The sequence below is a fragment of the Nonomuraea longispora genome, from assembly GCF_004348345.1.
Taxonomy (GTDB): domain Bacteria; phylum Actinomycetota; class Actinomycetes; order Streptosporangiales; family Streptosporangiaceae; genus Nonomuraea; species Nonomuraea longispora.
Genome location: NZ_SMJZ01000028.1, coordinates 1 through 53,887 on the forward strand (window position 1 = coordinate 1; position 53,887 = coordinate 53,887).

The 53,887-nt window shown below is 71.3% G+C and carries 47 protein-coding genes and 1 pseudogene; 25 read left to right on the forward strand and 23 right to left on the reverse strand.

Annotated elements, in window-relative coordinates; genetic code table 11:
* On the forward strand, nucleotides 1-595 hold a 595-nt coding region (locus E1267_RS10255), incomplete at its 5' end, for a hypothetical protein (protein WP_220449406.1).
* Between the two features lie 83 nt (nucleotides 596-678).
* Here the strand turns inward: E1267_RS10255 and E1267_RS10260 are convergent.
* From E1267_RS10260 to E1267_RS10270, 3 genes are all read right to left on the reverse strand, one after another.
* The gene (locus tag E1267_RS10260; RefSeq protein ID WP_132332170.1) at nucleotides 679-1,566 is read right to left on the reverse strand and encodes a hypothetical protein; all 888 of its coding nucleotides are present in this window, start codon (nucleotides 1,564-1,566) and stop codon (nucleotides 679-681) included.
* Between the two features lie 141 nt (nucleotides 1,567-1,707).
* Nucleotides 1,708-2,364: a TetR/AcrR family transcriptional regulator gene (locus E1267_RS10265; protein ID WP_132332172.1), complete on the reverse strand. Its 657-nt coding sequence runs from the start codon at nucleotides 2,362-2,364 to the stop codon at nucleotides 1,708-1,710.
* On the reverse strand, nucleotides 2,361-2,945 hold the full coding sequence (locus tag E1267_RS10270; protein WP_132332174.1) for a TetR/AcrR family transcriptional regulator: 585 nt from the start codon (nucleotides 2,943-2,945) through the stop codon (nucleotides 2,361-2,363). Before E1267_RS10270 ends, E1267_RS10265 begins: the two co-directional genes overlap by 4 nt.
* A 97-nt stretch (nucleotides 2,946-3,042) precedes the next feature.
* On the opposite strand from E1267_RS10270, the gene E1267_RS10275 reads away from it, so the two are divergent.
* Nucleotides 3,043-4,083, forward strand: a complete 1,041-nt coding sequence (locus tag E1267_RS10275; RefSeq protein ID WP_132332176.1) for an NAD(P)-dependent alcohol dehydrogenase — start codon at nucleotides 3,043-3,045, stop codon at nucleotides 4,081-4,083.
* Nucleotides 4,084-4,093: 10 nt separating this feature from the next.
* Here the strand turns inward: E1267_RS10275 and E1267_RS45570 are convergent.
* The 4 genes and pseudogenes from E1267_RS45570 to E1267_RS10300 form a co-directional block, all read right to left on the reverse strand.
* A pseudogene (locus E1267_RS45570) lies at nucleotides 4,094-6,177 on the reverse strand (ABC transporter ATP-binding protein).
* A complete protein-coding gene (locus E1267_RS10290) occupies nucleotides 6,174-7,088 on the reverse strand; it encodes an ABC transporter permease (RefSeq protein ID WP_132332182.1) in 915 nt (304 codons plus the stop codon). The pseudogene E1267_RS45570 and the gene E1267_RS10290 overlap by 4 nt, the downstream one beginning before the upstream one ends.
* Nucleotides 7,081-8,061 (reverse strand): ABC transporter permease, encoded by a 981-nt coding sequence (locus E1267_RS10295; protein WP_132332183.1) that lies wholly within the window; start codon nucleotides 8,059-8,061, stop codon nucleotides 7,081-7,083. Before E1267_RS10295 ends, E1267_RS10290 begins: the two co-directional genes overlap by 8 nt.
* 6 nt (nucleotides 8,062-8,067) lie before the next feature.
* Entirely contained in the window at nucleotides 8,068-9,195 is a 1,128-nt protein-coding gene (locus E1267_RS10300; protein WP_165959543.1) for a serine hydrolase domain-containing protein, read from the reverse strand.
* A gap of 219 nt (nucleotides 9,196-9,414) precedes the next feature.
* Between E1267_RS10300 and E1267_RS10305 the strand changes: the two genes are divergently transcribed.
* From E1267_RS10305 to E1267_RS10320, 3 genes are read left to right on the forward strand one after another with little or no spacing between them, the layout of a single operon-like run.
* Nucleotides 9,415-11,016 carry an N-acyl-D-amino-acid deacylase family protein gene (locus E1267_RS10305; protein ID WP_132332187.1) on the forward strand — a complete coding sequence of 534 codons (1,602 nt, stop codon included), beginning with the start codon at nucleotides 9,415-9,417 and terminating at the stop codon, nucleotides 11,014-11,016.
* 16 nt (nucleotides 11,017-11,032) lie between these two features.
* A complete protein-coding gene (locus tag E1267_RS46245; protein ID WP_246063694.1) occupies nucleotides 11,033-12,802 on the forward strand; it encodes a serine hydrolase in 1,770 nt (589 codons plus the stop codon).
* Nucleotides 12,803-12,829: 27 nt separating this feature from the next.
* Nucleotides 12,830-14,575 (forward strand): ABC transporter family substrate-binding protein, encoded by a 1,746-nt coding sequence (locus E1267_RS10320; protein ID WP_132332189.1) that lies wholly within the window; start codon nucleotides 12,830-12,832, stop codon nucleotides 14,573-14,575.
* A gap of 7 nt (nucleotides 14,576-14,582) precedes the next feature.
* On the opposite strand, the gene E1267_RS10325 is transcribed toward E1267_RS10320, so the two are convergent.
* Together E1267_RS10325 and E1267_RS44195 are read right to left on the reverse strand one after the other, a co-directional pair.
* Nucleotides 14,583-16,178: a helix-turn-helix domain-containing protein gene (locus E1267_RS10325; RefSeq protein ID WP_246063696.1), complete on the reverse strand. Its 1,596-nt coding sequence runs from the start codon at nucleotides 16,176-16,178 to the stop codon at nucleotides 14,583-14,585.
* Between the two features lie 124 nt (nucleotides 16,179-16,302).
* Entirely contained in the window at nucleotides 16,303-16,440 is a 138-nt protein-coding gene (locus E1267_RS44195; protein ID WP_165959544.1) for a hypothetical protein, read from the reverse strand.
* Between the two features lie 109 nt (nucleotides 16,441-16,549).
* On the opposite strand from E1267_RS44195, the gene E1267_RS10330 reads away from it, so the two are divergent.
* The 7 genes from E1267_RS10330 to E1267_RS10360 are packed head-to-tail and all read left to right on the forward strand — an operon-like array spanning nucleotide 16,550 to nucleotide 22,542.
* Nucleotides 16,550-17,242 (forward strand): GntR family transcriptional regulator, encoded by a 693-nt coding sequence (locus tag E1267_RS10330; protein WP_161714416.1) that lies wholly within the window; start codon nucleotides 16,550-16,552, stop codon nucleotides 17,240-17,242.
* Nucleotides 17,239-18,309, forward strand: a complete 1,071-nt coding sequence (locus E1267_RS10335; protein ID WP_132332195.1) for an ABC transporter substrate-binding protein — start codon at nucleotides 17,239-17,241, stop codon at nucleotides 18,307-18,309. The genes E1267_RS10330 and E1267_RS10335 overlap by 4 nt, the downstream gene beginning before the upstream one ends.
* A gap of 8 nt (nucleotides 18,310-18,317) precedes the next feature.
* Entirely contained in the window at nucleotides 18,318-19,373 is a 1,056-nt protein-coding gene (locus E1267_RS10340; RefSeq protein ID WP_132332197.1) for an ABC transporter ATP-binding protein, read from the forward strand.
* Nucleotides 19,370-20,230 (forward strand): ABC transporter permease, encoded by an 861-nt coding sequence (locus E1267_RS10345; RefSeq protein WP_132332199.1) that lies wholly within the window; start codon nucleotides 19,370-19,372, stop codon nucleotides 20,228-20,230. The genes E1267_RS10340 and E1267_RS10345 overlap by 4 nt, the downstream gene beginning before the upstream one ends.
* A 9-nt stretch (nucleotides 20,231-20,239) precedes the next feature.
* Nucleotides 20,240-21,031 carry an ABC transporter permease gene (locus tag E1267_RS10350; protein ID WP_220449407.1) on the forward strand — a complete coding sequence of 264 codons (792 nt, stop codon included), beginning with the start codon at nucleotides 20,240-20,242 and terminating at the stop codon, nucleotides 21,029-21,031.
* 33 nt (nucleotides 21,032-21,064) lie between these two features.
* Complete coding sequence (locus E1267_RS10355; RefSeq protein WP_132332200.1) at nucleotides 21,065-21,712, forward strand: RraA family protein; 648 nt, start codon at nucleotides 21,065-21,067, stop codon at nucleotides 21,710-21,712.
* Nucleotides 21,713-21,735: 23 nt separating this feature from the next.
* The gene (locus tag E1267_RS10360) at nucleotides 21,736-22,542 is read left to right on the forward strand and encodes a carbon-nitrogen hydrolase family protein (RefSeq protein ID WP_181957776.1); all 807 of its coding nucleotides are present in this window, start codon (nucleotides 21,736-21,738) and stop codon (nucleotides 22,540-22,542) included.
* A 39-nt stretch (nucleotides 22,543-22,581) separates the two neighbouring features.
* Here the strand turns inward: E1267_RS10360 and E1267_RS10365 are convergent, their stop codons facing one another.
* The 4 genes from E1267_RS10365 to E1267_RS10380 form a co-directional block, all read right to left on the reverse strand.
* Nucleotides 22,582-23,520: a sulfotransferase gene (locus tag E1267_RS10365; RefSeq protein ID WP_165959545.1), complete on the reverse strand. Its 939-nt coding sequence runs from the start codon at nucleotides 23,518-23,520 to the stop codon at nucleotides 22,582-22,584.
* Nucleotides 23,521-23,976: 456 nt separating this feature from the next.
* Nucleotides 23,977-24,315, reverse strand: a complete 339-nt coding sequence (locus E1267_RS10370) for a histone-like nucleoid-structuring protein Lsr2 (RefSeq protein WP_132332203.1) — start codon at nucleotides 24,313-24,315, stop codon at nucleotides 23,977-23,979.
* Nucleotides 24,316-24,501: 186 nt separating this feature from the next.
* Nucleotides 24,502-24,798 (reverse strand): DUF3817 domain-containing protein, encoded by a 297-nt coding sequence (locus E1267_RS10375; RefSeq protein WP_132332205.1) that lies wholly within the window; start codon nucleotides 24,796-24,798, stop codon nucleotides 24,502-24,504.
* Nucleotides 24,799-24,829: 31 nt separating this feature from the next.
* Nucleotides 24,830-25,831, reverse strand: a complete 1,002-nt coding sequence (locus E1267_RS10380) for a helix-turn-helix transcriptional regulator (protein WP_132332207.1) — start codon at nucleotides 25,829-25,831, stop codon at nucleotides 24,830-24,832.
* A gap of 71 nt (nucleotides 25,832-25,902) precedes the next feature.
* On the opposite strand from E1267_RS10380, the gene E1267_RS10385 reads away from it, so the two are divergent.
* From E1267_RS10385 to E1267_RS10405, 4 genes are all read left to right on the forward strand, one after another.
* Nucleotides 25,903-26,703: a DinB family protein gene (locus tag E1267_RS10385; protein ID WP_132332208.1), complete on the forward strand. Its 801-nt coding sequence runs from the start codon at nucleotides 25,903-25,905 to the stop codon at nucleotides 26,701-26,703.
* A gap of 2 nt (nucleotides 26,704-26,705) precedes the next feature.
* Entirely contained in the window at nucleotides 26,706-27,380 is a 675-nt protein-coding gene (locus E1267_RS10390; RefSeq protein ID WP_132332209.1) for an alpha/beta fold hydrolase, read from the forward strand.
* 342 nt (nucleotides 27,381-27,722) lie between these two features.
* The gene (locus E1267_RS10400) at nucleotides 27,723-28,100 is read left to right on the forward strand and encodes a TetR/AcrR family transcriptional regulator (RefSeq protein WP_132332210.1); all 378 of its coding nucleotides are present in this window, start codon (nucleotides 27,723-27,725) and stop codon (nucleotides 28,098-28,100) included.
* A complete protein-coding gene (locus tag E1267_RS10405; protein WP_132332211.1) occupies nucleotides 28,097-29,065 on the forward strand; it encodes a pyridoxal-phosphate dependent enzyme in 969 nt (322 codons plus the stop codon). Before E1267_RS10400 ends, E1267_RS10405 begins: the two co-directional genes overlap by 4 nt.
* A 39-nt stretch (nucleotides 29,066-29,104) precedes the next feature.
* Here the strand turns inward: E1267_RS10405 and E1267_RS10410 are convergent, their stop codons facing one another.
* The gene (locus E1267_RS10410) at nucleotides 29,105-31,909 is read right to left on the reverse strand and encodes an AfsR/SARP family transcriptional regulator (protein WP_132332212.1); all 2,805 of its coding nucleotides are present in this window, start codon (nucleotides 31,907-31,909) and stop codon (nucleotides 29,105-29,107) included.
* Between the two features lie 188 nt (nucleotides 31,910-32,097).
* On the opposite strand from E1267_RS10410, the gene E1267_RS10415 reads away from it, so the two are divergent.
* Nucleotides 32,098-32,730, forward strand: coding sequence for a pyridoxamine 5'-phosphate oxidase family protein (locus E1267_RS10415; RefSeq protein ID WP_165959546.1), 633 nt, complete (start codon nucleotides 32,098-32,100; stop codon nucleotides 32,728-32,730).
* A 113-nt stretch (nucleotides 32,731-32,843) separates the two neighbouring features.
* On the opposite strand, the gene E1267_RS10420 is transcribed toward E1267_RS10415, so the two are convergent.
* Nucleotides 32,844-33,992, reverse strand: a complete 1,149-nt coding sequence (locus E1267_RS10420) for a PucR family transcriptional regulator (protein ID WP_132332213.1) — start codon at nucleotides 33,990-33,992, stop codon at nucleotides 32,844-32,846.
* 99 nt (nucleotides 33,993-34,091) lie between these two features.
* Between E1267_RS10420 and E1267_RS10425 the strand changes: the two genes are divergently transcribed.
* Genes E1267_RS10425 through E1267_RS10440 form a run of 4 tightly spaced genes read left to right on the forward strand, consistent with a single transcriptional unit; the run spans nucleotide 34,092 to nucleotide 38,696 of the window.
* Complete coding sequence (locus tag E1267_RS10425) at nucleotides 34,092-35,381, forward strand: MFS transporter (RefSeq protein WP_132332214.1); 1,290 nt, start codon at nucleotides 34,092-34,094, stop codon at nucleotides 35,379-35,381.
* 19 nt (nucleotides 35,382-35,400) lie between these two features.
* Entirely contained in the window at nucleotides 35,401-36,399 is a 999-nt protein-coding gene (locus E1267_RS10430) for a dimethylarginine dimethylaminohydrolase family protein (RefSeq protein WP_132332215.1), read from the forward strand.
* 9 nt (nucleotides 36,400-36,408) lie between these two features.
* A complete protein-coding gene (locus E1267_RS10435; RefSeq protein ID WP_132332216.1) occupies nucleotides 36,409-37,023 on the forward strand; it encodes an urease subunit gamma in 615 nt (204 codons plus the stop codon).
* The gene (locus E1267_RS10440) at nucleotides 37,020-38,696 is read left to right on the forward strand and encodes an urease subunit alpha (RefSeq protein ID WP_132332217.1); all 1,677 of its coding nucleotides are present in this window, start codon (nucleotides 37,020-37,022) and stop codon (nucleotides 38,694-38,696) included. The genes E1267_RS10435 and E1267_RS10440 overlap by 4 nt, the downstream gene beginning before the upstream one ends.
* 117 nt (nucleotides 38,697-38,813) lie before the next feature.
* Here the strand turns inward: E1267_RS10440 and E1267_RS10445 are convergent, their stop codons facing one another.
* The 4 genes from E1267_RS10445 to E1267_RS10460 are packed head-to-tail and all read right to left on the reverse strand — an operon-like array spanning nucleotide 38,814 to nucleotide 43,808.
* Nucleotides 38,814-40,823, reverse strand: coding sequence for a beta-galactosidase (locus tag E1267_RS10445; protein WP_132332218.1), 2,010 nt, complete (start codon nucleotides 40,821-40,823; stop codon nucleotides 38,814-38,816).
* Nucleotides 40,820-41,656, reverse strand: coding sequence for a carbohydrate ABC transporter permease (locus E1267_RS10450; RefSeq protein ID WP_132332219.1), 837 nt, complete (start codon nucleotides 41,654-41,656; stop codon nucleotides 40,820-40,822). The genes E1267_RS10445 and E1267_RS10450 overlap by 4 nt, the downstream gene beginning before the upstream one ends.
* Nucleotides 41,653-42,528: a carbohydrate ABC transporter permease gene (locus tag E1267_RS10455; protein ID WP_132332220.1), complete on the reverse strand. Its 876-nt coding sequence runs from the start codon at nucleotides 42,526-42,528 to the stop codon at nucleotides 41,653-41,655. The genes E1267_RS10450 and E1267_RS10455 overlap by 4 nt, the downstream gene beginning before the upstream one ends.
* Nucleotides 42,525-43,808, reverse strand: a complete 1,284-nt coding sequence (locus tag E1267_RS10460) for an ABC transporter substrate-binding protein (protein ID WP_220449408.1) — start codon at nucleotides 43,806-43,808, stop codon at nucleotides 42,525-42,527. The genes E1267_RS10455 and E1267_RS10460 overlap by 4 nt, the downstream gene beginning before the upstream one ends.
* 71 nt (nucleotides 43,809-43,879) lie before the next feature.
* On the opposite strand from E1267_RS10460, the gene E1267_RS10465 reads away from it, so the two are divergent.
* The 4 genes from E1267_RS10465 to E1267_RS10480 are packed head-to-tail and all read left to right on the forward strand — an operon-like array spanning nucleotide 43,880 to nucleotide 48,491.
* On the forward strand, nucleotides 43,880-44,566 hold the full coding sequence (locus tag E1267_RS10465) for a FadR/GntR family transcriptional regulator (RefSeq protein ID WP_246063698.1): 687 nt from the start codon (nucleotides 43,880-43,882) through the stop codon (nucleotides 44,564-44,566).
* Nucleotides 44,563-46,119 (forward strand): alkaline phosphatase D family protein, encoded by a 1,557-nt coding sequence (locus tag E1267_RS10470; protein WP_220449409.1) that lies wholly within the window; start codon nucleotides 44,563-44,565, stop codon nucleotides 46,117-46,119. The genes E1267_RS10465 and E1267_RS10470 overlap by 4 nt, the downstream gene beginning before the upstream one ends.
* Nucleotides 46,120-46,128: 9 nt before the next feature.
* Entirely contained in the window at nucleotides 46,129-47,754 is a 1,626-nt protein-coding gene (locus tag E1267_RS10475) for a discoidin domain-containing protein (RefSeq protein ID WP_132332223.1), read from the forward strand.
* Entirely contained in the window at nucleotides 47,751-48,491 is a 741-nt protein-coding gene (locus E1267_RS10480; protein WP_132332224.1) for an SDR family NAD(P)-dependent oxidoreductase, read from the forward strand. The genes E1267_RS10475 and E1267_RS10480 overlap by 4 nt, the downstream gene beginning before the upstream one ends.
* A gap of 328 nt (nucleotides 48,492-48,819) precedes the next feature.
* Here E1267_RS10480 and E1267_RS44200 read toward each other — a convergent pair whose 3' ends face one another.
* The 4 genes from E1267_RS44200 to E1267_RS10505 form a co-directional block, all read right to left on the reverse strand.
* Entirely contained in the window at nucleotides 48,820-50,199 is a 1,380-nt protein-coding gene (locus E1267_RS44200) for a High-affinity nickel-transporter (protein ID WP_165959547.1), read from the reverse strand.
* Nucleotides 50,196-51,476, reverse strand: coding sequence for a tetratricopeptide repeat protein (locus E1267_RS10495; RefSeq protein ID WP_132332225.1), 1,281 nt, complete (start codon nucleotides 51,474-51,476; stop codon nucleotides 50,196-50,198). The genes E1267_RS44200 and E1267_RS10495 overlap by 4 nt, the downstream gene beginning before the upstream one ends.
* Nucleotides 51,477-51,522: 46 nt before the next feature.
* Entirely contained in the window at nucleotides 51,523-52,899 is a 1,377-nt protein-coding gene (locus E1267_RS10500) for a DUF4331 domain-containing protein (RefSeq protein WP_132332226.1), read from the reverse strand.
* Nucleotides 52,900-52,974: 75 nt separating this feature from the next.
* Nucleotides 52,975-53,631, reverse strand: coding sequence for a hypothetical protein (locus E1267_RS10505; RefSeq protein WP_132332227.1), 657 nt, complete (start codon nucleotides 53,629-53,631; stop codon nucleotides 52,975-52,977).
* Between the last annotated feature and the right edge of the window lie 256 nt (nucleotides 53,632-53,887).

Sequence of the window (53,887 nt, forward strand, 5' to 3'; positions counted from 1 at the left end):
GCCTTCCCGGCCTCCGTGGGCGAACGACGGCGTTCCCGCCGGCGGGGGAAAGGGGGTGACGGCGCGGCGTGCTCGCCGGACGCTGGCCGAGGCCGGTGAGGCCGAACGCGGTTCGCTGATCCTCACGCTGCCCCCCGACGAGGCGGCGGTGCTTCTCGCCGAGCGGTGGAAGCTGTTCACGACCGCCGCGGTGGAGGAGATGTGCCGCGAGGCGGCCAGGAGCGCGACGATCCTGCAGATGTTGCTCCCGTCCCGCGCGGGCTGGCTGCTGAACCAGGTACGCGACCCGCACCTGGTGGCGAGGGTGGTCCTGGAGATGGGCGGCCACCACCGCGGGCTGGTGCTCGACCAGATGCACGACCGGCATTCGGCGGCGGCGATCGAGGCGATGGCGGCGATCGACGTCCGGCGGACCGGGCTCGCCGTGGCCGCGATGCAGAAGGCCCCGGCGAGTCAGGCGCTGAGCCGGCTTCCGCCGGCCACGATCGCCGGACTGCTGGCGCAGGCGCCGCCGGCCTGCCGTGACAGCCTGGTGCCGCTGTTGCCGTCGGGGGTCCGCGAGGAGGTGGCGCGGCGACTGGCTCGAAGCGGTTGAGGCCTGACGTGTGCCTTGCGCGATCTTCGTCTGTCGGGGCCGGAGGCCGAGGCCGTGGAGGCTTTGGCCTCCGGCCGGCGGGCTCAGCCGGACAGGTGGCGCGTGGCGGAGGCGTTGCCCGGTGTGGTCAGGTCCTCCAGGAGCGCGTCGATGGGCGCGCCGGCGACGTCCTCGCTGGGCCGGGAGAGGAAGACGTTGACGTGGTACTCACCGGTCGCTTCCTTGCCGGTGGGGTCGAGGCCCTGCTCGGCCAGAGCCCGCAGGGCGAACTCCTGCTCCATGTCGTTGGCGAACCGTCGCTGCGGGAAGGTGGCGTTCTCCAGTTGCTCTGTGACGAGCCCGTGGCGGGCGAGCGTGTCGGCCACGGGGGCGAAGTCGACCGTTCGCAAGCAGAGGGCGGCGAACCATGGACGGCGATCCGGTGGGGTGCAGTCGAGCAGCCGGTCGATCGACCGGTCGGTGATGTAGCCGATGCCGCCGGTGACGGTGATGAGGTCGGCCTTCCCCATGATCTTCGCCAGTTCGGGCGACGGGTCGTTCTGCTCCAGGTTGTCGGACGCCCCGGCGTCCAGGAGTCCCACCTGTACGGCGTAGTCGACGGCTGACGAGGCGGTGTCCAGGCCGACCACCCGGGGGGCGGCGGGCCGCCGTCGGCTCTGGTAGAAGCCGCGGTCCTCGTCGATGAGCTCTTCCGTGGCCAGGTGCGCCACCGGGTCGTCACCGTAGTGGCCGTAGAGGTCGTCGAGCGTGAGGTCGCATTTCATCAGCGCCGCGTTCACGCCGTACGAACAGCACAGGTCCACGACGGTCGGGGAGTCGACGTCGAGCGCGTCCAGCACCTTGAGGAACACCTGCTGCCCGTGGTGGGGGACGGCGTAGTCCAGGCTGCCCAGGCGCTCGTAGTACGCCCGAGGGTCTGGACGGTCGTAGATGTCGTTGAAGCCGGCCTTTTCCAGCTTCCGGTCAGTCATCTGATCGTCTGCTCGCACACTCTGCCTCTCTGGGTGGCTGTGTCATTACAGGGACAAACGACCCGTTTAACGTATCACGTATGAAAAATCACGATTTAGTGGGATTTCCGCAGGGCGGAAGTATGGCCGGCCCTGGCCGCCCTACACGTCCGGGGAGCCGGGACGGTCGAGCCCGGCCGTGAGCTCGGCGATGGCCGCGTCGCACTGCCGGCCCAGCAGGACGGTGGCCGACTCCTGGTCCAGGCCCGCCGCCTGGTCGAGCCACCGGTCGAGGACGACGTGGAGCGCCGCCAGGACGGCGGCCGCGCACACGGCGGGATAGAAGCCGTCGCGGCCCGGGGGATCGACGCGCTCGGCGATCGCCTCGGCGAGTGCCTGCTCCTGGGAGGCGAGCACGGCCAGTTGCTGCGGCATCAACGACGGTTCGCGCCGGATGAGCCGCAGCGCCCCGATGTGGTCGTGGCTGACGGTGCCGCCCTCGTTGAGGACGATGACCACCGCCTCGCGGAACGCCCGCAGCACCGACTCCGCGCGCGGCCGGGCCCTGAACTGGGCGATGAGCTGCTCCGCGGCCGCCGACACGGGCGCCACCATGGCCTCTTCCTTGCTGGAGAAGTAGTTGAAGAAGGTCCGCAGCGCGGTGTCGGCCTCGTCGGCGATCTGCTCGACCGTGACGTTGTCGACGCCGTGGCGCAGGGCCAGGCGTAGTGCGGCGTCGCGGAGCGCGGCCCTGGTGGCCTGCTTCTTACGTTCGCGGCGGCCGAGGACCGGCGGCGCGGCGCCGGTGTGCTCGCTCATGTCATCACGGCGCGCCTGACGCTCTCGCGGAGCAGGGCGCGACGCCGCTCGTGCACGTCGGAGGGCTCGTCGGCGGTCGCGGCGTAGACGTTGCTGACCGGCGACCAGGTCATGGACATCGCGATGACGAGGGCCATCACGTCGAACGGGTCGCCCGGTCGTACGACGCCCGCTTCCTGCGCCTCGGCGATGGCGCGCAGCTTGTGTCGGTCGAGGCGTGCGGTGTCGGCCACGAGGTGGCCGGAGGGGCGTCGCTCGAGGCGTGCCCAGGTGGCCAGCCTGATGAGGTCGGGACGGCGGAGGTATTCGTCGTAGAGGCGCACGGCCCAGCCGGCGAGGTCGGTGGCGTCGATCGGGACGACGTTGGTGATCCGTTCGAGCGAGCCGAAGAAGATGGCGTCGAACAACCCTTCCTTGCTGCCGAAGTAGGCGTAGAGCTGCGCCTTGTTGGTGCGCGCGGCCACCACGATGCGCTCGATGCGCGCCCCGGCGATGCCGTGCGCGGCGAACTCCTTGGTCGCCGCGTCGAGGATGCGGCCGCGGGTCGCGGCGCCCCGGGACGTCAGCGGCTGGTCGGCCATGCCGGCGAGCTTATCAAACAGAACAGTCGGTTTGCTGAGGGAGCGCCCGGCATGCGACTCTGAACAAACCGAACAGTCTGTTTATAGGAGCCCCGGCATGAGAACCACAGTGGGATGGCTCGCGGACGGCCCCGCGACGACGCTGCGGCAGGCGTCCCTCCAACGACGCGACCTGCGTCCCGACGACATCGCGGTACGCGTGGATCACTGCGGCGTCTGCCACACCGACCTGCACGCCGTCCGCGCCCCCCGCGAGCCCGGAGCATCCGTCGTGCCCGGCCACGAGTTCACCGGGGTGGTGACCGAGACAGGGCCCGAGGTCACCCGCTTCGCCGCCGGCGACCCCGTCGCGGTCGGCAACATCGTCGACGCCTGCGGCACGTGCGCCATGTGCCGCGCCGGCCAGGAGAACTTCTGCCACGGGTTCCCGACCCTGACCTACGGCGGCACGGACCGCCACGACGGCTCGCCCACCCTCGGGGCCTACTCCCGCGAGTACGTCGTCCGCGACCGCTTCGCCTACCCGCTGCCGGCGGGCCTCGACCCGGCCGCCGCCGCTCCGCTCCTCTGCGCCGGGGTCACCGTGTGGGAGCCGCTCAGCGCGCTCGGCGTGGGGCCCGGCACCCGCGTCGCCGTGGCGGGGCTGGGCGGTCTCGGCCACCTCGCGGTCAAGCTGGCCGTGGCGCTGGGCGCCGAGACCACGGTCGTCACCAGGTCGGCGGGCAAGGCCGGCGACGCGGGCGGGCTCGGCGCCCACGACGTGCTCGTCTCCACGGACCCGGACCGGACGGCGGGGGCGCGGGACCGGTTCGACGTCGTCATCGACACCATCTCCGCCCCGCACGACCTCGCCCCCTACCTGCGGCTCGTGGCCATGAACGGGACTCTCAGCCTCGTCGGGCACCTCGGGCAGGTCACCCTGCAGGCGATGGACCTGCTGGTCGGCCGCAAGAAGCTCAGCTCCGCGGGCAGCGGCGGCCGGCCCGGGACCGCCGCCCTGCTGGACTTCTGCGCCGGGCACGGCGTCACCGCCGACGTCGAGGTGCTCCCGTCGGCGCGCGTCAACGAGGCCCTCGACCGCCTCGAACGCAACGACGTGCGCTACCGCTTCGTCCTCGACCTGTCCGACCTGTCATGAACACCGGCCGTCACCTTGCGGCCTCCGGGTAGTGGCAGGCCGCCGGATGGCCGTGGCCCCGGTCGGCCAGCTCCGGCGCCTGCTCGACGCAGGCGCGCCGCTCCTCCGTGGTGAGCTGCGAGAACGTGGGACAGCGCGTACGGAACCTGCACCCGCTCGGCGGGCTGATCGGGTTCGGCATGTCCCCTTCGAGCACGATCCGCTCGCGAGCCCTGATCCGTTCACGCCGCGGGTCGGGCACGGGGATGGCCGAGATGAGCGCCCGCGTGTACGGGTGCGCGGGCCGGTCGAACAGCTCGTCCCCGTCGCCGATCTCCACCACGCGGCCCAGGTACATCACGGCGACCCGGTGCGCGATGTGCCGCACCACGGACAGGTCGTGGGCGACGAAGAGGTAGGCGAGGCCCAGCCGCCGCTGGAGGTCCTCCAGCAGGTTCACCACGCCTGCCTGGATCGACACGTCGAGAGCCGACACCGGCTCGTCCAGGACGAGCAGCTCGGGCCGCATCGCCAGCGCCCGAGCGATGCCGACGCGCTGCCGCTGCCCTCCCGAGAACTCGTGCGGGTAGCGGTTGCCGTGCTCGGGGTTGAGCCCGACGTCGGCGAGCAGCTCCCGCACCCGGCCGGGTCCGTCCTGCCGGTAGGTGCCGTGGATGCGCAGCGGTTCGGCGATCGCGTCGCTGACCGTCATGCGGGGGTCGAGGGAGGCGTACGGGTCCTGGAAGACGATCTGCATGCGCTGCCGCAGGCGGCGCATCTCCGCGGCCGGGACGGCGCCGAGGTCCTGGTCGTCGAGCAGCACCCGCCCCGAGGTCGGCGGCTGCAGGTTGAGCACGGCCCGCCCGGTGGTGGACTTGCCGCAGCCCGACTCACCGACCAGGCCGAGCGTCTCGCCGCGGCGCAGGTCGAACGAGACCCCGCACACGGCGTGCACGTCGCCCGTCGTCCGCCGCAGAAGACCCTTGCCGCGCACCGGATAGTGTTTGACCAGGTCACGCACGGACAACAGCGGTCGCCCGCTCATGGCGCACCTCCAGCGGCAGGGTCGTCGGCGGCGTGGTCGGCTGGGTCGCCGGACGACGTCACGAAGACGTCTTCTGGCCGCTTCCCGTCCAGGTCGGCGGAGAAGTGGCAGGCGGCCAGGTGGCCGGGTTCCGAGGTGGCGACCGGTTCCGGCTCGGCCGTCTCGCAGACCTCCTGGCGCATCGGGCAGCGCGGCGCGAACGGGCATCCGGGCGGCAGGTCGAGCAGCGACGGCGGCGATCCCGCGATCGGCGTCAACCGCTCGCCCCTGCGGCCGTCGTCGAGCCGGGGCAGGCTGCCGAGCAGACCCAGGGTGTACGGCATCCGCGGCGTGTAGTAGATGTCGTCGACGCCGCCCAGCTCCACGGGACGGCCGGCGTACATGACGAGCACCCGGTCGGCGGCCCCGGCGACGACGCCGAGGTCGTGGGTGATCAGCACCATGGCGGCGTCGGTGGCGGCCCGCGCGGTCTCGAGCGCCCTGAGCACCTGGGCCTGCACGGTGACGTCGAGCGCGGTGGTCGGCTCGTCGGCGATGATGACGTCCGGCGAGTTGGCCATGGCGGTGGCGATGACGACGCGCTGGCGCATGCCGCCGGAGAACTGGTGCGGGTAGTCGCGGGCGCGTTCGCGGGGCCGGGGGATCTGCATCAGGGCGAGGAGTTCGACGGCGCGTTCGCGGGCCTGCGCCGCGCTGACGTCGTTGTGCGCCCTGACCGCCTCGGCGATCTGGTCGCCCACGGTGTAGACCGGGTTGAGCGAGGTCATCGGGTCCTGGAAGACCATCGCGATGCGGCCGCCGCGCAGGGTCCGCATCCGCTTGTCGGGCACGCCGATCAGCTCCTGGCCGTGGAACCTGACCGAGCCGCCGATCCGCGCCGAGGCCGGCAGCAGGCCCATCACCGCCATCGAGGTGACCGACTTGCCCGAGCCGGACTCGCCGACGATGCCGAGCACCTCGCCGCGCCGCAGCTCGTAGCTGACCCCGCGCACTGCCCTGACCAGGCCGTCCTCCGTGGGGAACGACACGGTGAGGTTCTCGACCTGGAGCACCGCCTCGCGTTCGCTCATGAGCGCGCCTTCCGCTGGGTCGGGTCGAAGGCGTCGCGCAGCCCGTCGCCGATGAAGTTGATGGACAGGGCGATCACCACGATGAACGCGCCGGGGAAGTAGAACAGCCACGGCCGGGTGCTGACTGCGGTGTCGGCCTCGCTGACCAGGAGGCCGAGCGAGGTGTCCGGCGGCTGCACGCCGAGGCCGAGGAACGACAGGGCCGTCTCGACGAGGATGGCGGCGGCCACGAGGATGGTGACGTTGACGATGATGGGGCCGAGCGCGTTGGGGATCAGATGCCTGAAGATGATCCAGCGGTCGGTGGCGCCCAGCGCGCGGCTCGCCTCGATGTACTCCTTCTCCCGCAGCGACAGCACGACGCCGCGCACGACGCGGGAGACGTACGCCCACTGGAGGGCGGCGATGACGAGCGCGACGAACCACCAGGAGCCGTTGGTCGCGCGGGTCAGCACGGCGGCCACCGCCAGCAGCGGCAGCGTGAGGACGAGGTCGGCGATCCGCATCATCACGCTGTCGGTGATGCCGCGGTAGTAGCCGGAGAAGGCCCCCCACAGCGTGCCGACCAGCCCGGCGAGGAACGCGATGAGCAGCGCGATCTCGACCGAACGTTGGGTGCCGCGCAGCACCTGGGCGAACGTGTCGTGGCCGAGGTTGTCGGTGCCGAACGGATGCTCCAGCGAGGGCGGCTGCGACACCGCCGAGGTGATGTCGGCGTAGTCGTAGCGCCAGAGCGCGCCGCCCGCGAAGGCCAGCAGCACGACGGCGACGAACAGCACCAGGCTGGTCACGGCGGCCTTGTGCCGCAGGAAACGGCGCAGCACCAGTTCGCCCTGGCTGCGCCGGCGCACCGCGGCGGCCGGCTGCGCGCTCGATGGGGGGCGGGGCGCCGCCTCGGTGTGCTCACTCATGGCGGATCCGGGGGTCGAGGAGGGCGTACAGCAGGTCTGCGATCAGGTTGAAGACGATGACCGCGACGGCGATCACGAGCAGCCAGGCGAGCACCGCGTAGGCGTCGCGCTGGTTGACGGAGGTGACGAGGAACTCGCCGAGCCCGCGCCACTGGAAGACCGTCTCGGTGATCACGGCGCCGGAGATGAGCGTCGCGAAGTCGAGCGCGGTGACGGTGGTCATGGGGATGAGCGCCGTGCGCAGGGCATGCCGTACGATCACACGCCGCCTGGACAGCCCTTTGGCGCGGGCGAACAGCACGTAGTCGCTGTTGAGCACGTCCAGCATGGACGCCCGCTGGAACCGGCTCCACGCGCCGAACGAGAGCAGCGCCAGCGAGATCGTTGGCAGCACCATGTGGCCCGCGGTGTCGGCCAGCTGCGCCCAGGCGCCACCCTCGACGATGACGGATCTGTCCCCGATCGTGTACACGACCTGATCGCCGAGCAGGTTGTTGAGCGAGATCCCGCCCTGCTTGAGCAGCACGGCGAACCAGAACGACGGCATCGACAGGAACAGGAACGCGGCGAACGTGAACCCGTAGTCGATGCCCGAATACTGTTTGACCGCGCTGATCACGCCCACGACCACGGCGAGGACGAGGGCGAGGAGCACGGCGACGGCGACCAGCCGCAGGGTGACCCCGAACCGGGCGGCGACCTCGTGGCCGATGTCCACGTTGGTGCGCACGGAGGGGCCGAAGTCGCCCCGCGCCACGCCGGTGATCCAGGTCCAGTACCGCTGCAGCGGCGGCTCGTCCAGGTGCAGCCGTTGCTCCTCGACCGCGATCACCTGCGGCGACGGCGGCGGGTTGCGGCCCTTCAGACCCGCGAGCGGGTCACCTGCCATGGTCACGAGCAGGAAGACGACGAAGGTCGACGCCACGATCACCGGGATGGAGACCAGGAGCCGGCGGAGTGTGTACGTGAGCACGGGTCGCTACCAGATCTCTCGCACGGCGTCGAGAATCTTGGGCGCGCTGCGGTCGATCGCGGGATAGGTGGTCTGGTCGTTGCTCAGCAGGACGACGGAGATGTCCTGGTCCGGGAACAGGGCGTGCATGGTACGGAACCCGCCCATGCCGCCGTTGTGCCAGATGTACGGCTTGCCGTCGTGTTCCTGGACCACCCAGCCGCACGCGTAACCGTCGAGCTCGGGGGTGAACATCATCCGCAGCGTCTCCGGGCGGAACAGGCCGGGACGCGACAGCGCCGCATCCCATACGGCGAGGTCGCGCGCGCTGCCCGTCAGGCCGCCGGCGCCCGTCATCCACGGCAGGCTCCACTGGTACGCGCGGCGCACCCCGTCGGTCTCGGCGTAGTAGCCGAGGGCGACGTCCCGGCTGCCGCGCGCCGGATATCCCTGGGTCGTGTCGCGCATCCGCAGGGGACCGAAGAAGTGGCGCTGCAGGAACCGGCCGAGAGGCATCCTGGCCACCTTCTGCACCACCAGCGCGAGCAGCAGGAAGTTGCTGTTGCTGTAGGCGTACTTCGATCCGGGCTCGAACTGGAGCGGCAGCGACTCCAGTTTCGTGACCACCGCCGAGTGGTCGGTCTCCCCGGAGGCGACGAAGGCGTCGTACGCCGGCTGGAACAGCGGAAAGTCGTTGTAGTCGGGAATGCCGGTCACCTGGTGCATCAGCTGCAGCAAGGTGACGTCGGCGGCCCGCCGGTAGCCGGGCAGGAACGTGCCGAGCCGGTCGTGGACCGACAGCTTGCCCCGCTCGTGGAGCAGCAGGACCGCGGCCGCCGTGAACCCCTTGCTGATGGAGCCGAGGTTGTAGACGGTGTCGAAGGCGGGCCGCCGCCGGCCGCGCGGCAGGTGGAGCACCTCGTCGAGCTGCTCCACCTTGAAGAAGTCCTCGCCGGTGAAGCGGTCGGGCAGGCCGCGGTCGCGCAGGCCGTAGCCCTTCGCGAACACCGTACGGCCCTTCTTGCTCACGGCCACGGTGACGCCGACGCCCTCCGGCTCGATGGCGGCGACGATCTCGTCGATGCGACGGTGCCAGTCCGGGCGATGCCGGCCGGACGAGGCGGCCCGCGCCCCCGGGATCACCCCGGCGCTCATCACCGCCCCACCCACACCGGCGAGAGACGCCTTCAACAGCGTCCGCCTCGTGGCTGCGCTCTCCATGCTCGACCTCCGTGTCGTCGTACCGCACACGCCTAGGAGCTCAGTGCAGTCCACCGGCCGGGCAGGCTCTTCGTGGAGAGGGACGTAAAGTCGCCGCCGAGTTCGTGCGATCGGATGAACTGCTGCGTGGTCCCGGCGTCGCAGGATGCTCGCATGTCGACGACCCTGGTGATTCGCGGTGGCACAGTCCATGACGGCAGCGGCGGGCCCGGCCGCGTGGCCGACGTGTTCGTCGAGGGCGACCGGATCCTCGCGGTCGGCCCGGGCGGGGCCGAGGCGGACGCGCCCGTGCTCGACGCCACCGGCCTGGTGGTCGCGCCCGGATTCGTGAACGTGCTCAGCCACGCGTACTTCACGCTGGAGCGGGACGGCCGCGGGTTGTCGGACCTCTACCAGGGCGTCACCACCCAGGTCTTCGGCGAAGGGATCTCGATCGGCCCGCTCACCGCCGCCATCAGGGCGGAGCTCGAACCCGGCATGACGCCCGACGATCCGCCGCTGACCTGGGAGCGCCTGTCGGAGTTCCTCGCCCACCTCGAAGCCAAGGGGGTGGCCCAGAACGTCGCGAGCTTCGTCGGCGCGCACAACATGCGCATGATCGGGGCGGGCGCGGACGACCGGCCGATGACCGCGGCCGAGCTCTCCCACGTCCGGGGCGTCCTCGACGAGGAGATGGCCGACGGCGCGCTGGGCCTGGGGTCGGCGCTCATCTACCCGCCGGGGTGCTTCGCCCCGACCGACGAGCTGGTGGCGTTGTGCGAGGTCGTCGCGCGGCACGGCGGCATGTACATCTCCCACATGCGCAGCGAGGGCGACCACTTCCTCGACGCCGTGGACGAGCTGATCGAGATCGGCCGCCGGGCGGAGCTGCACGCGGAGATCTACCACCTCAAGACGGCGGGCCGGCACAACTGGCCGAAGATGGAGCGGGCCATCGAGCGCATCGAGGCGGCCAGGGCCGCGGGCCGGCCGGTGACCGCCGACGTCTATCCCTACCTCGCCGGGCAGACCCAGCTCGCCGCCTCGATCCCGCCGCAGTTCCACGACGGCGGCCACGGGGCGCTCGTGGCCAGGCTCGCCGACCCGGGCGAACGGGCCCGCATCCGCGAGGCCGTCGTCACGCCGTCGGAGCGCTGGGAGAACCTCTACCTCGCCGCCGGCGGCGCGAGCGGCGTCATGCTGCTTCCCGACCCGGACGGGCCGGTGGCGGAGCACCGCGGGCTCAGCCTGGCGCAGGCGGCTGAGGCGGACGGCGCCGACCCGGTGGAGCTGCTGCTGCGGCTGGTCGAGCAGGAGCCGGCGCTGCACGCGATGTACTTCATGATGAGCGAGGACACCCTGCGGACGGCCCTGCGCGAGCCGTGGGTGTCGGTCTGCTCCGACGCGCCCACGTTCGCCGCCGAACCGCCGGACTCCGACGTGCCCACCCATCCGCGCGCCTACGGCAGCTTCGCCCGCGTCCTCGGCACGTACGTGCGCGAGCACTCGCTGCTCACCCTCGGCGAGGCCGTGCGCCGGATGTCGGGCCTGCCGGCGGGCAACCTCGGCCTGCGCGACCGCGGCGTGCTCGCCCCCGGGAACTACGCCGACGTCGTCGTGTTCGACCCGAACACGGTCGGCGACGTCGCGACGTACGACAACCCCCACCAGTACGCGACCGGGATGCGGCACGTGGTGGTCAACGGACAGACCGCGCTCGCCGACGGAGTACCCACCGGGCGCCTGCCCGGCCGGGCTCTGCGGCGCGGGCGCTGAGACGACAGGAGAAACCGTGAAGGAGCAGGTGGAGCAGGTTCTCGGCGAGGTCGGCGCGCGGGCGTGGGCGCACGCCGTCGACCTCGACAGCGGCGAGGAGATCGGGTACGGCGAGGACGGGCTGGTGGTGCTGGCCAGCGTCTTCAAGATCCCGGTGCTGGTGGAGTTGTTCCGGCGGTTCGGCGACGGGCGGCTCGACCCCGCCGCGCGGATGGACGTACCCGTCGAAGGGCGTTCGGCGGGTCCGACCGGGTTGTCGGTGATGGCCGACCCGATCGAGCTCTCGCTGCGCGACCTCGCCTACTGGATGATGAGCGTCAGCGACAACGCCGCCACGGACCTCCTTGTGGACCTGCTCGGCACCGGGGCGATCAACGCCACCCTGCGCGAGCTCGGCCTGAGCGTCACCCGGGTGGACGGCACCTGCGACGACATCTACCAGAGCATCTACGAGGACGTGCCGGACCTGCAGGCCGGCCCCGAGGTGTGGCGCGCGGCCCGCGCGGTGGACCCGGAGCGGTCCCTGCAGGCAGGCACCCCCCGCGAGATCACCCGGCTGCTCGCCGCCATCTGGAACGACACGGCGGCGCCTGCCGAGCAGTGCGCCGAGATGCGCCGCATCCTCAGCCTGCAGGCCTGGCCGCACCGCCTGCGCTCCGGGTTCACCGAGCCCGACGCCCGGGTGAGCGCCAAGACGGGCACCCTGCGGTTCTGGCGCAACGAGGTCGGTGTCGTCGAGCTCGGCGGCCGTAGGTACGCCGTCGCCGTCTTCGTACGGTCCGACTCCTACGAATACCGCATCCCCGCCGCGGACGCCTGCGTCGGCACGGTGGCCAGGCTGGCGGTCGACCACCTGCGCGGGACCGGCACCCGCCTGCGGCCGCGGAGCACCGCCAGGGCGGCGACCCCCGGCGAGATCCGCGACCACGCCCGCGAGCTGGGCGCCGACATCTGGCTGCACGCGCGCGACCTGGCGACCGGCAGATCGGTGGGCGTCGGGGAGAGCACTCCGGTGGTCACCGCCTCGGTGCTCAAGGTGCCGGTCGCCCTCGAACTGGCCCGCCAGTCGGTGGCGGGCGAGGTCGACCTGACCGAGCGGATCACGGTGCCGCCTGGCGGAGTGCCGTCGCCGTACGGGTTGTCGGTGCAGCGCGACGACACCGTCATCTCGTACCGGGATCTCGCCCACCTGATGATCGTGATCAGTGACAACGTGGCCACCGACCTCGTGATCGGCCGGGTCGGCAAGGACCGCGTGGCTGCGCTGCTGGCCGAGCTGGGCCTCACCGCGACGGCCGTGCCGCAGGACTGCGCGGAGATCCTGGCCTCCCTGGAGGAGGACCTCGGCATCGACTACCGCGACGACGAGCGGGAACTGGCCGGGGTGCCGCTGGAACGCCTCCAGGCGCTGCGGGCGCTGGTGCCCGAGCGTACCTGCCGGACGACCCCCGAGGAGATCACCCGGCTGCTGGCCGGCATCTGGCGCGACGAGGCGGCCCCGCCCGAGGCGTGCGCGCTCGTACGCGGCTGGATGGGCGACCAGATCTGGCCACACCGGCTGACCAGCGGATTCCCCGGGGACGACATCGTGATCAGCGGCAAGACGGGCACCCTCCCGCTGGTCCGCAACGAGGTCGGCGTGGTCGAGTACGCCGACGGCGGCAGGTACGCCGTCGGCGTCTTCACCCGGGCCGGCGACCCCGCACCCAACGCCCCCCACCTCGACGCGCTGATCGGCTGGGCGGCGGCCAACGCCGTCGCGCAGCTGCGCGACGAACGTCCCTGACCCTTCCCTCTGCATCTGGAGCAGACCATGGCTTTCCGCGGGAAGCACTCCCTGGCCCTGACGACGAGCGCCGTGGCACTGCTGCTCGCCGCCTGCGCGGGCGGAGGCGGCACGGCGTCCGGCGACGGCCGCGTCTCCGGCGACGTGAACACGGTGAACACGGTGAACACGGTGAACACCGCCAAGGTCGCCACGGGCGGCACGGCGACCTACAGCATCACCTATCCGATCTCCAACTGGAACGTGCTGAACTCCGCCGGCGCGACCTACTCGGTGCTCGACATCTCGGGCGTGCTGCTGCCCAGCGCGTTCATGATCAAGCCGGACCATACGCCGGTCCGCAACGAGACGATCGTGACGAGCGCGGAGAAGGTCGGCGACTCGCCGCAGACGATCAAGTACACGATCGACCCGAAGGCGGTCTGGTCCGACGGCAAGCCGATCACGGCGGACGACTTCGTCTACACCTGGCGCGCCCTCGACCCACGCGAGTGCCCCAAGTGCCAGGCGTCCAACACGGCCGGGTACGACCGGATCAAGTCGGTCAAGGGCTCGGACGGCGGGCGCACGGTGACCGTCGTCTTCGACAAGCCGTACGTCGACTGGCAGGCGTTGTTCTCGCCGTTCCTGCCGGCCCACGTCGCGAAGACGTACGGGGCGACCGACACCGCCGAGGGCCTGGAGAAGAGCTTCAACGAGGGGTTCGCCAAGTCGGTGCCGAAGTTCTCGGCGGGCCCGTTCCGCATCCAGGAGTACACCTCCGACGGCTCCGTGGTGATGGTCCGCAACGAGAGGTGGTTCGGCCCGCCGCCGAACCTGGACAAGCTGGTCTTCCGGCTCATCACGGACGTCGCGCAGCAGCCAACCTCGCTGGCGAACGGGGAGGTGGACGTCATCTACCCGAACCCGCAGGTCGACATCGTCCAGCAGGTCGAGGAGCTGCCCGCGGTCCGCTACCAGGTGACGCCGGGCGCGTCCGTCCACAAGCTGTGGCTGAACCTCAACGCCCGCGCCCTGCAGGAGGTCGCCGTGCGCAAGGCGATCTTCCAGGCGGTCCGCGTCCAGGACGTGATCGACAAGACGATCGGGCAGTTCGACGACACCGCGAAGCCGCTGCTGAGCCACATGTTCGTGGACGGCGCGCCCGGCTACTCCGACGTGGTGAGCGAGTACGACTACGGCGTCGGCGACGTCGAGAAGGCGAAGAAGACGCTGACCGACGCGGGATACACCGGTGTCGGGTCGAAGCTCGCGGACCCCGACGGCAAGGCCGTGCCCCCGCTGCGCATCGTGGTGCAGGCGGGAGACCAGCTGCGCGCCAGCGAGGCGCAGCTCGTCAAGGCGGCTCTGGCGCCACTGGGCCTGGACGTGCAGGTTGCCACCGTGGCCAACACGATCGAGGCCGTGCAGGAAGGAAACTGGGCGATGACGGTCGCCACGGTGACGCAGTCGCCGTTCTCCGCGACCAGCAACATCCCCTACTACCTGAGTTGCCCCGACGACGAGACCTTCTGCCGGTTCAACCTCAACAACTACGGCAACCCCAAGGTCGACCGGCTGCTCAACGAGGCGCTGTCGGCCACCGGCGCGGAGGAGGCGACGAAGAAGCTGCAGGAGGCCGACAGGATCGTCTCGTCGGACTACGCGATCCTGCCGCTCTACCAGAACAGGTCGTTCCTCGCCTACAGCGCGAAGCTCGGCAACGTCCGCGACAACAGCCTGGGGTTCCCGACCTACAACACCGAGCAGTGGGGCCTGCTGGGCGAGTCGTGACAGGTCGTCACCGGGACCGGGCGGATCCATTCTCCTTGACCACGCCCCGGTCCCTGGCGACGCGGAAGAGGCGCAGCTGCAACGTCGCGGCGAGCCGCGCGTCGGCGTCGGTGAGGTCGATGCCGGTGATCTCGCACACGCGGCGAAGCCTGTACCGGAACGAGTTGGGGTGCAGGTGCATGGCGGCGGCCGCCTCCGCGACGTTGCCGAAGGCGTCGAGGTAGGCCGACAGGGTGTCGACGAAGCCGCTATCGTGTTCGGCGTCGTAGTCCACCAGTGCCCCGAGCGAGCCGAGGTGCAGCTCGCCGTCCTCGGCGACGAGGTCGGCCAGGCGCAGGAGCAGCGACTCCACCTGCACGTCGCTGTAGCGGGCGATGCGCCTGCCGCGGCGGCCGGTCTCCAGCACCCGCAGCGCCCGGTCGGCCTCGCGGCGCGAATGGGTCACCTCGGCGAGTGACGTGGTGGCCCGCCCGACCCCGATGACGGCGTCCGTACGGGCTCCCACCCGGGCGAGGAAGTCCACCGCCAGCCGGACCACTGACGCCGTGCCGTCACGGTCTCCGCTCGCGCCGACAGGCAGCACGACGTACGTGGTCCCGCCGAGCAGGGCCGCGGCCGAGCGCGGGTGCACGGCGGCGAAGTGCAGGGCGAGGGCGTCGCGCAGCCGTTGCATGGCCGCCTCGGTGTCCGCGGCGTCGCCCGTGACGACCCGGGTGGCCATCACGCAGAGCCGGCCGTCGGTGAGCCCGAGGCGGTTGGCCGCCTCCGGCGCTCCCGGCCCGCCCTCCAGCACCCTGGCCACCAGGTCGGCGCTGAGCCTGCGTCCGACGTCGGCCCCCGCCCTGGCCCGGAGCATGTGCAGCGCCACGATCTTGGCCGAGTCGGCGAAGGCCGCGGCGCGCGCCTCGGACAGCGGCTCCTTGACCACGGCCCACATCGAGCCGAGCACCTCGTCCCCGGCCCTGACGACGATCGCGACGCGCGGCATCATGTCCTCGGCCAGGGGCTCCACGTAGACGGGGGTGCCCTTGGACAGTTCGCGAAACGCCCCGCGCCGCTCCAGCAGCTGCGTGTAGCGGTCGGGCACCTGCCGGCCGAGGATGGTCTCGACCCGGCCCTGGTCGGCGCAGTGCTGGTGGCCGGAGAAGGCCAGCACGCGCGAGGCGCGGTCCTCGATCGTCACCGGCGCGTCGAGCAGCGCCCCCACGGCGTTGGCGAGGGCGAACAGGTCACCGGCCGGCGCCCCGGCGAGCAGGTCGGCCCCGCCGGTGACGTCGGTCGTGGCCGGAGGCAACGCCCTCAGCATGGCGGCCACGTGCGACCACGAGGCTGCGCGGTTGAGCCCCAACAGCGCCACGCCGCTGTCGCGCACCGCCGCGGCGACGGATTCGTCCGCGGTCACCGGGTGCTTGACGACGAGCCCCACCGCACGGTGCTCGCCGAGGCGTCGCAGGAGCTCGGCGATCGCGTCGTTGTCGTGCAGACCCACTCCGAGCACCAGCTCGCCCGGTTCGACGATGAGTTCGTCGCCCGGACCGTAGATCGCCACGCCCGTCAGCTCGCCGTCGAGGTCCCCCGGAGACGCGATGAGATCGAGCAACATACGTCCGAGGTCGTCGAGCAAGCGCGAGAGCCGCGCTCTTGGTGAAACCATCGCTGCCCGATCCTAAGCCCCACTTCGGGCAAAAGGCCAGGTCTTCGGCGTCCGAGCTCCGCGCGGCCCTCGGTCAGTCCCACCGGAAGAACACGGCCGCGACGACGCCGCCGACGAGGATCGTCACGGACAGGCTCACCAGATGGACGGACTGGACCGGGGCGCCCGCCCAGGCGTTCGACAGGACCTCGACGGTGGCGCCGAACGGCAACGGTCCTTCGATGACCGATCACGGTAGCTGAGCTCAGGGTCTTGACCTCGTTGTGGAGCGTCTCGTACTTTCCTTGTACTTCAGATATATCGAGGGTATACGGATGACCTTGACCGGACGGACAAAGACGGAGCAGGCGTACCACGTGCTGCGCAGGGCGATCGTCACAGGGGACCTCGCCGAGGACATGCCCCTGGATGACGCGATGCTCTCGACCCGCTACGGGTTCGGGCGCACCCCCATCAGGGAGGCGCTCAAGAAGCTGGCCGACGAGCAGTTCGTCAACTACCCGCCGCACCGCACCCCTTACGTGCGCGGGATCCGGGTCAGGGATCTGTCCAGGCTGTACGAGTCGCGCCACCTCCTGGAGGAGCCCGTGGCACGGCTGGCGGCCAGGCGTGCCACCCTCGCGCAACTGGACGAGCTGGAACGGATCTGCGATCGCATCGACGACGAGATCGTGGCCGGCCAGCCGTACGAGGCCATCGAGTACGACCACCAGTTCCACCTGGAGATCGCGAAGTCGACCGACAACCCGTTTCTGGCGGAGGCGGTGAACCGGCTCAACTGCGGATCCCTGCGGATCTGGTACATGGCCCACAGCACGCTCGGCATGGAGAACACCAACGAGGACCACCGGGCGATCCAGGCCGCACTCAAGGAGAAAGATCCGGACAAGTCGGAAACGTTGGTGCGGCAGCACATCGACAAGTCGTATTCACGGCAGATGGCGCTGCAGCAGCTCGACCCCGTGATCGTCGCCCCGTCGTCGGCCCGGTCGTCACAAGGAGAACCACCATGAAGTTGAAGCCGCTGGCCGGCGGGCTGCTCGCCATCGCGCTGGCCACGGTGGCGGGCTGTTCCGGTAGCTCCAGCACCCCCACCAACAACGCGCCCGACTCAGGAACCATCACCGTCAAGGGATATTCGGGAATCTTCGAGGACGTCTTCAAGAAGTCGGTCATCGAGCCGTTCCAGAAGAAATACCCGAAGATCAAGGTGAAGTTCGTCGGCTCGGCCAACTCCGCCGAGAACCTGGCGTCCCTGCGCGCCGCGCGGAACAGCCCCGACACCGACGTCTCGATCATGGACATCTCCACCTCCGGCACCGGTAACAAGTCCGAGGTGTTCCAGCCGCTCGACCCGGCCAAGGTGCCGAACATGAAGGACATCGACCCGCGCGGCAAGGTCGAGGGGAACTACGGCCCCGCGGTGACGTTCGACAGCCTCGTCCTGCTCTACAACGAATCCGTCAGCCCCGCCCCCACCTCGTGGAACGCCCTGTGGGACCCCAAGTACAAGGGCAAGGTCGTGGTGCCGGCCCAGCCGGACATCCAGGGCGCCGGCCTCATGCTCATCGAGAACGCCAAGGCGGGCGGCGACTACACCAAGTCCGTCGACCAGGGCGTGGCCCGGCTCAAGCAGCTGGCGCCGAACGTGCAGACCTGGTCGCCCCAGCCCGACTCGTACACGCTCGTGCAGTCGGGGACCGCGGCGCTGGCCGTCGGCTGGAACGCCCGCGGCCAGTACTACGCCGACGAGAGCCACGGCAAGCTGAAAGTGGCCATCGTGGACGAGCAGACCATCTTCCAGATCAACACCATCAACCTGGTGAAGGACTCGCCGTCTCCCGCCGCCGCGCAGACCTTCATCAACTACACGCTGAGCCCCGAGTCGCAGGAATCCTTCACCGAGGCCATGTACTACGCACCCACGAACACCAAGGCGAAGCCGAGCGAGAAGGCGCTGAAGCGCACCTCGCTCGACCCGGCGAAGTCCGCGGAGATCCTCCAGGTCGACTGGACGCAGGTGGCCGCCAACCGCGAGAAGTGGACGCAGCTGTGGCGCCGCGAGATCCTGGCGAGCTGAGGCGACAGATGTCCTTCCTGCAGCTCGACGACATCGTCAAGAAATATCCAGGGGCGGAGCGTCCCAGCGTCGCGGACTTCACGCTGGGCATCGACCAGGGCGAGTTCGTCTCGCTCCTCGGCCCTTCCGGGTGCGGCAAGACGACCACCCTGCGGATGATCGCCGGCCTCGTCGAGGCGACCTCGGGCCGCATTCACCTGGACGGCAAGGAGCTGACCAGGACCCCCGTCCACCAGCGCGGCATGGGCCTGGTCTTCCAGAACTACGCGCTCTTCCCCCACCTGAACGTCGCGCGCAACGTCGCCTTCGGCCTGGAGATGCGCCGCACCTCCAAGGCGGAGGCCAAGCGGCGGGTCGAGGAGGCGCTCGACCTGGTCAGGCTCGGCCACCTGAGCGGCCGCCGCATCAAGCAGCTCTCCGGTGGCCAGCAGCAGCGGGTCGCGCTCGCCCGCGCCCTGGTCATCGAGCCGGCGGTGCTGCTGCTCGACGAGCCGCTGTCCAACCTGGACGCCAAGCTGCGCGACACCATGCGCGAGGAGATCCGCTCGATCCAGCGCAAGCTGGGCATCACCACCGTGTTCGTCACCCACGACCAGGACGAGGCGCTGGCCGTGTCCGACCGCATCGTGGTCATGTCGGAGGGCGTCATCGAGCAGGTCGGGACGCCCGAGCAGATCTACGAGCACCCCGCCAACCGGTTCGTCGCCAACTTCATCGGCCGCGCCAACCTCTTCGACGCCCAGATCACGCACACCGCGGGCGGCGTCGCGGAGCTCGACGTGGCAGGGCTGGGACAGATGCGGGCCGTGGACGACCAGGGCGCGAAAGGGCCCGCGACCGTGCTGGTCCGCCCGCACCGCATGCAGGTGAGCAAGGCGGCGGCCGACGACGCCCACGGCACCGTCGAGACGGTCGTCTACGTGGGCGACTCCATCGAGTACGGCGTGCGGGTCGGGGACAACACCGTGTCCGTCCAGTCCGTGGCCGGCGCGGCGGAACGCCTGGAGCGCGGAACGACCGTGCGGCTGTCCTGGCAGACCGAGGACGCCCTGGTACTGACATGAGTGCGAAGACCCGCTCCGCGCGGCTGACCGTGCTGGGCCTGACGGTTCCCGGGCTGCTCGGCCTGGCCGTCTCGTTCGTGCTGCCGCTGGCCTGGCTCCTGCGGATGAGCTTCAACCGCGGGGACTCCACCGGATACATCGAGGAGACGTTCACCCTCGACTCGTACGCGCAGTTCGTCGGCGACTCCTACTACTGGGACATGGCGTGGGAGACCACGCTGCTGGGCCTCGGCGTGACGGTGCTGACGATCGTGGTGTCGTACCCGATCGCGTTGTTCCTGGTCAGGACCGAGTCCAGGTTCAAGGGCATCCTGGTGGCGCTGGCCGTCGCGCCGCTGCTGACGAGCTCGGTCGTCCGTACGTACGGGTGGCTCGTCCTGCTCGGCAACCAGGGTGTGGTGAACCAGGCGCTCATGGGCGCCGGCCTGGTCGACCAGCCGCTCGCGCTGATCAACAACCGGATCGGTGTGTACATCGCGCTGGTCGAGATCATGATGCCTTACATGATCCTCTGCCTGCTCGCGGGCTTCGGCCGGTTCAATCAGGAGCTGGAGCACGCGGCGCAGAGCCTCGGAGCCAACCGCTGGCGCACCTTCTGGCGGATCGTGTGGCCGCTCAGCATGCCCGGCGTGCTGACCGGGGCGCTGCTGGTGTTCGTGCTGACGATCAGCTCGTTCGTCACGCCGCGGCTGGTCGGCGGCGGAAAGGTCTTCTACCTGGCCACCGAGATCTACGACCAGGCTACGGCGACGCTCAACTGGCCGTTCGCGGCGGCGATCGCGTTCATCCTGCTCGCGCTCTTCGCCGTCGTCATCGTCATCTACCAGCGGGCGCTGCGGCGCATCGAGGCCCAGTAGGGGGACGGCGTGACATCCAAGTTCAGAGGCTGGCCGACCAGGGTGGTCGTGACCCTGCTGTACCTGTTCCTCCTGGCGCCCATCCTCATGGTGCTGGTCATCTCGTTCGACGCGCAGTCGACGATGTCCTTCCCGCCGCGGGGTTTCACCTTCCAGTGGTACGAGCGCCTGGCCCAGAACGCGGAGTTCATCCACGGCTTCCAGGTGAGCGCCGTGGTGGGCGTGGGGGTGGCGCTGCTGGCGCTGCTGATCGGGGTGCCCGTCGCGATAGCGCTGACGCGGCACGAGTTCCGGTTCCGCGAGGTCATGTCCGGATTTTTCCTGTCACCGCTGATGGTGCCGGCCATCGTCCTCGGGCTCGCGCTGCTGCTGGTCCTCGCCCCTCTCAAGATCACCGGCACGTACGGCGGGCTCATCGTCGCCCACCTGGCCATCACGGTGCCCTACGTCGTCAGGACCACCTCGATGAGCCTGATGACCATGAACCGCTCGTGCGAGGAGGCCGCCCGCACCCTGGGGGCGTCCCCCTGGCGCACCTTCACCCGCGTGACCCTGCCGCTCATCGCCCCCGGGGTGCTGGCCGGCGGCGTGATCGCCTTCCTCATCTCCTTCGACGAGGCGGTGATCTCCCTCTTCGTCGTCGGGCCGCAGGCCACCACTCTGCCCGTCGAGATCTTCCACTACGTGGAGAGCCGGACAGATCCGCAGATCGCGGCGCTGTCGGTCGTACTGATCGCCATCAGCGTGTTGTTCATGGTGATCATCGAACGGGCGGCCGGCCTGAAGAAGGTCCTGCGCTAGGACCTGCAGATATCATTTGTCAGGAGTTGTTTCATGTTCGTCCGTCATCCGTCCGCCCCCTCGATCGATCCCCGCATCGCCGAGGCCCTGAGCCAGGTCTGCACCTCGACCCTCGGCCACCTGCGCGACCACGGTTTCCCCCGAGGGCTGACGCCCAACGGGCGGCCGCTGAAGTTCGTCGGCACCGCGGTGACGGTGCGCCTGCCGCATCTCGACTCGACCGCCGTGCACGTCGCGGTCGACGACCTGCGGCCCGGTGACGTCCTCGTCGTCGAGCAGAGCGGTGACGAGCAGCGGTCGTGCTTCGGCGGGCTGGTGTCGTTCACGGCCAAGACCAGGGGAGCGGTGGGCGCCGTCATCGACGGGCGGATCAACGACATCGAGGAGATGGCCGGGTACGGGTTCCCCGCCTACTCGCGGGGTATCGCCGCCCACACCACGCGGATCTCCGGCATCGAGGGGTCCATCAACGTGCCCGTGTCGATCGGCGGCGTCGTGGTGTCCCCGGGTGACGTGGTGTTCGCAGACTCCGACGGGGTGGCGATCCTGGACCCGGCCGAGGCACTGGAGATCGCGGCGGTGCTGAAGAAGAAGGAGGACGCCGAGATTCCCGCCCGCGAGGCGATCGCGGCGGGCGGCCGCATTTCCGACTACTCAGGCGCGGCCAAGTACTTCGCGTGACCGCCGTTCGTTAAGGAGTTCAGATGAGCATCAAGATCGCTGTGGCCCAGTTCGGCGCCACCACCGACAAGGAGTCGAACCTCGCGAAGGTGCAGGGGCTGATCGAGCGCGCCGCAGGCGAGGGGCTCGACCTGGTCGTGCTGCCCGAGAACGCGATGTACAGCAACCCCGACGTCACCGCCGACATCAGCGGCGCCGTGGAGACGCTGGACGGCCCGTTCGTGTCCGCGGTCGGCGAGGCCGCCAAGCGCCACGGCATCGCGGTCGTCGCCGGCATGACGGAGAAACTGCCGGAGAACCCGCGCGCCTCCAACACCGTGGTCGCCTTCGACGCCGACGGCCGGCGCATCGGCGTCTACCGCAAGGTGCACCTCTACGACGCCTTCGGCTACAAGGAGTCCGACCGCATCCAGCCCGCGGAGTTCACGCCGCTGACCTTCGCCATGGGCGGGCTCACGTTCGGCGTGATGACCTGCTACGACCTGCGCTTCCCCGAGATCTCCCGGCTGCTCGTGGACGCCGGCGCGAACGCCGTCATCGTGCCCGCCGCCTGGGTGGCCGGCCCCGCCAAGGAGGACCACTGGGTCACGCTGGCCCGCGCCCGCGCGATCGAGAACACGTCCTACATGGTCATGGCCGGCCAGTCCGGCCCCAACTGCACCGGCCAGAGCATGATCATCGACCCGATGGGCACGATCGTCGCGTCGGCCGGCGAGTCGGAGGGCCTCGCGTCGGGCCCCCTGTCGGCCGAGCGGATCGAGCAGGTGCGGGCCAAGAATCCCAGCCTGGCCAACCGCCGCTTCACGGTCGCCGCCCTCGCGTCCCCGTAAGGCGGGGGCCGGCGCGCCGGCGCCCCGCCGTTGTACGGGTCAGCGCAGCGGGTAGCCGTAGCGCAGCATGCCGGGGGCGGTGAAGGCGGTGACCATGCGGCGGCGGGACGGGCGCATCGCCGAGCGCCACTCCTCGTCCGCCCTCAGCGGCACCACACCCGTACGGATGCGCATCGGGTTGCCCGCCACGCTGTGGTCGGCGGGCAGGTCGATCGTGCCGTCGCCGAGGAACTGGGTGCCGGCCCCCGGTAGGCCGGCGAACTCCAGCACCCGCGACAACTCGCGCTGCGGCCGGGCCACGAAGTCCTCGTAACGCAGGAGTGTCCACGGGGTGCTGGTCAGGCGGAACGCCTCGATGGCGGCGTTGAAGGCCAGCCACTCGGCGGCGGTCTGCGCCGGTGAGTGGGTGGCCATCAGCCGGCCGTTCTTGTCGGCGCGCTGGACCTTGCGCGACCAGGAGTGCACGACGCCGTGCGGGCCGCGTACGAGCTGGACGATGCGCAGGTCGATGCCGGAGACTCGGCGCAGCAGCAGCGCCGAGGTGGGGAACTTGGAGGAGTCGATGATCAACCGGCTCCCGCTGACCTCGGCGATTCCCCGGTAGACGGCGGCCATGGTCTCGGCGTACCGGTGGACGCGTTGGCCGAAGGCTCCCGTGGAGCCCGGCAGGACGTGGCGCGGGACGTGCCTGATGCGCATGACGGAGCGGTGCAGCCGGGCCATCTCGGCGGCGTCGACGTTCCGCCAGCCGCCGAAGGCGGCCTGGCCGACCTCCTGCCAGAAGGCGCACCGGCGGAACCTCTTGCTGCATCCGCAGAGCTGGTTCTTGGTCACGCCCTGGGTCCAGAGGTAGCGCAGTTCGCCGACGCAGGTCGCGCCCTCGGCCGCGCCGAGCGCGCGGGAGACCAGGGTGCTGCCCGACCTGCCATGGCCTCCGACGAACAAGATGCGGATCGGCTGCGGGGGAGTTGGTGCCATGGTCATACCTGAGGGCCCGGTGAAGGGCGGGTGGCGGATGGACAACTGGGGGAATGAGTGGTGTTCGGGGTCATCAACACCCCAACGTAGGGTCCAACGCCTCTGCCCGATACCGCTTCTGAGATTTGGGGCCCGTGGCCCCACGCGGGAGCGGTGACGTCGAGGCGGCGAGGTCCGCGGTCGGAAGGGTCGGCACCGCCGGCCTCAGGGCCCGTCGACAAGCCAGGCGTCGCCCGCGGTGAAGAGCCGCCGGCGCGGTCGCGATTAACCTTTATTCAAAGCGGCGCCAGTAAACCGCTGGCTGCCTTTGTTCTGCACCGGCGGCGGTGGGCCGTGCTCCATGAACTCGGCTCTGGCCGCAATTCCCTGACTTATGGAGATGCGCTCGCCCGCGCGGCTCGATGGTGCCGGCGGCTCCGTTTCCAATAGGGCGGCGCCGGGCCCGGGCGTGTCCGCTCAGTGGGCCGCTTCGTACTGCTGCACGATGGTGGCGGCGATGCGGCCGCGCTCGCTCACCGGGAGCCCCTGAGCCTTGGCCCACCGCCTGATCTCGGTGGACTTCTCACGGCTGATGGACCGGGACGAGCCGCCGGTGCCACGCCGCCCACGGGTCCGCTCCGCGCGGACCGCGCGGGCCCTGGTGATGAAGGGCGCCAGGGCCTTCTCCAACTTCTCCCTGTTCTCGCCGGACAGGTCGATCTCGTAGTTAGTGCCGTCGAGGGCGAACGCGGTGGTCCCCTCGGCTTCACTTCCGTCGATGTCGTCGATAAAAGTTTCAACGATGCGCTTCGCCATGATGCTGCTCCAAGGACGCTATGGTTGCAGCGTACTGTAGCCGCCTTCAGCACTATGTGCATCGTCCGGGGCCAGGTGAGCCGCGTTTCACATGACCTGTCCGAGAGGCGCGGAGATCGGTGAAGTTGAAGAAATATTCAGGACGCCCCTATTCACAAGGGGAACCGGCACTGGTGGCCGGTGCGGTCAGGCGGTCCGGCCGACCGCGGCGCGCGCCGCCATCCGGCGTTCGAACCACAACGAGGTGAACGGCGGCACCGAGCACGCCAGGCCCAGCACCACGGCGCCCCTGCTCCAGCCCGCCTCCCGCGCCGAGAGCACCACGCCGAGCCCGTACAACACGAACATCGCCCCGTGGATCGGCCCGAACACCTTCACGCCGAGCTCGCCGGTGGCGGTCACGTACTTGAAGAACATCCCGGCCAGCAGGCCCGCCCACGAACACGCCTCGGCCACCGCCACAATCCGGAACCAACGCAGCATGCTTCACCTTTCGCCCGACGGAGTTCGTACTCTACAGGTCGTAGAGCTCGGTTGGCTCGGTGGGATGCCGGGCGGGATCGTCCGCCACGGCGGCGGCGAAGCGGGAGGCCAGCGCGGCGGTCGCCGCCCGCAGCTCCGGTCCGCCCTCGACGCGGAAGGCGAGCGGTACGCAGGCCAGCCACTCCTGTGCGTACATCGTGGGGTTGCTGGTGCTCCCGGTGAGCACGCACCCTTCGCCCAGCGGTTCGAGGCGTCCCATGGGAGGCCGGATCCAGGGCGCCACCTCGGCGGGCGGGGCGTCGAACACCACCCGCGTGGGGAACTTCCATCCCGTGCCCAGGTTCTCCTCCAGCGCCGCGACCGGGTCGAGGTCGCCGGGCGGCTCGAACGTGTACGCGGTCCGCCGCAGCCCGCGGATCCGGTCGACCCGGTAGGTACGGATCGCGCCCGCGTGGTGGGAATGGCACAGCAGGTACCAGCGCCCGTGGCGGACGACGACCGCCCAGGGATCGACGTCGGCCTCCCACTCGTTGCCGGACTCGCTCCGGTAGGCGACCACGAGGCGGCGCCGGTCCGCGACGGCGGCGACGAGCGCGCTGGTGGTGGCCGGGTCAGGCCGGGCGGAGCGCGGGTCGGGCGCGGCCGACGCGTGTTCGCGCAGCGCCGCCGCCTGCCTGCCGACGCTCTCGGGAAGAGCGCGGATGACCTTGCTCAGGGCGGCGCCGACGAGGTCGTCGGCGTCGGCGGCGGCCGGCTGGCCGTCGAGCACCGCCATGACGAGGCCGAGGGCCTCGGGCTCGGTGAAGGCCACGGGCGGCAGCCTGGTGCCGCGCCCGAGCCGGTAGCCGCCGTAGGGGCCCCTGGCCGACTCGACGGGGATGCCCGCCTCCCGCAGGATGCCGATGTACCGGCGTGCGGCCCGCTCCGTGACGCCCAGGCGGGCGGCGAGCTCGCCGGCGGTCACGCCGGGGCGGGCCTGGAGGGTCTCCAGGGCGCGCAGGGCCCGTGCGGTGGGGCTGAGGTCGGCCGGCATACGAGCAGACTAAGTGGTCGTGGCGGGAACCGGAAGTAAATCATCCGGAACCGGTCCTATCGTCTGGTCGCATGACGGAGTTCCACGAGCAGAACCTCAGCGGCGCACGCTTCGAACGCGTGAAGCTCCGCGACGCCACCTTCGCCGACGTGTCACTCAACGGCGCCCGCCTGCGGGCTGTCGACTTCAGGCAGGCCGACATCCGCGACGTCATGTTCAACGGCAGCCGGCTGCGCGGCGTCGAGCTGGTCGACGTCGAGATCACCGGCGAGTTGCGCAACGTCGTCGTGAACGGCGTCGACATCGCCCCGCTCGTCGAGGCCGAACTGGACCGCCGCTTGCCCGAGCGGGCGAAGATGCGTCCAGAGGACGTCGACGGGTTCCGGGAGGCGTGGGCGGTTCTGGAGCGGCTGTGGGAGGGCACGGTCGCGCGTGCGCGGACGTTCCCGGAAGCGGCGCTCCACCGCGGCGTCGACGAGGAGTGGTCCTTCATCCAGACGCTGCGGCATCTCAACTTCGCCAGTGCCGCCTGGGTGGGCCGGATGGTCCTCGGTGATCCCTCGCCGTGGCACCCGCTGGACCTGCCGTGGGACGACGCCCCCGGGTGGGACGGCATCCCGTGGGACCGCGAGGCGCGGCCCTGCCTCGACGAGGTGCTCGCGGTCCGGCGCGAACGCCAGGCGATGGTCCGCGGCGTCATGGAGACGCTCACGGACGAGCGGCTCAAGTCGAAGGTGACGCGTACGGAGCCCGGCTGGCCCCAGGAGGAGAACTTCCCGCTCAAGGGCTGTCTGGCCATCGTCCTCAACGAGGAATGGGAGCACCGGCTCTACAGCGAACGTGATCTGACCGCACTGCAGAAAGAGGTCTGACCATGGACATCGTGCTCATCGGCGGCCTGTGGCTCGACGGATCGGCGTGGGACGAGGTCATGCCCGAGCTCAGGGCGCTCGGCCACCGTCCCGTGCCGGTCACCCTCCCGGGCCAGGGCGACGGATCCGTGTCGGCCACGCTCGACGACCAGGTGGCGACCGTGCTCGCGGCCGTGGACGCGGCGCCGGGCAGGCCCCTGGTGGTGGGGCACTCCGCCGCCTCCACCCTGGCGTGGCTGGCCGCCGACGCGCGGCCGGAGCGGGTCGCCAAGGTGGCGCTCGTCGGCGGTTTCCCTGCCGCCGACGGCGACCGCTACGCCGACTTCTTCGAGGTGAAGGGCGGCGTCATGCCCTTCCCCGGCTGGGGTCCGTTCGAGGGGCCTGACTCCGCCGACCTCGACGAGGAGGCCAGGCTGCGCTTCGAGGCCGCCGCGATCCCCGTCCCCGAGGGGGTGGCCAAGGGGCTGGTACGCCTGACGGACGAACGACGCTACGACGTGCCTGTCGTCCTCGTGTGCCCCGAATACACCCCCGCCCAGGCGCGGGAGTGGCTGGACGCCGGCGACCTCCCCGAGCTGGCCAGGGCCAGGCACGTCGACCTGGTCGACATCGACTCGGGCCACTGGCCCATGATCACCAGGCCGGCCGAACTCGCCCGGCTGCTCGCCGCGGTCTGATCAACCTCGTTTCCACATGGTTCGAAAACTGCGTAACCTCCGTGTTTAACTAAGTTCAAATCATGGAGGTGCACGCGCACGGCACAGGGGCGTGACCGAGCGCGACCCCGTGCCGATCCCGCACGACGAGGCGAGGGCGCGGGCGCTCGCGGTCGGGACCAAGCCGGAGATCCGCCGGGCGTCGCAGGCCGACATGCCCCCGGACCATCCGCCGGCCGCCCTCGGCCTGCTGCCGAACGAGGAGTACATCATCACCGAGGGTGGGCTGAAGGGGCAGCGTGGCTTCTTCACCCGCGACGGGAGCGGCGCGGTCACGGGCAGGAGCTCCGATAGCCTCACGTCATGCCGCGTGACACCCTCACCAAGGAGCAGATCGTCCGGGCGGCCATCGAGGTGCTGGACGCCGAGGGCGTGCACGGGCTGAACATGCGGCGGCTCGGAGCCCAGCTGGGCTGTGCCGCCACGGCGGTGTACCACCACGTGCGGAGCAAGGACAAGCTGGTGGTGCTCGCCGCCGACCACGTCTTCGGCGAGATCGCCCTGCGCGCCCGCGCCGGAGCCGCCATGGACGCCGCCACGACGCAACCGGCCGACGCCGCGTTCCACTTCGGCCTGCACGCGCTCCTCGACGGCCTGCAGGCCCGGCTCGCACCCGGTTCGACCAGTGACCACGCGCTCGCGTCCGGACATCCGGGCGCCACGAAGGGAGACACCGCATGACGTCCGTTCCCCCGGTCACCCTGGACGACGTCCGCGACGCCGCGGCGCGGCTCGACGGGGTCGTGCACCGTACTCCCGTGCTGCGCTCCCGCACGCTGGACGAGCTGGTGGGCGCCGAGGTGCTGCTGAAGTGCGAGAACTTCCAGCGGGTCGGGGCGTTCAAGTTCCGCGGCGCCTACAACGCCGTCTCGCGGCTGCCGCGCGGGCAACTGGCCAAGGGCGTCGCGGCCTACTCGTCGGGCAACCACGCACAGGCCGTCGCCCTGGCGGCCCGGGTGCTCGGCACCAACGCCGTGATCCTCATGCCCGAGGACGCTCCGCGCTCGAAGCTGGAGGCGACCGCCGGCTACGGCGCCGAAGTCGTCACGTACGACCGTTACACCGGTGACCGCGCGGCGCTCACCGAGGAGCTGGCCGCCGAGCGGGGGCTCGCGCTCATCCCGCCCTACGACCATCCGCATGTGATCGCCGGGCAGGGCACGGCGGCGCTCGAACTGCTGCAGGAAGCGGGGAGGCTCGACCTGCTGCTGGCACCGGTCGGCGGTGGCGGGCTGATCGCGGGTTGCGCGACCGCCGTCAAGGGCCTGGACCCCGCCATGCGCGTGGTCGGTGTCGAGCCGGAGGCGGGCGACGACACCAGGCGTTCGCTGGAGGCGGGGCGGCGCGTCGTCATCGACGTGCCGCGTACCATCGCCGACGGCCAGGCCGTGGCCACGCCGGGCGAGCTGACGTTCGCGATCAATCAACGGCTGGTCGAGGCCGTGGCGCTGGTCACCGACGACGAGATCCGCGAGGCGATGCGGTTCGCGTTCGAACGCCTGAAGATCGTCGTAGAGCCGAGCGGCGCCGCCGGTCTGGCGGCGCTGCTGGCGGGGCGCGTGGAGCGCTTGCCCGGTCGTGTCGGCGTCGTCGTCTCGGGCGGCAACGTCAGCGCCCGGCGCTTCGCCGAGCTGTGCGTGGGCTGACCCGGACGTACGGACGCGACGCCGGCGCGCGGCGGCGGCTCAGAGCTGGTTCCTGATGGGCAGCGGCACGTCGGGTACGGGTTGCGCGAGCAACTGGAGCACCTCCTCCGCCGCGAGGAGGTTGGCGTCCCGCAGGAGGTTCAGCGAACGCCGCCACGACTCCCGCGCGTCGTCGTGCCGGCCGAGGTCGTACAGCGTCTGGCCGAGCCACCAGGAGGACACCGCCTCCCCGAGGTACTGGCCGGTCTCGTGCTGGATGCGAATGGCCTCCCGGTAGTGACCGGCGGCCTCGGTGAGCCGGCCCGCCGCCCGGCAGGCGTCGGCGAAGGTGTCGTGACCTATCCCTTCTCCCGACGGGATCCCCAGCTCGCTCCAGAGGTCGAGGATCCGGCGGCCCTCCTCGATCGCCTCCTCGAACCTCCCCTGCCGGTAGAAGACGTGGACGCGGTTGTTGCGCACGGCCGCCTCGTGGGCCCGGCGACCGCTCGCCCGGGTCATGGCGAGGCCGTTGTCCAGGGCGTCCAGCGCGTCGTCGTACTGCTGGAGCATGGTGTACGTGATGCCGAGGTCGTTGTACGAGCCGGCCTTGCGACCGAACTGTCCCGTGCGATCCCAGCAGGCGAGGGATTCCTTGAGGTGATGGACGGAGGCCGCGAAGTGGCCCTGCTCCTGGAAGACGGCCCCGATCGCCGTGTGCCCCATGGCCAGGCCCACCTCGTCGCCGCTCCGCTCGGCGATGTCCAGCGTCTTCTCCAGCAGTCCGGGGAGTTCCGTGAGCCACCCCTTGCGCCAGAAGAGCCAGTAGATGGCTTGCGCGAGACCGATCGCAGTGCCGGCGGCACTGGTGTCGGCGGCCCGGTGGGCGGCGGCGAGGAGGTTGTCCCGCTCACTTTCGGCCCACGCGTTCGCCGCCTCGACGGTGGGCAGGTCGGCGCCGGGCCTGTCGGCCGGGTACGAGTTCGTCGGCGCGTCCGTGCCGGGATCGATCAGCAGGTTCGCGGCCTGGGCGGTGGCCAGGTAGTGCTGGAGCGTGCGGTGGACCGCGGCGGCGCGTTCGGAAACGGGGATGTCCACGGCGGCCTGCTCGCGGGCGTAGAGGCGGACCAGGTCGTGCACCCGGCAGCCGCCGTGCTGTGCGGGTTCGAGGATGCGGGCGTCGAGCAGCCGGTCCAGCGCGGCTTCGGCTCTGAGCACCGGCCAGCCGACCAGGGCGGCGGTGGCGCCCGGGGTCAACGTGGGAAGGTCGAGGAGCCCCAGGAAGGTGAACAGGTGGGCGGCGTCGTGGCCGGTGGGCTCTTCGCGCAGGTGGTGATGGCTGACGGCGATGGAGGCGCGGACGGCCAGGTCGGCGTGTTCGAGGGCGTCCAGGCGGCGGGCGGCGTCGGTGAGGCGGTCCGCGAGGTAGGACAACGTCCAGTCGGGGCGTGCGGCCAGGCGTGCCGCCGCGATGCGGACGGCCAGGGGGAGGCCGTCGCACAACCGTACGATCTGCTCTGCTGCCTGCGGCTCGGCCTGGACGCGGCCGGGGTCGGCGATGCGGGCGAGCAGGGCGACGGCGTCGGCGTGGTCGAGACCCGTCAGGTGGAGATGGTGCGCGTTGTCCAGCGAGACCATGGCCTGCCGGCTGGTGACGATGACCGCGCAGGCGTCACCGGAGGGGATGAGCGGGCGCACCTGGTGGGCGTGGCGGGCGTTGTCGAGGATGATCAGCAGGTTGCGGTTGGACGTGAGGCTGCGGTAGCGGGCCGCGGCCTCCTCCAGCTCGGGCGGCACGGCCGAGCCGTCGAGCCCCAGCGCGCGCAGTAAGTGGCCGAGCGCCTCGATGGGCTGCAGCGGCGGGCGCCCGGCAGCGGCGCCGTTGAGGTCGACGTACAGCACACCGTCGGTGAAGCGGTGGGCCATGGCGTGGGCGGCGTGGACGGCCAGGGCCGACTTGCCGATGCCTCCCGCTCCGTCGATCGCGGCGATGGCCGGCACACCGGGCGCGGCGTCGGCGATCGCCTTGTCGAGCCAGGCGACCTCGGTGGCACGGGCCGTGAAGACCTGCGTGTCGGACGGCAGCTCGGCCAGCACGCCAGGCGGGCCGGACCCCTGGGAGGCCAGGTCGAGCGCCGGGTCCCCGGTGAGTACCGCGCGCTGGAGCCGGCGCAGCTTGGCTCCCGGCTCGACGCCCAGCTCGTCGACCGTGACGCGCCGGCCCTCCTGGTAGGCCGCGAGCGCGTCGGACGGTCGGGAATCCCGGTAGAGCGCCAGCATCAGCTGGGCGCGCGGGCGCTCCCGCAGCGGATGCCGCCTGACGTGCGCGGCGAGCTCGGCCGCCACCGCATGGTGGTCGCCGGCGGCCAGGCGCAGGTCGACGTGGTCCTCCTCAGCCGTCAGGCGCTCCTCCCGGAGACGGGCGGCCTCGATCTGCGCCCAGGTGGCCGTCATGTCGGCCAGCGCGTCGCCCCGCCACAGCGCGAGTGCCTGCCGGAACAGCTTGCTCGCCGTCGCGCCGTCATGCCGCGCCCCGGCGTCCCGCGCCTGTCGGACCAGACGCGTGAACCGGTGGGCGTCGACGTGCTCCGGCGCGAGGTTCAGCCGGTAGCCGCCGGGGACGGTCTCGATGATGTCGTCGGACAGCAGCTCACGCAGCTTCGACACCACGATGTGCAGCTGTTTGCCGGCGGTGGACGCCGTGCTCTCGGCCCAGACGTCGGCGAGGAGTCGTTCGGAGGAGACCGGTTGCCCGGCGTTCAAGGCCAGCCGGGCGAGGAGGCCGACCCGGCGTTCGCCGGCCAGCTTCAGCGACCCGCCATCCAAGGTGACCTCGAACGGCCCAAGAACCTTGATCTCCAGCGTCATAGTGCTCCCGTCTCTCGCTCGGTGAGGCCATTATCGGCAGTCCATGCCAGCGGTACGCCTGATGCCGGCTTGCAACCCGCTGTCAGGAACCGCATCCCGGCCGGCCGACCCGTGCCCCACGCCTCCGGGCGGTACCCGTGGCATGGGCCGATCTCGACACCCCGGTCGGTGAGGCTTACCTTGTTCTGATGGTGAATCCTTCTGATATCCGTACGGTGACGACCGAGGCCGAACTCCGGGAGATCGTGAAGGAACCATCCCGATCCATCTGGGAAAAGGACATCGCGCGCATCGACGAGCACGCGCGCACGATCATCGCCCACTCGCCGTTCGTGCTGCTGTCGACCGCCAACGCCGACGGGATCTGCGACGTCTCACCCCGGGGAGACCCCGCCGGGTCGGTGCTGGTGCTCGACGACCACCGGCTGGTGCTCGCCGACCGGCCAGGCAACCACCGGGTCGACAGCTTCCGCAACGTGCTGGAGAACCCCCACGTCGGGCTGCTGTTCATCGTTCCGGGCATGAACGAGACCCTGCGCGTGAACGGCCGCGCGACACTCGTGTCGGACGCCCCCTTCCTCGACGACCTCGTGGTACGGGGCAAGCGGCCGCGGCTGGCGCTCCTCGTCGACGTCGAGGAGCTCTACATGCACTGCGCGAAGGCGTTCCTGCGCTCGTCGTTGTGGGACACCACGACGTGGCCCGACCGCGGGAGCCTGCCCACGCTGGGGCGGATCGCCAAGGACCACATGGGCCTGAAGGTTGCCGCGGAGGAGATCGACGCCGGGCTCGCCCTGGACGCCAAGACGAACCAGTACTGACCCGCCGCGCCCACCCGCCACCGGAGGCCGGCCAGGACGCCCAGCCGGGTAACCGGTACGGCACTTCGCGCCCGCTCTTGGACCGCAGCCCGAAGTGCGCCACGAAGAACAGGTCACTCGTACGTGCGGGCCCGAAGCGCCAGGGTGACGACGGTGGCGTCGGCCGAGGACATGACGTCGCGGCCGGTGGCGGCGGCGAACTGGTGCAGCCGGTTGAGCACCGTGTTGCGGTGGCAGTAGAGCTGCCGGGCCGTCGCCGCGACCGACCCGGTGCGCAGATAGCGCTCCACGGTCTCCAGCACCCTGGTGACGTCGCGGTCCGGCAGCTTGCCCAGCCCGCCGAGCGCGTCGCGGACGAGATCGGTCCTGAACTCGCCGAGCATCCCCGCCGCGATCGCCGGCCACAGGTCGCGGGTGGCGGTCGGCCCGGACGTGTCCGGCGGCAGCGCGTACAGGGTCAGCTCGGCCAGCCGCACGGCCCTGGGCACCTCCGCGAGCCCTTCGACGGCCGGGCTCACGGCGCACCGGAGACCGCGGAACCAGCCCTCCGCCGCGCCGGGACCCGCCCGTTCGGGCACCTGCAGCACGACGATCGGCCCGGCGGGCCGATCCTGTTCGTGCGCGCGGACGTCGAGGACGCCGAGCCGCTCGCGTACGGGCCGGAGCGCCGCGAGGCGGCCCGGCGGGAACGCCACGACCACGAACGACGCGCCCTCGTCGAGCCCGAGCACGGTGGACACCTGCCGCCGGATGTCGGGATGGCGCCCGTCGCACTCCAGCAGCCGGGCGAACCACCGCGCCCGCTCGTCCTGCCGGGCCTGGGCCATCTCCAGCACCCGCTGCTGGTAGGCGGCCATGATGCCCATGGAATGGTGCTCCACCGCCTCCCACACGCGCGGCGCCTGCGCCACCAGGCTGGACAGGTCGCCGGGGCCGGCCCGCCGGCACAACGCGTCCCAGACGACCCGGGCGTCGAGGCGTACGGCCTGCAACAGCCTCTCCAGCGGCACTCCCGCCTCCGCCCGCGCCGCGCCGATCTCGGCGGACGCGCCCGCGACGTGCTCCGGCACCGGCAGCCGCCCGACCAGCCGCAGGATCAGCTCAAGGCTGCGGCGGGCGTCGGCCAGCAGCGTCTCCTCGGCAACGACCGTCCCGGCGTAGGGGGCGCCGGTGTCGACCATCTCGGCGACGAAGCGGTCGGCGAGCGGGGCGACGTCGCGCACGAGCTCGCGCGAGAGCCGGTCGACCACGTCGGACGTCATCCGTGACCCCTCCCGCTGTGCAAGTGCACAGTCTAACGACGCCACCCGGGTGCCGATTGGCGATTGAACCGCAGATCAGAGGCACGACAGGGTGTCATCATGCAACCCACGGCTCACCCCCGGCGGCCGGAAACCAACCCCAGAACAGTCGCGCTGGGCGCTTTCGCGGGCACCGCGCTGGAATGGTACGACTACTACGTCTACGGCGCCGCGGCGGCGCTGGTCTTCAACAGCCAGTTCTTTCCCCAGCTGAGTCCGCTCGCGGGCACGATGGCCTCCTTCGCCACGTTCGGCGTCGGTTTCGTGGCCAGGCCCCTGGGAGCGGCCATTTTCGGCCACCTCGGCGACCGGTACGGCCGGCGTCGCATCCTCATGGTGACCGTCGTCCTCATCGGCGTCGTCACCGGGTGCATCGGCCTGCTGCCGACGTACGCGCAGATCGGGGTGGCGGCGCCGATCCTGCTCGCCACGCTCCGCCTGCTGCAGGGCCTGTCCGTCGGCGGCGAGTGGAGCGGCGCCGCGACGCTGGCGGTCGAGCACGCGCCGAAGGAGAAGCGCGGCATCTACGGAGTCATGCCGCAGATGGGCTCCCCGGTCGGCTCGCTGACGGCCACGGCCGTGTTCGCGCTGGTCAGCGTCCTGCCGGACGCGCAGTTCGACTCGTGGGGCTGGCGTGTCCCGTTCCTGCTGGGCTTCCCGCTGCTGCTGGTCGCGCTCTGGGTGCGCAGCAGGGTGGACGAGTCGCCGGTGTTCCGGGAGATGCTGGCCGAGCAGCGCGCCGCCAAGCGGCCGCTCGTCGAGCTGATCCGCGGCGGCGGCGGGCGCCTGGCGGTGGGCGTCGCGGTGTCGTTCGTCGGGATCGGCGGCTATTACCTGTGCGGTACGTTCCTCGTCAACTACGGCTCGGACACCGTGGGCGTCGACCGTACCGTGCTGCTCAACGCGGCTACCCTCGGGTCGTTCATCAACCTGTGCCTCTACCCGCTGTTCGGCCGGATCGCCGACCGCGTCGGGCCGGGGCCGGTGGCCGTGTGGGGCGCGGCCGCCTCGGCGCTGGCGGCGTTCCCGATCTTCTGGCTGGTCGGCCTCGGCAGCGCGGCGGGCGTCGCGGCCGGGCTGGTGCTCGGCGTGGTGCTGGTGTCGGTCAGCTACGCGGCGTGCGGGCAACTGCTCAGCGAGATGTTCGCCCGCGAGGTGCGCTATTCGGGGGTGGGCCTGTCGTACAACCTGTCCGGGGCCATCAGTGGGTTCGTTCCGCTGGCCGCGACCGCGCTGCTGGCCGCGACCGGGGAGAACCTGTGGACGGTCGCGGCGATGTTGTGCGTGTTCTCGCTGATCACCCTGTTCGCCGCCGTGGCGGCCAGGCGGCTCCGGGTGGCGGAGTTGTGACGTACGGAAAGGAACGAGCATGAGCACCATCGCCGACGACGGAGCGCAGCCCGAGCACTACTACCACAAGCTGGTCGGCCCCGAGCCGGCGCCGGCCTTCCAGGACCCGTCCGAGCTGGAACGTTACTGGGGCCGCCGCTGGGGCGCCGCCGACGAGGTGAGCCGTCTGCGCTCCGTGCTGGTGCGCCGTCCGAGCAGCGGCCTGGCGGCCATCACCGCCGACGCGTGGGACCCGCGCGCGGGAGCGCTGGTCGACCCCGGGCGGCGGTGGTACTGGCGCGGCGACAAGGCCCCGGACATGGACCTGGTGATGGAGCAGCACGCGGCGCTGCTGGCCGCGCTGCGGGGAGAGGACGTCGAGGTCGTCGAGGCGCCCGAGATGCCGGGCCACACCAAATCGGTCTTCACCCGCGACCCGATGCTGACCGTGCCGGGCGGCGCCGTGATCACCCGTCTGGCCCCGAGGATGCGGCGCGGCGAGGAGGCGTCGGTGACCAGGACGATCGCCGCGCTCGGCATGCCGATCCTCGGCACGGTCATCGGTGAGGGGCTCGCCGAGGGCGGCACGTTCGTCAAGCTCCGGCGCGACCTGGCGGTGTTCGGCCTGTCGATCCGGTGCAACCCCGAAGGCGCGCGGCAGCTCGCCCGGATGCTCGAACCGCTCGGCGTCGAGCTGGTGACCGTGCCGCTGCCCGGCTATACGATCCACGTGGACGGGCAGTTCCACATGGTCGACGAGGATCTGGCGCTGGCCAACACCCACCGCCTGCCGCACACGTTCCTGGCCCGGCTGGACGACCTCGGGATCAAGGTCGTCTCGCCGCACCCGGACGAGCAGTACGCGTGCAACTCGCTCACCGTCCGCCCGCGGCGGCTGTTGTTCCCCGCGCACTGTGTGCGCACCGCCGACCGGCTGGCCGCCGAGGGCGTGGAGATCGTACCGGTGCCGTACGACGAGGTCCTGAAGAACGGCGGCGGCATTCACTGCTCGACCATGGAACTCGTCCGCGACTGGTAGAGGTGGCCGATGCATCTGACCCCGGCGGAGCACGACCGCCTGACCGTCTTCACCGTGGCGGAGCTGGCCCGCCGCCGCCGCGCCAGGGGCGCTCCGCTGTCCGCGCCTGAGGTCGTGGCGCTGGTCGCCGACACGGTGTACGAGGCCGCCTGGGACGGGCTGCCGGTGGAGGCGGTGATCGCGGCGGGCCGCGGCGCGGTGCGCGCCGAGCAGGCCGCGCCGGGCGTCCCGGCGCTGGTCCGCCGGGTCGAGGTGGACGCGCTGTTCCCGGCCGGTACGGCGCTCGTGGCCGTCGACGACCCCTTGGGCGCGGAGCCGGACCCCGCGGAGCCGGGGGCCGTCCTCCCGGCGGCGGAGCGGGTGGCGCCGGCGCCGGGGCGTGCCCGGGTGGAGATCGAGGTGACCAACACCGCGGACGTCGACGTGCACGTGTCGTCGCACTACCCGTTCTGGCAGGCCAACGCGGCGCTGTCGTTCGACAGGGACGCGGCCCGCGGCCACCGGCTGGACGTGCCGGCGGGCAGCAGCCTGTGTTTCCCGCCCGGGGTGACGATCACCGTGCGGCTGGTCATGCTGGGGGGCGCGGCCACCGCGCCCCGGCTCACGCTGGGAGGCGAAGGATGAGCTTCGACAGGGCGACGTACGCGGCCGTGTACGGACCGACCACCGGCGACCGGGTGCGCCTGGCCGACACCGGCCTCGTGGTGGAGGTGGAGCGTGACGACACCGAGGCAGGCGACGAACTGCTCGGAGGTTGCGGCAAGACCGTGCGCGAAGGGCTGCTGCTCACCAGCGCCCCCCGGGACTCGGAGCTGGATCTCGTCGTCACCAACGCGCTCGTCCTCGACCCGCTGCTGGGCGTGGTCAAGACCAACATCGGCGTCAAGGACGGCAGGATCGCCGGGCTGGGCCGCGCCGGGTCGCCGGACGCGGTGAACGACGTGGAGCTCGTGGTCGGCCCGCACACGGCGATGATCCCCGCCGAGGGAATGATCGTCACTCCCGGCATCATCGACTCGCACGTGCACCTGTCCAGCCCGGCGCTGCTCGACGTGGCGCTCTCGGCCGGAGTGACCACCGTGGTCGGCATGGGTCTCGGCGGCGTGTGGGACATCGGCGTCAACCCCCGGCGCAACCTGCACCTGATGATCGAGGCCTGGCGGGAGGTGCCGGTGAACGTGGCGTTCCTGGCCCGGGGCTCATCGGTGCGGCCGGCGCCGCTGGAGGCGGCCGTCGTCGCCGGGGCGGGCGGGTTCAAGGTGCACGAGGACTTCGGCGCGCAGCCCGCCGTCGTCGACACATGCCTCGCGGTGGCCGACGCCGCCGACCTGCCCGTGGCGCTGCACACCGACTCGCTCAACGAGTCGGGCCTGCTTTCGGACACGATCGGGGCGACGCGGGGGCGTACGGTGCACGCCTACCATGTCGAGGGCGGCGGCGGGCATCCCGACCTGCTGGAGATTCTCGCCCACCCGCACGTGCTGGCCTCCTCGACCACGCCCACGCTGCCGTACACCGTCAACACCGTGGCGGAGCTGTACCCGATGACGATGACCGTCCACCGGCAGAACGCGCTGCTGCCCGGCGACGCCGACGTGACGAGGAGCCGCGTGCGGGCGAGCGCGATCGCGGCGGAGAACGCCCTGCACGACGTGGGCGCGGTCAGCATCGTCAACTCCGACTCGATGGGCATGGGACGCGTCGGCGAGACGGCCCGCCGCACGTGGCAGCTCGCCGCGCACGCCAAGGCGGTGTCGGAGCGTCACGGCCGCCACGACAACGAGCGGGTCCTGCGTTACCTCGCCAAGATCACCATCAATCCGGCGATCGCGCACGGGATGGCCGGCCAGATCGGCGGCATCGCTCCCGGCAAGGTCGCCGACCTCGTGTTGTGGCATCCCGCGTGGTTCGGCGCGAAGCCCGAGCTGGTCGTGAAGTCGGGGTTCGTGGCCTGGGGGGTGAGCGCGTCCGGCGCGGCGTCCACCCGGGCGGGTCAGCCGCGGGCCTACCGGAAGTTCTTCGGCGCCATGGGCGACGCGCCCCGGCGTCTCGCGCACGTCTTCGTCGCGCGCGAGGCCCTGGAGGACGCGGCCGCGCGGCGGGCGCTGCCGTCCGGGGCGAGCTACCTGCCGATTCGCGGCTCGCGAGGGCTGGCCCGCGAGGACATGGTCCGCAACACGCGGGTCCCGCACGTACGGGTGCCGCGCGACGGCGGCCCCGTCCTGGTGGACGGGATGCCCGTGGGGCTGCCGCCGGCGAGCCGGCTCCCGCTCACCCAGGTGCACCATCTCGCGTGAGCCTCGGTCCGGCGGTGTCGGCCGGCAGGGTCACGGCATCGTCACGCCGGACGACCCGAAGCAGTACGGGGTGTTCTCCGGGACCCGGTACATGAAGATCCGCGTCACCGACGGCCGCTACGACGACACGGTGGTCGAGGGTCCCGGAAACCCTGCGTCACCCCCGGCCCGCCTCAGCACGGCGGCTGCGCGAGGCGGCAGCACCAGCGCGCCGCCGGACCGCTCGCCGTCGAGCAGCACGCTCCCGCCGTCGGCCACCGGCACCCGGTGCTCCTCGAAGGTGTGGTTGAGCAGGAACAGATGGTGTACGCCGTCCGCCCCGGCCCGGGTGACCGCCTCCACACCCTCGGGCAGCCCGGGCAGCGTCACACCCGCCTCGGCGGCGATGCGGCGGGTCAGCTCCCGCATCACCGCGGGGTCGGGCCGGGTGCCGAGATACCAGGCGACGCCTTCGCCGTAGGCGTGCCGGGTGACGGCCGGGGAGCCGTCGCCGAACGCGGCCACCGCCTCGGCGCCCTCCAGCTCGATGCGCTCGGACCACAGCGTGGCCCGCGACTCCGCGCCGTCCCAGGTGATCGGGACGGTCGTCCCCGTGTGCAGCGGGTCGAACTCGGTGATCGACAGGCCGAGCAGCTCGCGCAGCGGCCCCGGATATCCGCCCAGCCACACCCGGTCGTTCTCGTCGACGATGCCGGAGAAGAACGACACCACCAGGTGCCCGCCCCGCTCGACGTACGCGGCCAGGTTCGCCGCCGCCTCCGCCGTGAGCAGGTAGAGGTTGGGCACCACCACCAGCCGGTAGCCGCTCAGATCGGAGGTGGACCGCACCACGTCGGTGGTGACGCCGAGCCGCCACAGCGGGTCGTGGTGGTCGCGCAGCCGGTCCATCATGCGGATCCGGTCACTCGGATGCGACTCCTGCTCGACCGCCCACCAGCTGCGCCAGTCCAGCACGAGCGCCGTCTCGGCCCGAACCCGCGATCCCTCGACCGCGCCCAGCGACCGCAGGTCGGCGCCGAGGTCGCGGACCGCCTGGTGCAGCGGATGATCGGGGCCCGCGTGCGGGACCATGGCGGAGTGGAACTTCTCCGCGCCGCCGCGTGAGGCCCGCCACTGGAAGAACAGCACGGCGTCCGCGCCTCGGGCCACCGCCTGCAGGCTGTCCAGCCGCATGCCGCCGGGCTTCTTGGCCGGGTTGGTGCCCATCCAGTTGACCGCGGAGGTGGCCTGCTCCAGCAGCCACCACGGCCGGCCGTCACCGAGCCCGCGCCACACGTCGAAGAACAGCGCGCTCTGCAGCTGCGGCTCAGGCTCCCGCTGGTCGGGATAGCAGTCCCCGCTGACCACGTCCATCTCCGCCGCCCAGGCCGGGTAGTCGGTGGTGGGGGCGACGTTGCACAGGTTGGTGGTGACCGGGACGCCCGGAGTGGCCTGGCGTACCACGTCGGCTTCGAGCCGGTAGCACTCCAGCAGCGCGTCGGAGCAGAACGCGGTGAAGTCCAGCGTGTGCGCCGGGTTGGGGATGCCGGTGGTGCGGCGGGGCGGGAGGATCTCCTCCCAGGCGGAGTAACGCTGGCTCCAGAAGGTCGTGGTCCACGCCTCGTTGAGCCCGTCGAGGGTGTCGTACCGGCGCCGCAGCCAGCCGCGGAAGGCCTCGGCGCACAGGTCGCAGTAGCACTTGGGCACCTGGCAGCCGTACTCGTTGCCGATGTGCCAGGCGGCCAGCGCCGGGTGGTCCGCGTACCGCCGGACGAGCTCGGTGACCAGGGCCCGCGCCGCCTCCCGGTAGGCGGTGGACGACGGGCAGACGTGGCAGCGCGACCCGTAGCTCAGGCGTACGCCGCCGTCGTCGACCGGCAGCGACTCCGGGTTGCGGTGGCCCAGCCACGGCGGCGGGGAGGCGGTCATCGTGGCCAGGCACACCGCCACGCCGTTCTCGTGCAGCAGGTCCATGACCTCGTCGAGCCACGCGAACCGGTAGTCGCCCGGGACGGGCTCGACCTGTGCCCAGGCGAAGATGCCGAGCGTCACGAAATTGACGCCGGCGTCGCGCATCAGCTTCGCGTCCTCCGCCCAGACCTCGCGCGGCCACTGCTCGGGGTTGTAGTCCCCGCCGTAGAGGATCACTCGCGTACGCTCCCTTCGGTCAGACCGGCCCGCCAGAACCGCTGGAGGCCCCCCGACAACACGATCAGGGGGATGACCGACACGAACGAGCCGACCACCACCAGCGTCTGGAGGATCGGCTCCCGGTCGGCGAAGCCCTGCCAGCTGGTGAGGCCGAGGGTGAGCGGGTAGAGGCTGGTGTCCGACAACATCACCAGCGGCAGGAAGTAGTTGTTCCAGATCCCGATGAACTGGAACAGGAAGATCGTCACCATCGCCGGAGACATGATTTTCAGGGCGATGGTGAGGAAGATCCGCCATTCGCCGGCGCCGTCCGCCCTGGCGGCGTCCAGCACGTCGTCCGGCACCGTGGCCGCGTACACGCGCGACAGGTAGACCCCGAACGGGCTGACCAGACTGGGCAGCAGGACCGCCCAGTAGGTGTTGGCCAGGCCGGCGTCGGACATGAGCAGGAACAGCGGCAGGCCGATGGCGGTGGTCGGCAGCAGCACCCCGGCGAGGATGACGTTGAACAGCGCCTCCCTGCCGCGGAACTCGCACTTGGCCATCGCGTAGCCGGCGCACGCGGCGATGAGCGTGGCGCCGGCCGCGCCCAGCCCTGAGTAGATCACCGAGTTGAGGATCCATCGCAGGTAGATGCCGTCGCCGAAGGCGAACAGGTCGCCGAGGTTGGTCCACAACTGCGGGTTGGCGAACCACAGCGGGCTGGAGTTGATCAGGTCGCCGGTGTTCTTGGTGGCCGCCACGATCAGCCAGTACAGCGGCAGCAGGAAGTACGCCGCGAGCACCAGCAGCAGAACGGTGGTTAGCCAGCGCAGGCCGACCGTCCTCATCGGCGTCCCCTTCCCACGAAGCGCAGGAACCCGAAGGACAGCACGGCTGTCACCAGCGCCAGGATGATCGATTCGGCGGCGGCCAGCGCCATGTCGTTGCTGTTGAACGCGTCGTGGTAGGCGGTCAGCGTGGGCGTGTAGGTGGTGGAGATGCCGCTGGACAGCTGGAGCAGGACCAGCGGCTCGTTGAACAGTTGCAGCGAGCCGATGATGGTGAACACGGTGATCAGCACCAGCGCGGGGCGGAGCAGCGGGATCTGGATCCGCCAGGCGACGCCCCAGCGTCCGGCGCCGTCGATCCTGGCCGCTTCGTACAGCGTGCGCGGGATCGACTGCAGTTGCGCCACCACGACCAGCATGTTGTAGCCGACGAACAGCCACACCACGATGTTCATGATGGACCAGAACACGGTGCCCGGTCCCAACAGGTCGGTCTCGATGCCGAACGCGGCGAACACGGGGGTGAACGGTGAGGTGCCCGGCGCGTACAGGAAGCCCCACATGATCGAGGCGATCACACCGGGGATGCCGTACGGCAGGAAGAAGCTGGTGCGGAAGAACCGCGGCCAGCGCGCCATGCCGGCCTCCAGGATCAGCGCCAGCACCGTGGAGCCGACCACCATCAGCGGCACCATGATCGCCGCGTAGAGCAGGATGCGGCCGAGGCTCTCCACGAATCCCGGGTCGGACAGTGCCTTGCCGTAGTTCGCCAGGCCGGCGAAGCGCGTGCTCTGGCCGTGCAGCCCGAGCAGGCCGGAGCGCTCGACGGCGGTGAAGCTCTGCGCCAGCGCGTACAGGATGGGCGCGACGAAGAACCCGGCGAACAGCAGCACGAACGGCGCCAGGAAGACCGCGGCGGTGCGTTTCCTCATTGGGCCTTCAGCCCTTTCTCCCTCAGTTGCTCGACCACCTGCGTCTGCGCCGCCCGCAGCGCGCTGGAAAAGGTGCCCTCGCCGGCGAGGGCCCGCGGGAAGCTGTCGTTGAGCGTCTGCCGGGTCTCGTCGTAGCCGGGCCACCACACCCAGCCGCGCGGCAACTGGCTGGACGCCTCGGTGAACAGCTTGTCGGTACGCTGCCCGCCGAGGAACGCGGAGGGCTTGGTCAGCGACGGGCTGGACATGCCGTCGAGCGCGGCGGGCCAGCCGTAGCCGCTCTCGATCAGCATCGCGACGCTGCCCGGGTCGCGGTTGATCCACAAGGCGAACTCGGCGGCCTCGCGGGGATGCTCGCAGCCGCGCAGCAGCGCGGTGGACGAGCCGCCGTTGCTGGCGGAGGCTTTGCCGCCCGCCTCCCACTGGGGCAGCGGCGCGGCCCGCCACTTGCCGGCGGTGTCCGGCGCGTTGGCGGCGAGGATGGCCTCACCCCACTGGGCGAGGGGGATCGCCACGAGGTTGCCGGACGCGAGGTCCTTGTACCAGCCCGGCGCGAAGTGCGGGCCTACCTTGACGAGCCCGTCCCTGATCATGCCTTGCCAGTAGTCGGCCACCTTCAGCGTCTCCGGGCTGGTCATCTTGGCGTTCCAGACGCCGCCGCGGGTGTCGAACCACGGCGTGCCGGCCTGCCAGGCCAGGCTGATGAAGGGCGAGGCGTCGTTGGCGGGGAAGTTCGTGACGTAGGCGTCGGGGTCGGCCGCGCGGACCTTGGCGGCCGCCTCGCGATACTCCGCCCAGGTCGTGGGCACCTCGATGCCCCACTTGTCGAACAGGTCGGCCCGGTAGTAGAGGGCCATCGGGCCGGTCGCCTGCGGCACGGCGTAGGTGCCGCCCTCGTACGTCACCAGGTCCCAGGTGTTCTGCTGGAAGTCGGCCCGGTCGGCGTCGGTGAGGTAGGGGTCCAGGTCCGTCAACTCGGCGTTGAGCAGGAACGACGGCAGTTCCTGGAACTCCATCTGGGCCAGGCAGGGTGCGTCGCCGGCCAGCACGGCAGCGTGGATCTTCGCGTACCCGCCCTCCGGTCCTGGCGGGATGTTGTCCAGTCTGACCTGGACGTCGTCATGGGTGCGGTTGAACAACTCGACGGCTTTGTCCATCCCCGGAACCCACGCCCAGAAGGTGAGCTGGACGGGATCCCGCCCGGTCGTGTCGGCGCCGCCCCCACAGGCGCTCACGAGCAGCATCGCCGCCGCGGCCAGGCTGAGGAGGGGGGATCCCAAGCGGCGTGGCCAAATAACCATAAAATATGCTTTTATCATCTTCACAGGGAGATCGGAAGGGATGTGCGGTCTTGAGCTATCCACGGCGCGGGATGCACGGTGAGGTCGTCGAGGATCTGGGCCGGCGCATTCTCGGGGGCGATCCCGATGCCGGCGGAACCCTCGACCCGACCGCCCTGGCCAGGCATTACGGCGTCAGCCACACGGTCATGCGCGAGGCGATGAAAACCCTCGCGGCCAAGGGGCTGGTGGACGCGCGGCCCAAGCGCGGCACGTTCGTCAGGCCGCGCGCCGAGTGGTCGATGCTCGATCCGGACGTCCTGCGGTGGCGGTTCACCCAGCGCGGTGACGAGGGAATGCTTCGCGACCTCGCCGAGGTCCGGGCCGTGGTGGAGCCGGCCGGCGCACGCCTGGCCGCGAAGCGCCGCACCGACGAGGACCTGGAGGTCCTGGAAACGGCCCTGGCCCGCATGGCCGACACCGTCTCCGACCCCGTCACGCACACCGAGGCCGACATCGCCTTCCACCGCGCCCTGCTCGCCGCCGCCCGCAACGAAGTGCTCGACTGCCTCCAGGTGGTGATCGCCGCCGCGTTGTACGCGCGGGACCGCCTGGTGCACGCCGGCGGTGAGCGTACCGGGTTCGCCGCCACTCACAGGGCGGTCCTGGACGCGGTACGCCGCGCCGATCCCGACGCCGCCGAATCCGCCATGCGAGACCTGCTCGCGCAGGCCGGAAAGGACGAAGCCGCAATATGACCACCCCCCACATGACGTCCAGGCGGCGCATGCTCGCCTACGCCGCAGGGCTCGCCGGGCTGGCCGCCGTCGCCCAGGTGCCCGGCGGCTGGACCGACTCCTCACCCGCCCTGCCCTCCTCGCCGTTCACCCTCGGCGTCGCCTCCGGCGACCCCCGCCCCGACGGCGTGGTGTTGTGGACCAGGCTCGCCCCTCAACCGCTCGCCGACGACGGGCTCGGCGGCATGCCGCGCAGCCCGGTGCCGGTGCGCTGGGAGGTCGCCGAGGACGACGGGATGCGCAAGGTCGTCCGCAGGGGCGTGGCCACGGCCCGCCCCGAGCTGGCGCACGCCGTGCACGTGGAGGTGCGGGGGCTGCGCCCCGGCCGCGTGTACTGGTACCGGTTCACCGTCGGCTCCGACGACAGCCCGGTCGGCCGCACCAAGACCGCGCCGGATCCCCGCCGGGCCGTGCCGGTGAGCTTCGCCTTCGTCTCCTGCCAGGCCTGGGACATCGGCTTCTACACGGCGTACCGCGACCTGTCCGGCCAGGACCTCGACCTCGTCGCGCACCTGGGCGACTACATCTACGAGAACGGCATCGCCGCCACCGGAGGCGCCCGCGGCACGCCCCTGTCGCCCGCGCACGGCGAGCTCGTACAGACCCTCTCGCAGTACCGGCTGCGGCACTCGCTCGTCGCCACCGACCCCGACCTGCAGGCCGCCCGCGCCGCCGCACCCTGGCTGTTCACGCTCGACGACCACGACGTGGAGGACAACTGGGGCGCCGACCGGTCGCCCACCGGCGCGACCCCGGAGAACTTCCTGCGCCGCCGCGCCGCCGCGTTCCGCGCCTTCTACGAGAACAACCCGATGCGTCCCTCCGCGCTGCCGGTCGGGCCCGACATGGCGATGCACCACCGGGTCGGCTACGGGCGGCTGGCGAACTTCTTCGTGCTGGACGCGCGGCAGTTCCGCAGCCCCATCGACATCGGGGCGCGGCTCGACCCGTCCCGCACCATGCTGGGGCAAGAGCAGGAACGCTGGCTGCTCAAGGAACTCGCCGGCTCGTCGAGCACCTGGAACCTGCTGGCCAACCAGGTCATGATGTTCCAGCTCGACCGGCTCACCGACCCGGGGCTGCAGCAGCTCAACCCCGACACCTGGGACGGCTACGCGGCCGCGCGCGCCCGGCTCTGGGCCGGCATCGGCGAGCGCCGCGTGTCCAACCCGGTGGTGCTCACCGGCGACGCCCACGTCAACTGCGCCGCGGAGCTCAAGGCCGACTTCGCCGACCCGGACTCGCCGAGCGTGGGCGTGGAGTTCGTGGGCACCTCGATCACCTCCGGCGGCGACGGCTCCGACAGCACGCCGGGAGGCCAGGAGTGGCTGGCGGCCAACCCGCACCTGAAGTTCTTCAACAACCAGCGCGGATACGTGCGCTGCCGGGCCGACGCCGACACGCTGACCACCGACTACGTGGTGGTGGACAAGGTCACCACGGCCGGCGGTGCCGCGTCGGTGCGCAGGTCGTTCGTCGTCGAATCCGGCCGCCCGGCCCTGCAGGACATGTGAGGCAGGATCATGAGAAGGACGTACCACGCCGCCGCAGCGGTGGCGATCTGCTCGGGCCTGTTCACGACGCCCGCCGCGTCCGCCGCGGGATCCGTCTCCGCACGCCTGCCCGCCACGCCGGCGGGCCAGGTGCTGGTGGTGCAGGCCAACCTCCAGGACTCCGTACGCCGGGCGGACGCCCGCGACACCCGCGACCTGGACAACTTCGCCAGGCGGTTGGCCGAGAGGGCGCCGGCGGCGCCGGACGCCCTGCTGCTCACCGAGGTCCTCGGCCCCGGCGCCCGGCATCTGGCGAACGTGCTGAGCCGGGCCACCGGTCAGCGCTACCGGGCCGAGGTGGCGGGTGAACGCTCAGCCTTCCTGCCCGACGGCGCGGTCAGACAGAACGCGATCATCCTGAACACCCGGACGATGACCGCGGCCGCGCGCGGCGGCTTCGAACGGGTGCAGGACGAGGACCAGGCCTACGTGGTGGCCGCCCGGCGGGACGGCACGCTGCGCGTACCGCTGGTCGCCGCGCACCCCGGCGGCGATCCGGCGCCGGCCGCGGCCTTGCTCGCCGATCGTTTCGCCCGCGAGGACGGCGTCACCGTCCTCGGCGGCGACTTCCGCGCCGGGCGCTGCGCCGTGCCCGCGCGGGACCAGACCATCGGGTGCGAGCCGCAGGCGTTCTGGGGGGATCTGACCGGGCCACGGGCCTACACCGACGCCTACTTCGAACGCGGCGACGCGCAGGCACGCCCGCACAGCGGGTACGTCTTCGCCAGGGGTGACGTGCTGAAAGCCGCGATCGACACCGACATGCCGGACGTGTCGGACTGCAAGGCGGCCTTCGACGCCGGACGCTCGCACGCCGCGGATCGGGACTGCCGGGACGCGTACTACGCCGACGAGCCGTTCGGCTGGGCGCTGCTCGGCGCCGCCCGCGACGAGCAGCAGTCGGTGATCCCGGCGAAGATCGCGCTGGATCACTGCGAGCTGGCCGTGCGCACCACCGGCGTGATGGCCAGGGTCGTCAACAACTCCGGAGCGCCGCTGTCCCGGCCGGTCCGCGTCACCGCGCCCGAGCCGCTCACCGCCGCACCCGAGCAGGCCACCCTCGACGTGCCCGCCGGCCAGGCCGCGAACGTCGTCGTGACCGTCACCGCGCCCAGGGACACCGAGCCAGGCGAGCACCGCGTCACCGTGGCGATCGGCTCGACCGAGCAGGAGATCCCGGTCACCGTCACCGAGGAGTGCGTCGAGCCGAAGGCGTACGCGAGCAGCTTCCACGCGGGCTTCGGCCCCGAACTCGCGGTGGACGACGACATCGCGACCCACTGGCACTCCGAGTATCAGCCGCCGCACCCGCTGCCCCAGTCGATCACTCTCAACCTGGGCGAGACCAAGCGGATCAGCGCCGTGGACTACCAGCCGAGGTTCGACGGCAACCTCAACGGCACGATCCTCGACTACAAGGTGTACCTCAGCACGGACGGCCAGACCTTCACCGAGGCCGCCGACGGCTCGTGGGCGGCCGACGCCCGGCTCAAGACCGCCTCGTTCGAGGCCGCGGACGCCCGCTACGTGCGTCTGGAGGGCACCCGGGCCAGCGGCGGACCCTATCTGTCGGCGGCGGAGGTGAGCGTCCGATGACCAGGTTCGCGGGACGGACAGCCGTCGTCACGGGTGGCGCGCGGGGCATCGGCGCCGCCACGGTTCGCCGGCTGGCGTCGGAAGGAGCCTCGGTGGTCGTCGCCGACATCGACGAGGCGGCGGGCAGGCAGGTGGCCGACTCCGTCCCCGAGGCCGTGTACGCCGCCTGCGACGTGGCCTCGCCGCAGGCATGGAACGACCTGCGCACGCTGGTCCTCGACCGGTTCGGGCGGCTGGACGTGCTCGTCGGCAACGCCTACCTGCTGCGGCAGGGACCCGCCGACCAGGTGGGGCCGGACGACTGGAACGCCCAGCTCGCGGTCAACCTCGGCGGGTTCTACCTCGGCACGCGCACGTTCATCGGCGAGCTGCGGCAGGCACGCGGAGCCCTCGTGGCGGTCTCCAGCGTGCACGCCGGATTCGGCCTCCCCGGCCGCCCGGCCTACGCCGCGTCCAAGGGCGGACTGCTCTCGCTGACCAGGCAGCTCGCCGTGGAGTACGGCCCCGAGGTACGCGCCAACGCGGTGGTGCCCGGCCCCATCCTGACCGGGGCGTGGGACGGCATCGACGAGGCCGGCCGGGAGCGCTCCGCCCGCGCCACGGCGGCCGGCCGGCTCGGCAGCCCCGACGAGGTGGCCGCCGCCATAGCGTTCCTCGCCAGCGGCGAGGCGTCGTTCATCACCGGCGCCTCGCTGACCGTCGACGGCGGCTGGAGCGTCACGAAGGACTCCGACTGAACCCGCCGAACCGCAACTGATCGAAGCAGAGCCTCGGCCTGCACTACAACGAGCCCGCCGACCTGCTCGACTACCTGGTGGACCCGTCGGTGTTCAGGTACGCCGACGGGCACGTGCCGCTGCCGACCGGGCCCCGGCCTGGGCATCGAGATCGACGCCGCGGCCGTCGAACGCGCGGCCGAGATCGGCCACCGCTGGCGTTCCCCCATCTGGCGCCGCGACGACGGCGGCCTCGCCGAATGGTGACCGGTCGTGGTCGCGCCGTCGTCACGTGCCGGACATCGACACGCTGCGGCTCCCGTATCGCCCGCCGGGCGGCGCGGGACGCTCACACCAGGGCGGCGACCGCGCGCAGGGTGACGCCCGTGCCGACGAGCAGGACGAGCGTGGCGGTCATGGTGGCGCTGTACGGGCGCAGGCGCTGCAGCCGCCCCAGCAGGGCGAGGTCACCCAGCTTGCGCAGGGCGAGCGCGGCGGTCAGCAGCGTCAGCGCCATGCCGAGCCCGTAGCAGACGACGGTCATGACACCGAACACGGTACGTCCCAGCGCCACCGCGCCGAGCAGGACCACCAGGGCGGACGGGCTCGGCACCAGCCCGCCGGCCACGGCCAGCGCCACCACCCCACCGGACCGCCGCCCGTGCCCGTGCCCGTGTCCGTGTCCGTGGCCGTGCCCATGTCCGTGTCCGTGCCCGTGGTCGTGGCCGTGGCCGGGGGTGGAGTCGCGGCGGCGGGCGGAGCGGAGCAGGCCGACGCCGATCAGGGCGATGATGAGCCCACTGGCCACCCCGAGCCAGCTCAGCACCGCCTCCCCCGTGAACGACGCGGTGAGCGTGACCAGCACCCCCAGGACCAGCACCCCCGCCGTATGGGTGGCGGTGACCGTGGCCGCGACCGCGACCGTGTCCCGCAAACGTCTGTCCCGCCCGGCGAGGTAGGCGGCCATGACGGTCTTGCCGTGGCCGGGCATCGCCGCGTGCACGGCTCCGAGCAGCAGCGACAGGAACAGGGCCAGCATGCCGAGCGGCACGGTCAGCCGGTCGGCGCCGACCAGCGTGTTCAGCCGGTCGGCCAGCAGAGCGGTGTAGCGGGTGACGATGTCCACGCCCGGCACGGTCACGGACGTCCCGGCGTCTCCGGTGCCCGGCTCGACCGTGACGCGCGCCTGGCGTACGTCGAGCGGGGATCTGAGCAGGTCAGCGGGGTAGTCGCGCAACTCGCCCGACACGCTGTGCGCGGGCACGCTTGAGGCGCTGAGCCGCACGCCGTCCCCCCGGGCCGTGATCTCGCGCCAGCCCACGGTGCCGGCGCGGTGGGCGTTGGCGAAGGTGAGGGTGAGCGGCCGGTCCACCCGCAAAGGCGCGCTCAGGCGGCACGTCAGCCTGCTGGTACGCAGCCCCGCGGCCCCCGCCTGGTAGGCGAAGGACGTCTCGGTGACCCGCCAGGCCAGCGGCCGTCCCTCCACCGTGCCTTCGACGGTGTCGCGCAGCCGCGCGCAGGCACGACGGGCGTGGGCGTCCACGGAGCCCCGCACCGTCTCTTGCAGGGTCGGGATCTCGGCGCTGTCCACGATCGCGACGTGCTCGATCCGGTCGCGGTGGATCGTCAGCCCGTCATAGTGGTTGACGCTGAAGTTGCCCAGCGGATGCGCGGCCAGCGCCGCGGAGACCAGAGGGGAGACCAGAGGGGAGACCAGTGGAGTGATCATGCCGTCGCCGCCAGCAGTTCGCGCGCCCGCGCCGCCCCGGCCGGGGAGAAGTGCGGGTTGAGGGACAGGGCTCTGGTCAGGTGGGCGCGGGCGGAGGCGGTGTGCCCGAGCGCCTGCTCGATCTCGCCGCGGTGGTAGGCGAACAGCGCGTGGTGCCCGCCGAGCCTTTCCGCCCGTGCGGCGTACGTGGCGGCCTCGGCGTGGCGGCCCGCCCGGTGCAGTGCCCAGCCCAGGGCGTCGGCGACCTCGATGCTCTGGCGCCGTTTCCACTCCGCCCGCAGGTGCCGGACCGCGGTGTCCGGATCGCCGTGATCCGCTTCGTACGTGCCCATGGCCAGGTGGTCGGCGTTCCCGGCGGCGGCGAGGAGCTTGTGCTGGGCGGTGAACACGGCGTACTGACGCCTGGCGCCGGCCCGGTCGCCGAGGTGTTCGAGCAGTTCGCCGTACTCGACGACGAACGACGGGGCCCTCGCGACGAGGGAGGCGTAGCCGCGCCGCGCCTGGTGGACGTGGCCGAGCGCGGCCTGCGCGCGGGCCCTGCCCGCCTGCGAGGGCACGTGCCCGGGATCGGCGGCCAGCGCCTCGGCGTAGGCGGTGAGCGCGGCGCGCGGGTCGCCGGTGTGCCAGGCCAGGTCGCCGAGTTGCCCTTGGCAGAAGGCGTACTCGGCGGGGTCGCCGGCGATCTCGCACGCGCGGTGCAGCAGCTCGCGCGCGGGCCCCGGCCGCCCGTGCACCCGCTCCAGGCGTGCGGCCCGGGTGAAGGAGGCGAAGTCGGGGCGGCCGTCGAGCATGTGCCGCAGCGTGCTCTCGGCCTGCTGGTACTGGCCGAGTTCGAGGTGGGCGTCGATGAGCACGCCGTACAGCGGCCAGCGGTAGGGGGCGGCCTCACGGGCTCGTTCGGCCCACCGGACCGCGCCGGCGAAGTCGTGCCCGGCGTTGGCCAGCGCGCCCATGCCGATCACGGCGTCGATGTACGGCTCACCGTCGCCCGTGGGCAGGCGCATCGAACGTTCGAACGCGCCCCGAGCCTTGGCGTGGTAGGCGCCGTCGGCGGTGCGGCGGGCCTGTTCCAGATACAGGAAGCCGAGGCCCGCCCAGGCCGCCGCGTCGTCCGGGTGACCGCGCAGGCGGTTCTGGGCGTCCTCTATCGACCCGGCCAGGTCGTACGGCGACCGCCCCGCCTGTTGGGGAGGCGGTTCGTCCCGGCGCAGCGCGCCGCCGGGGGCGTACAGGGCCAGCAGCACGCACCCCAGCAGCAGGCATACCAGCAGGGGCAACGATCGCCGTATACTGCTCATCTGATCGGGTGTCCTCGGTGTGGGCTCAGCCGGCGGTGACGGGCAGGGCCAGGTAGGGGAAGCTGCCGGAGATGGGTTTGTACAGGAACGCCGGGTTGTCCTCGGCGATGAGACCCGGAGCTCCGGGACCCGCGGGCTCGCCCAGGAGCATGCGCAGGTTGACGGTCACGACGTCGTCGACGAGGCGGCGGCCGTTGGGGTAGCCCTGCTCGTCGCCCTTGAGCAGACCGTACTTGTCCGGCTCGGCGGCGACGGGCGTGCTCATGTTGAGGCGCAGCTCCTCCGCCTTGACGATGCGCGAGACGTCCCGGTTCAGCAGGTGGGAGTTGAGGTCGCGGTCGATCGGCCCGTCGCCCCGTGTGGTCAGGCCGGTGAGGTAGATCTCCTCCAGGTCCTTGCGCGGGGCCGGCGGCGCCGCGACTTTGGCCTGTTTCGCGACGACCTTGGCCTGGTCGGGGTCGAGCGTGGACGGCACGACCAGCCCGCCGCTCTCGTCGCCGTCGGGCCGCAGCGTGTTGAAGCGGTCGCGCTGCTTCAGCGGAATGATGACCTCGTTGAAGTTGGGGTTGCCCAGCCGCGAGACCTGCTTGAAGCCGGCCTGCCCCGAGCCGAGCACGCCGCTGGACCTGCGGGAGGCGGTGGTCCAGACGCCGATGACGGGGTTGGCCGCGGGGTCGCCGCCGAGCGCCAGCTCCGACTTGGGGATCTGCAGGGCCAGCGAGCTGACGTTGAGCGGCACGCCGGTCTTGACCGGGAAGAACGGCAGCCCGAACCTGAGCAGGTTGACCGCGTGGTTGTCGGAGTAGAACGGGTCGGCGGCCGTGCCGGTGAAGACCTTGCCCCCTCCCGGCAGGTCACGCACGGCCTTGCGGCGCAGCTCCGGATAGTCGGGCGTGGCCAGGGCGCCCATGTCGGTGGGAGCGACATAACCGTCCCGGACGAGCGTCTCCCACTTGCCGTCGCGCAGCCTGGTCAGCGTGTAGCTCTGCTCGACCAGGGCGTCGGCCGGCCCGGCCTGGTGCTTGCGGACCAAGGAGGGCACCGGCAGCCCCTTGGTGGTGAACGTCCACCGGTAGGTGACGGCGGCCCGGCCGGTGCCGGTGTTGTCGATGTGCACCTCGTAGCGGGCGCCGGTGTCGAACTGGTAGGGCTTGTTGGGCACCTGGAAGGGGATGTAGTTGGCCACGATCGTGACCGTGTCCTGCCGTTCGGGGCTGGTGAAGGCGTACAGGTCGGTCGCGTCGACCTGCTTGTCCCGGGTGGTCGCGGGGGCGTCCCAGTGGCTGGTCGCCGTGCCCTGCCGCATCGAGGGGCCGAGCAGCACCGTGGTCGTCAGCATGGCTATGGCGGCGCCGCCGGCGGCGGCCCACGTCCACCGGCTTCTCGCGCTGGTCACTCGCATCTGTCTCTCGTTTCGCTGGTACCCGGCCGTGCCCGCGGGCACGGCCGGGCGGATCTCAGGTCAGGGGACGTCGCCCTACGGCACGTACTGGACGACCGCGTCGAGGTTGGCCAGGTAGGCGCCCTCGTTCAGCGGGATGCCGGTGAGCTGCCTGACGGTCCGGCTGAGGTAGGGGCTGACGTAGAACGGCCAGTGCTTGGGCCCGATGCCGCCTTCGAGCGGCCGCGGCGTCGGGACGTACGGGGCGAACTCGGACAGCCGGTAGGTGGCCACCAGTTGCTCGCCCTGGGGCTCGCCGTCGATCTCGACCTGAGCGTGCGCGCCGTCGGGGCGCAGGTAGATGTCGTGGATGGCGGCCCTGTGCCCGCTCCTGACGTCGTTGATGGCGAACCCGCCGGGGTAGTAGACGCCGTTGCACGGGTCGATGTGGTCCTGCTTCCACCCGATGGGCATGTAGATGCCCCTGTTACCGGGCTTGGCCTGCATGGGGGCGAGACCCTCCACCCGGATGCCGCGCTCGTCGAGGAGCCTGACGATGTCCTGGCCGAAATCGAAGTTCGCGTGCCCCTTCGGACCGAAGTAGGGGAACTTGAAACACGTGGCGCTCGGCGGCTGAATGGACGGACTGCCGGGCGCGCCGGGGAATGGAGCGGCCCCCGCGGGGGTGGCCGTCGCCGCGATTATCGCGGCGCCGATCACTAGTGTTCGAGTAATGCGGGAAAGAACGCGCATGGCTGTCGGCCTTTCGTTGTCGCGAGACGATTGAACGCCTCTGACCTGCGATGACTCGCCCAACGTAGTGAAGATATCACTCTTTGTAAAGGGAGTATAAAGCAGTCGTCGAAAGGCTCGCACCGGTAAAACGGGTGCACAAAACAACGCTTGGCGTGAGCGGTCGTGCGGGGTGTAAAAAGGAGAAGGCGCCCGGTGGTGAGGGCGCCTTGTGGTGGGCTCAGTTTCCGATGGCCGGGAAGGGCGGGGCGGTGGG

Coding starts and splice junctions, on each gene's coding strand:
- E1267_RS10260 (WP_132332170.1), bottom strand. CDS start 1,566: ATGACTGACCGGAAGCTGGAAAAGGCCGGCTTCAACGACATCTACGAC.
- E1267_RS10265 (WP_132332172.1), bottom strand. CDS start 2,364: ATGAGCGAGCACACCGGCGCCGCGCCGCCGGTCCTCGGCCGCCGCGAA.
- E1267_RS10270 (WP_132332174.1), bottom strand. CDS start 2,945: ATGGCCGACCAGCCGCTGACGTCCCGGGGCGCCGCGACCCGCGGCCGC.
- E1267_RS10275 (WP_132332176.1), top strand. CDS start 3,043: ATGAGAACCACAGTGGGATGGCTCGCGGACGGCCCCGCGACGACGCTG.
- E1267_RS10290 (WP_132332182.1), bottom strand. CDS start 7,088: ATGAGTGAGCACACCGAGGCGGCGCCCCGCCCCCCATCGAGCGCGCAG.
- E1267_RS10300 (WP_165959543.1), bottom strand. CDS start 9,195: ATGAGCGCCGGGGTGATCCCGGGGGCGCGGGCCGCCTCGTCCGGCCGG.
- E1267_RS10305 (WP_132332187.1), top strand. CDS start 9,415: ATGTCGACGACCCTGGTGATTCGCGGTGGCACAGTCCATGACGGCAGC.
- E1267_RS10320 (WP_132332189.1), top strand. CDS start 12,830: ATGGCTTTCCGCGGGAAGCACTCCCTGGCCCTGACGACGAGCGCCGTG.
- E1267_RS10325 (WP_246063696.1), bottom strand. CDS start 16,178: ATGTTGCTCGATCTCATCGCGTCTCCGGGGGACCTCGACGGCGAGCTG.
- E1267_RS10335 (WP_132332195.1), top strand. CDS start 17,239: ATGAAGTTGAAGCCGCTGGCCGGCGGGCTGCTCGCCATCGCGCTGGCC.
- E1267_RS10340 (WP_132332197.1), top strand. CDS start 18,318: ATGTCCTTCCTGCAGCTCGACGACATCGTCAAGAAATATCCAGGGGCG.
- E1267_RS10345 (WP_132332199.1), top strand. CDS start 19,370: ATGAGTGCGAAGACCCGCTCCGCGCGGCTGACCGTGCTGGGCCTGACG.
- E1267_RS10355 (WP_132332200.1), top strand. CDS start 21,065: ATGTTCGTCCGTCATCCGTCCGCCCCCTCGATCGATCCCCGCATCGCC.
- E1267_RS10360 (WP_181957776.1), top strand. CDS start 21,736: ATGAGCATCAAGATCGCTGTGGCCCAGTTCGGCGCCACCACCGACAAG.
- E1267_RS10365 (WP_165959545.1), bottom strand. CDS start 23,520: ATGGCACCAACTCCCCCGCAGCCGATCCGCATCTTGTTCGTCGGAGGC.
- E1267_RS10370 (WP_132332203.1), bottom strand. CDS start 24,315: ATGGCGAAGCGCATCGTTGAAACTTTTATCGACGACATCGACGGAAGT.
- E1267_RS10375 (WP_132332205.1), bottom strand. CDS start 24,798: ATGCTGCGTTGGTTCCGGATTGTGGCGGTGGCCGAGGCGTGTTCGTGG.
- E1267_RS10380 (WP_132332207.1), bottom strand. CDS start 25,831: ATGCCGGCCGACCTCAGCCCCACCGCACGGGCCCTGCGCGCCCTGGAG.
- E1267_RS10385 (WP_132332208.1), top strand. CDS start 25,903: ATGACGGAGTTCCACGAGCAGAACCTCAGCGGCGCACGCTTCGAACGC.
- E1267_RS10390 (WP_132332209.1), top strand. CDS start 26,706: ATGGACATCGTGCTCATCGGCGGCCTGTGGCTCGACGGATCGGCGTGG.
- E1267_RS10400 (WP_132332210.1), top strand. CDS start 27,723: ATGCCGCGTGACACCCTCACCAAGGAGCAGATCGTCCGGGCGGCCATC.
- E1267_RS10405 (WP_132332211.1), top strand. CDS start 28,097: ATGACGTCCGTTCCCCCGGTCACCCTGGACGACGTCCGCGACGCCGCG.
- E1267_RS10410 (WP_132332212.1), bottom strand. CDS start 31,909: ATGACGCTGGAGATCAAGGTTCTTGGGCCGTTCGAGGTCACCTTGGAT.
- E1267_RS10415 (WP_165959546.1), top strand. CDS start 32,098: ATGGTGAATCCTTCTGATATCCGTACGGTGACGACCGAGGCCGAACTC.
- E1267_RS10420 (WP_132332213.1), bottom strand. CDS start 33,992: ATGACGTCCGACGTGGTCGACCGGCTCTCGCGCGAGCTCGTGCGCGAC.
- E1267_RS10425 (WP_132332214.1), top strand. CDS start 34,092: ATGCAACCCACGGCTCACCCCCGGCGGCCGGAAACCAACCCCAGAACA.
- E1267_RS10430 (WP_132332215.1), top strand. CDS start 35,401: ATGAGCACCATCGCCGACGACGGAGCGCAGCCCGAGCACTACTACCAC.
- E1267_RS10435 (WP_132332216.1), top strand. CDS start 36,409: ATGCATCTGACCCCGGCGGAGCACGACCGCCTGACCGTCTTCACCGTG.
- E1267_RS10440 (WP_132332217.1), top strand. CDS start 37,020: ATGAGCTTCGACAGGGCGACGTACGCGGCCGTGTACGGACCGACCACC.
- E1267_RS10450 (WP_132332219.1), bottom strand. CDS start 41,656: ATGAGGACGGTCGGCCTGCGCTGGCTAACCACCGTTCTGCTGCTGGTG.
- E1267_RS10455 (WP_132332220.1), bottom strand. CDS start 42,528: ATGAGGAAACGCACCGCCGCGGTCTTCCTGGCGCCGTTCGTGCTGCTG.
- E1267_RS10470 (WP_220449409.1), top strand. CDS start 44,563: ATGACCACCCCCCACATGACGTCCAGGCGGCGCATGCTCGCCTACGCC.
- E1267_RS10475 (WP_132332223.1), top strand. CDS start 46,129: ATGAGAAGGACGTACCACGCCGCCGCAGCGGTGGCGATCTGCTCGGGC.
- E1267_RS10480 (WP_132332224.1), top strand. CDS start 47,751: ATGACCAGGTTCGCGGGACGGACAGCCGTCGTCACGGGTGGCGCGCGG.
- E1267_RS44200 (WP_165959547.1), bottom strand. CDS start 50,199: ATGATCACTCCACTGGTCTCCCCTCTGGTCTCCCCTCTGGTCTCCGCG.
- E1267_RS10500 (WP_132332226.1), bottom strand. CDS start 52,899: ATGCGAGTGACCAGCGCGAGAAGCCGGTGGACGTGGGCCGCCGCCGGC.
- E1267_RS10505 (WP_132332227.1), bottom strand. CDS start 53,631: ATGCGCGTTCTTTCCCGCATTACTCGAACACTAGTGATCGGCGCCGCG.